The following is a 56950-nucleotide window of genomic DNA, read 5'->3' as shown; positions in this document are numbered from 1 at the left end:
GCTGCTCCTGTCCAGGCCCCGGCTGCGAGCGCGACAGCGCACTGACCGGATACGTCCTCAGGATAAACTCGAAGCAGCCGGTCCAAAGGGATCGGCTGTTTTCGTTTGAAGGGGACTCGGCATGTATGGTTGGTAAAAATTTGCCTGAAACTATAGTTCGATGGGAAATATTTGATCGTCGATAGCGGGATAATGCGCAAGCATCGGAAAAGTGCGCTTGTCAGTGTGCTGCATCCCCTGTAACGGCGCGCGTTCACGAGTGCATTGCCGCCTCGTGGTATCGAAGATGATGAAGGAACTTGAAATGGGTTACCGGGTAGCCGTCGTCGGCGCGACCGGAAATGTCGGTCGCGAAATGCTCAACATCCTTGCCGAGCGCGAATTCCCCTGCGACGAGATCGCAGCGGTGGCATCGTCGCGTTCGACCGGTATTGAGATTGAGTACGGCGAGACCGGTAAAAAACTCAAGGTCAAGAACATCGAGCACTTCGATTTCACGGGCTGGGACATTGCACTGTTCGCGGCCGGTTCGGAGCCGACCAAGATTTATGCGCCCAAGGCCGCCGCACAGGGCTGCGTGGTGATCGACAACTCGTCGCTCTACCGCATGGACCCGGACGTGCCGCTGATCGTGCCAGAAGTGAATCCGGACGCGATCGATGGCTACGCTGTGCGCAACATCATCGCCAATCCGAACTGCTCGACCGCACAGTTGGTCGTTGCGCTCAAGCCGCTGCACGATCGGGCCAAGATCAAGCGCGTCGTCGTCTCGACCTACCAGTCGGTGTCGGGCGCGGGCAAGGCCGGTATGGACGAACTGTTCGAGCAGAGCCGCGCGATCTTCGTCGGCGATCAGGCCGAGCCGAAGAAGTTCACCAAGCAGATCGCCTTCAACGTGATCCCGCACATTGATGTCTTCCTGGACGATGGTTCGACCAAGGAAGAGTGGAAGATGGTCGTGGAGACCAAGAAGATCCTCGATCCGAAGATCAAGCTGCAGGCGACCTGCGTGCGTGTGCCGGTGTTTGTCGGCCATTCGGAAGCGGTGAACATCGAGTTCGAGGAAGAGCTTTCTGCCACTGAAGCGCAGGACATCCTGCGTGAAGCGCCGGGCGTGATGCTCGTCGATAAGCGCGAGGACGGTGGTTACGTCACCCCGATCGAGTGCGTGGGCGACGGCGCGACCTACATCAGCCGCGTCCGCGAAGACTCGACGGTCGAGAATGGTCTGACGCTATGGTGCGTGTCGGACAACCTGCGCAAGGGCGCGGCACTGAATGCGGTGCAGATCGCCGAACTGCTGGGCCGCCGTCACCTCAAGAAGGGCTGATCTTCTTCGGATAGCGCCCTGAGAGATCAGGCCAGAGCGTGAAATCAGGCAAGAGGCTCGCCAGCATGGATGTTGGCGGGCCTTTTGTATGTTCGCAGCGCGATAATTCCGTTGCGCAAACGCTGGACAATGATCCCCACAAGGTAAAGCGTCGGCAGCGCGTAACACAGGCCGAAGATCGCCAGCCACACCAGGCCTTCGGCTGTCCCCTCCAAATCGAGCGGGGGCGGCCACAGATTGGTGTGGGCGAGCATTAACGCTCCTGTGACGAGGCCCGGCAGTACAAATACGCCCCAGACCTGCATCACGCTTTTTGTGATCCTCTCCATCGCGGATGGATGCGCTTGCGGGGGCTGATCATCAAGAGCGACTGGCGGCCAACCATGTCCATATCGGAACGGATTTCTCCATGCGCGCATGGCCTTGCATTCGCTGGCACAGGCGACCAAGGGTCTGGCGATTGCTGCATACCCCTTGGAGATCAACATGAACGCGCCTGCCAGCGAAATCGAGACGACTTTCCTCGAAGGCTACGCCGGGACCCGGCTGGCGCTGCATACGATCGGGGACAGTGGCGCGCGTCCGCTGGTGTTGCTGCATGGCCTGTTTTCCAGCGCCGAGGTGAACTGGATCAAGTTCGGTAACGCACGTATCCTCGCCGATGCGGGTTTCGAGGTGTTCATGCCGGACCTGCGCGCGCATGGTCAGAGCGAGGCGCCGCATGATCCGGCGGCTTATCCGGCAGACGTGCTGGTGCGCGATCTGAAGGCGGTGATCACCGCGCTCGGCCTCGACGGCGCCGCTTACGATCTGGGGGGATTCTCGCTCGGCGCGCGCACGGTGGTTCGCGGTGTGCTGGAAGGGCTTGCGCCCGAGCGGCTGGTGCTGGGCGGCATGGGTCTGACCGGTCTTTCCGGCTGGGCGCGTCGCAGCGCGCATTTCATCGATGCGATCGACCGCTTCGGAACCATCGAGCGTGGCGACAAGGCCTATGTCGCGCAGGTCTTCATGAAGAGCCAGGGGATCGACCGGGTAGCGGCGCGTCTGCTGCTGGGCTCGGTCGACGATACCGGCCTGGATGCTATCGGACGCATCGCCATGCCGACCCTATGTGTCGCAGGGGCGGACGATCACGACAACGGATCGGCACCGGACCTCGCTGCTGCGCTGCCGCAAGGCACCTACGTCGAGACGCCGGGCAATCACATGTCATCGGTAACGTTCAAGGATCTGGGCCGGGCGATTGTCGAGTATCTTCAGGGCTGAGCGCGGGGAAACGTTCGGGGCGCTGCAAGAAAATCTTTGCCATAGGCCTGATGACGCGCCGCACCACGCTTCCTACCTTTGGCGGATCGTTCCGTCCCCCAAGGAAGAAGCCCATGACCCTCCAGACCGCCGTCCTGCCCGAAGCTGCTGAAGTCATTCTGGAAGCGGCGCGCAGCCGTTATACCACGAAGGCCTATGATCCGAGCCGTCGCATTGCCGATGCCGATGTCGAAAAGATCAAGGAACTGCTCCAGTTGACGCCGTCCAGCGTCAATTCGCAGCCCTGGCATTTCGTGATCGCCGGAACCGAGGACGGCAAGGCGCGCGTCGCCAAAGGCGTTGAGGGGCAGTACGCCTTCAACCTTGAGAAGGTGACCAAGGCCTCGCACGTCGTGGTTTTCGCGAGCCGTCTGGCCGAGGATGACGAATACGTCCTGCGCGTCACCGATGTAGAGGACGCCGCGGGACGCTATGCCAATGCCGAGGCGCGCGAGGGCAATCTGAAGGGGCGCCGCTTCTTCGTCGGCTGGCACCGCGACGATCTGAAGGATCTGCGTCAGTGGGCGGACAAGCAGGTCTATATCGCGATCGGCCAACTTCTGCTGGGCGCTGCCGCGATGGGCATCGATGCGACGCCGATGGAAGGCATCGATACCGCCGTGCTCGACCGAGAACTCGGGCTGCCTGAAAAGGGATTCACGGCGATCTGTGCGGTTGCCCTTGGCTATCGCGCCGAGGACGATTTCAATGCGAAGCTGCCCAAGGCGCGCCTGCCGCTGAGTGAAGTCATCACCGAAATCTGATGCTCGACAGCATAACAGATGAATAGGAGCGGGACTGCCGATGCAGTCCCGCTCCTTGTATATTTTACCAGAGCTTCACGCGCTTGGCGGGATCGAGGTAGAGCGCCGCGCCGGGCTGCACGTCGAAGGCCTTGTACCAGGCATCGTTGTTGCGCACCGTCAGCGCGCGATATTCGCTGGGCGCATGGGCGTTGGCGACGATCTGCGCACGCTCGGCCGCCTCGCGGGTCTTGCTCGACCAGCTCTGCGCAAAGGCCACGAAGAAGCGCTGATCGCCGGTGAGGCCATCCTTCTCCGGCAGGTCCTGACCGTTCAGCGACGCGCGATAGGCGTCGAATGCGGCGGCAAGGCCTGCCACGTCGGCGCCGTTCTCGCCCAGTTCCAGCTTGCCGTTGAGATGCAGGTCGGGGAAGGGCGCATAGGCGTCGTACTGGCGTACAAGCGCCTGCGTTTCGGCCTGGAAGTGCGCAAGGTCGGCCTTGGTCCACCAGTTGCGCACATTACCCTCGGCATCGACCATCGCGCCGCTGGCATCGAAGCTGTGGCTGATTTCATGCCCAATCACCGCGCCGATGGCACCGTAATTGAAGGCCGCATCGGCAGCAGGATCGAAGAACGGCTTTTGGAGGATCGCCGCCGGGAAGTTCAGCGCGTTCTGGACCGGCAGGTTGACCGCGTTTACGAGCTGCGGGTCCATCCACCATTCGCTGCGGTCCTGCGGCTTGCCGAGCTTGGCAAGTTGTTGGAGCGTCTTGCCGCGGATCGCCGACATGCGGTTAGCATAGGCTGTATTCGGCGCGATCGTCACCATCGAATAATCGAGCCAGTGGTTGGGATAGCCGACACTGACGACCGTCGCATCGAGCTTGGCAAGCGCTTGCTTCTTGGTTTCCGGCGCCATCCAGTCGAGCGCGGCGATGCGCTTGGCGAAGGCGGCCTTGATGTGGACGACCATATCCTCGACCTGCGCCTTTGCCGATGGCGGGAAGTAGGCCTGAACATACAGCTTGCCGAAGGCGTTGCCGAGATCGGTGTTGATGGCAGCCAGAGCCCGCTTGGCGCGGGGGCGCTGCTGCGGCGTACCCGAAAGCTGGGTGCCGTAGAAAGCGAAGTGCAGGGCATCGAGCTTCTGCGGCAGAACATCGGTATTGGCGTTGATGCGGTGGAAGATCAGCCAGTCCTTCCAGGCTTGCAGGGGCTGCGAGCCGACAAGGGCGGCCATGCCCTTGATCGCGCCGGGCGCATAGACGTCGAACACCTGCTGGTGCGGCATGCGGGCGGCGGTGAAATACGCATTCCAGTCCATGCCCGGCGCGTTCTTCGCAAAGTTTGCCCGCTTCCAGAGCGTGCCGCCCTTGGTGAAGTCCGCCATGTCGGCCTTGGGCGGATGCGCGCGGGCGATCTTCGTTTCGAGATCGAAGATGCGGGCGGCACGGGCCTCGGGCTCGCTGACGCCGGCAGCCTTGAGCAGTTGCACGATATAGGTGCGGTACTGCGTGCGGGCGGTTGCCATTTTGGGATCGGTCGAGAGATAGTATTCGCGATCCGGCAGCCCGAGGCCGCCCTGATAGATATAGGGCACCACGTCAGGCCCGCTGAGCGATTTGGTGATGAACAGGCCGAATAGGTTTTCGGTGTCCATGTCGTTGTTGTTGTTGAACAGGTCCAGATCGCTCTCGGTCTGGTCTCCCAGCACATGGACCAGCTGCGCCTTTGACTTGATCGCGGCGTAGCGCGCCAGATCGCTCTTGAGCGGTGCCATTCCGGCGGCGTCAATCGCGCCGAGGTTCATGTAGGCGCTGTAGTAATCCTTGATGCGCGCTTCATCGCTGCCCGGCGCGGGCGTGGAGGCAAGCAGCTTGGCAAGCAGTTCGGTCTGCTCGCGCTCGGTCGATTCGAAGGCGACGAGACCCGCGCCTGTCGAGGAGCGGTCTGCCGGAATTTGCGCCTGCTTCTGCCAGGTGCCGTTGGCATAGCCGTAGAAGTCGTCACCGGGTTTGGCAGCGGTGTCCATGGCGGCGGGGTTGATCCCGGCACCGGTGCCCTGCTGTGCGGCTTCAGGGGTAGGTGTCTGGGCAGAAACGGGCAGGGCGGCGGCGGCCAGCAGGGCCGCGACAAGCGAAGTGGTGCGCATGGAAGAATCCCTCGGATATTCTGGTCTTCCGGTGCGCGATGTGCCTCACGCTGCCGGATCGATAGCCGGGGTTCTAACGGTTCATCGTGCGCCTGCAACCATTGCGCGACGAATGGCCCTTGCCGCTCGCATCGAAATAGCGAGCGGCATGGGCGCAAAGGGATCAGCGGAACGGCGGCTCGTTGAACGCGCGCAACTTGCGGCTGTGCAGGCGTTCGCCTTCGGCACGCAGCAGGTCGCAGGCGACCAGGCCGATCTTGAGGTGCCCCGCGATGGCCTCGTCATAGAAGCTGTTGGCTTGACCCGGCAGCTTGAGTTCGCCGTGCAGCGGCTTGTCCGAGACGCAGAGCAAAGTGCCGTAAGGCACGCGGAAGCGATAGCCCTGCGCGCTGATCGTGGCGCTTTCCATGTCGATGCCGATGGCGCGGCTCAGGCTGAAGCGATGCGCCGAATCGGTGTAGCGAAGCTCCCAGTTGCGATCGTCGGTGGTGACGATGGTGCCGGTACGCATACGCTTCTTGAGGTTGGTGCCGCCTTCGCCGCTGACCTTCTCGGCCGCCGTCGCCAGCGCCATCTGCACTTCGGCAATCGCAGGCAGAGGAATCTCGGGCGGAAGCACGGGATCGAGCACATGGTCGTCGCGAAGGTAGGCATGGGCGAGCACATAGTCGCCGATGCGCTGGTTTTCGCGCAGGCCGCCGCAGTGGCCGATCATTAACCAGGCTTCGGGACGGATGACCGCAAGGTGATCGGTGATCGTCTTGGCGTTCGAGGGGCCAACGCCGATGTTTACCAGCGTGATGCCCGAGCGGTCCTCACGGATAAGGTGATAGGCGGGCATCTGGTGGCGGCGCCATGCCGTGTCGGACAGGCGCGCACGGGCATTGTCGATCGGGGCGTCAAGGTAGAGGCCACCGGCGCCCGACAGGGCGACATAGCCGTCCTTGCCGACCTGCTGCCCGGCCCAGTCCACGAATTCATCGACATAGCGGTGATAGTTCGTGAACAGGATGAAGCGCTGGCAGTGATCGGCGCTTGTTCCGGTGTAGTGCTGGAGGCGCGCAAGGCTGAAATCGGTGCGCAGCGCGTCGAACAGCGCCAGCGGCATCGGGTCTTCGTCATCGAGGTCATGGATACCGTCGGCGATCTCGTCTCCGATCATCGCTAGTTCGGTGGTCGGGAAGTGCTGCGAGAGTTCCTGCGGGGTGATCGTGCCGACCTTCACGCCATCGAGGACGTAAGGGAAGGGGATCTCCTGCGCCGAGCGGGTGACGGTGATCTCGATCTCATAATCCTGCTGCAGCAGTTCGAGCTGGTCGGTGAGATAATCGGCAAACAGGTGCGGGCGCGTCACCGTGGTGACGTATTCGCCCGCCTCGGCCAGTCGCCCGAAGGCACGGCTGTGGCTGGCATCGCGTTCGCGCCCGGCATACGTCACGCGCAGTTCCGGGTAAGTCCAGCGATGTTCGGAGCGCCTCTCTACAGGAGGCAGGGTGCCATCGGCCACGAAAGCGTTGATGTCCGCCTGAAGGCAGGCGATGGCTTCTTCATAGACGCGGACCAATTCCGCGAGGGTTTTCTGTATCGTTTCCATCGCCCGTTTTTACGCAATTCGTGTTGCAGTGCAAGGGCAGCTGAAAACTTCGCGATTAGGAGGTGAGTTGGCAGGCCATGTACGACACTGTCTTGCCGTTTTCGAGCAGAGCCTCGCCGACTTGCTCAAAGCCGAGCGCGCGATGGAAGCGCTCGGATGCCGGATTGGGGGGATCGGAGTTGATCTCGCAGACCACGCGCTCGTGTCCGGCCGCTCGCGCCTTGGCAAAGAGATCGTCGTACAGACACCGCGCTATGCCTTTGCCTCGAGCGGCGGGGGCGGTCACGATCCGGTCGACATAGGCGAAGCGGCTATAGGCGTTGCGGAACCATGCGAAGTTCGGGCTGTCGTAAGCTGCATCCTGATCGAAGGCGAGAAGCAGTCCGTCTACCCGGCCGATCCGTGCGGCCCATGTGGTTTGAGTTCCATACGCGCCTCGTCCGCAAAGGAAAGCTCCACGGCGTGCGCGTTGTTCAGCGCGACGATCGCGGCCAGCAGGCCGGAGTCGACATGCGCATCGTTAGCGGACAAGGGCTCGACCAACATCGCAGTTCCATTGTTACGTGTGTGCAAACGAAAAACCCCCGCACCGCTGGAGTGCGAGGGCTTTCGTGAAGTCTTCCGTGAGGAAAGAGTGTGTGGCCTATCAGGCCTGCTCTTCGCCTTCGGCTTCCTCGGTCGCTTCGACGGCGATCTCGCCGGGCTCGGCGTTCGGGTCATAGGCTTCGGTGAAGCCCGAGACGTCCTGCTCGAACATCGCTTCCATGACGTTGACGCCCTGCGACTGCAGTTCGGCTTCGTCCGGCGAGCGAGCGACGTTGACCTGAACGGTCACGGCCACTTCGGGGTGCAGGCTGACGCGCACGTCGAAGATGCCGAGCGTCTTGATCGGACGCTCCAGCACGATCATGTGCTTGGCAACGTTCGCACCGTCGGCGTTCAGGGCGTCGACGATATCGCGCACCGAAACCGAACCGTAGAGCTGGCCCGAGTTCGACGAGGCGCGGATCAGGACGACCTGCTTGCCCTCGACGTCACCCGATGCTGCCTGAGCAGCCGTGCGGCGCTCGGCGTTCTCGGCCTCGATCTTGGCGCGGTTGGCTTCGAAGACCTTCTTGTTGCGCTCGTTGGCGCGAAGGGCCTTCTTGTTGGGAAGCAGGTAGTTGCGTGCGTAACCGTCCTTGACGGAAACAACATCGCCGATGGCGCCGAGCTTTTCGACGCGCTCCAGGAGGATGATGTCCATTGGGTCTTTCCCCCTTACTTGACGATGAAGGGCAGCAGGCCGATGTGGCGCGCGCGCTTGATCGCCTGGCTCAGCTCACGCTGCTTCTTGGCGGACACCGCGGTGATGCGGCTGGGGACGATCTTGCCACGCTCGGACATGAAGCCCTGAAGCAGACGGATGTCCTTGTAATCGATCTGCGGCGCGTTCTTGCCCGAGAACGGGCAGGACTTGCGGCGGCGGAAGAATGCACGTGCCATGTGGATCAGTTCCCTTCACGTTCGCGGCGGCGGGTGCGCTCGCGGTCGCTCTTGCGCATCATGACCGAAGGGCCGTTCTCGTGCTCGTCAACGCGGATGGTGACATAGCGGATCACGTCTTCGTTGATCTGGGTCTGACGCTCCAGTTCGGCAACGACATCGCCGCCAGCTTCGAAGTTCAGCAGAACGAAGTGCGCCTTGCGGTTGCGCTTGATCTTGTACGCGAGGTTCTTGAGGCCCCAGGTCTCGGTCTTGGTGACCTTGCCCTGGTTAGCTTCGATGATCTCGGTGGCAGTGGCGGCCAGTGCATCTACCTGCGACTGGCTGAGGTCCTGGCGAGCCAGGAACACGTGCTCATAAAGAGCCACGGCAGCTTCCTTTAATCTATCTAGCCGATCGCTGGCTTGTCCGCGGGATTGCGGGGCCCCTCCGGCTTTCGTCCGTTTCCGACCCGGATTAAGAGCCGGATGCGGAAGGCGCGCCCTTAATGGAAACGAGGCGGGCGTGCAAGCTTTCATGTGAGATGCGAGCCCCCGGACGCAAAGTTCCTCCGGTCGCAGAGGGCGGCCGGAGGAGGCTGGGGAGAGATGTCTTTTCTTTTCTTGTATCAGCGCAGCAGCGAGAGGACGTTCTGCTGGCTCTGGTTGGCCTGCGAGAGCATCGCGGTGGAGGCTTGCGAGAGGATCTGGGCCTTGGCCATCGCGGTGGTTTCGGTCGAATAGTCGGCATCCTCGATGCGCGATTTCGCGTCCGAGAGGTTGGTGCTGTTGCTGGTCAGCGTGTTGATCGCCGATTCGAGGCGGTTCTGGCCTGCGCCCAGCGAGGCGCGGGTGGCGTTCACGTCGTCGAGCGCGTTGCCCACGCTGGTCATCGTCGCCGCCGCCTTGGTCGCGTCCGAAACGTCGAGCGCGGCGGCGGTCAGGTTGGTGCCGTCGATCGCGGTGCTGGTCAGCGTCACCTTTTCACCCGCATTGGCGCCGGTCTGGATGTCGAAGGTCTTGTCGGTGCCCGCCGTGGTCGAGAACAGCGCGTTTCCGTTGAACTTGGTCTGCGTCATCACGTCCGAGATCTGCGCCGTCAGCGCCGTCACTTCCGACTGCATCGCCGTGCGGTCCGAGGCCTGATAGGTGCCCGAGGCCGACTGCACCGCCAGTTCGCGGACCCGCTGGAGCATGTTGGTGACTTCCGACAGCGCGCCCTCGGCGGTCTGCGCCAGCGAGATGCCGTCGTTGGCGTTGCGGATGCCCTGGCTCATGCCTTTGATCTGCGAGGTCATCGAGGTGGAGATCGCCAGACCCGCCGCATCGTCCTTGGCCGAGTTGATCCGCTTGCCGGTCGACAGGCGCTCCATCGCCGTGCCCAGCGCCTTGTCCGCCGCTGCCGACGCATTGCTTGCCCGAATCGCCGAAATGTTCGTGTTGATCACTGACATTGTGAATTCCCCAATTGTACCGTTTGCCGGAGCAGGCCGACCATCGGCGCTCTCGGAATGCCAACAAGGACGGCAACCGGCGGAAGTGTTTAAGGGGGAGGGGGTAAGCAGGGGCGGCAGCAATGTTATGTCATCGGGCAATGGCTTGATCGGAAGCTATAATCTGCGATGAACAGATAGGCGCAGCCGTGGCGGTGGGCGCCGTAAAAGGGGAAATTTCCGCAATGCCTAGCGGTCTCGTGGCGCTTCTGGACGATGTATCGGTGATCGCGCGCGCCGCTGCTGCCTCGCTCGACGATGTGGGGGCAGGTGTCGCCAAGGCAGGCAGCAAGGCGGCGGGCGTGGTGATCGACGATGCGGCGGTGACGCCGGGCTATGTCACCGGCTTTACGCCGGACCGGGAACTGCCGATGATCTGGCGTATCACCAAAGGCTCCTTGCGCAACAAGCTGCTGATCCTGCTGCCGGTCGCCCTCTTGTTGAGCGCTTTCCTGCCGCAGGCGATCACCCCGATCCTGATGCTGGGCGGTCTGTTCCTCTCGTTCGAAGGCGCTGAGAAAGTGCTGGAGAAGCTGGGCGGGGCCAAGCACGGTGAAACGCTCGACGATCCTGTGACCGATCCTGCGAAATTCGAGCAGGAGCGCGTTTCCGGGGCGGTGCGCACCGACCTGATCCTGTCGGCAGAGATCATGGCGATTGCGCTTTCGCAGATCGAGGATGCGACACTCCTGACCCGCGCGGTCGCACTGGCGCTGGTGGGCGTGCTTATCACCGTGGGCGTCTACGGTGCGGTCGCGCTGATCGTGAAGATGGACGACATTGGCCTGCATCTGGCGAAGAAGCCTTCTGCCGGTGCGAAGTGGTTCGGGCGTCTGCTCCTGAAAGGCATGCCGGTCGTGCTGAGCGTGCTGTCCAACGTTGGAATGCTGGCGATGCTGTGGGTCGGCGGCGGCATCCTGCTCCACGGCACCGAGGAACTGGGCTGGACTGGCCCGGCGCACCTCGTTCATGGCTGGGAGCACGCAGCCTCCGGGGCTGCCGGTGCGGTTGGCCCGGCGCTGGGCTGGCTTACTTATGCAGGCGTATCTGCCGTGCTCGGCCTGATCGTCGGCGCGGTGATAGTGATGATCGTGCACATGCTCGCCAAGGCGCGGGGCGACTCCGCGCACTGAGGCGTCGGGCGCCTTCCTTGAAATCAGGAAAGGCGCGCCAACAGGTCTTTGGCGAACTGCGTGAGGGTATCGTCCCGAGCACCCATCACCACCACGCGGTCGCCGGGGTGGGCGATCTCGACGATGTGGTCGGCGCAGGCGGCGCGTTCGGGAATATGCTCGGCCTGCCCGCCATCGGCGCGGATGAATTCGACGATCCGCTCGCTGCCCTGACTGCGATCGACCGTGCCGCCGAAATAGACCGGATCGCACAGGATCGTCAGATCGTCGCTATCCAGTGTCTTGGCGATGACTTCGGCAAGCTCGCGCCCCATCTGGCGCAAAGGGCCATAGCCGTGCGGCTGAAAGAACGCGATCACGCGCCCCGGATGGGCCTTCAGCGTGCGAAGCGTTGCGCCGACCTTGTCCGGGTTGTGGCCGAAATCGTCGATCACGGTCACGCCACCTGCCGAAGCGCCGACGATATCGAAGCGTCGCGCGAGCCCAGCGAAAGTACCAAGCGCCGCCACGGCCTCGGCTACCGGCACGCCTGCAGCGTTCGCCCCGGCAATGGCGGCCAGCGCGTTGTAGAGGTTGTGGCGGCCGGGCACTTTCAGGGCGAGCGGGTGCGTGCTGCCGTTGCGCCGGTCATGAATCGTTGCGCTGAGCATAGTCGGTCGCTCAACGATCTGGCTGGCGACGAGATTGGCTTCGGCAGAGGTGATGCCGAAGGTCACGAGGCGCTTGGCGCGCGATGCCAGCCCTGCCGTCTCGGCATCGTCGAGGTTGATCGCGCTGACGTCTGCAAGGGCAAGGAAGTCCCCGAACAGCGCGCGCAGTTCCTCAAGGCTCTTGTGATCGAGGCTGACGTTGCCGAGCACCGCCACTTGCGGGCGATAGAGCGCGATCGAGCCGTCGCTTTCATCGACTTCGGATACGAACAGATCGCCGCTTCCCACGCGCGCGCTGGCGAAGGGTGCATCGGTACTGACGAAGTTCTTCATCACCGCGCCGTTCATGATCGTCGGGTCGCGGTCGGTCGCGGTCAGGATCCAGCCCAGCATGCCGGTGACGGTGGATTTGCCCGAGGTGCCGCCGACCGCAATTCCCGCCTTGGCCGCATTGAACAGCGTTGCCAGCAGTTGCGCGCGGCTCATGCGTGGGCAGCCGAGCGCGGTGGCACGGACGACTTCGGGCACGGTGTCTTCCACCGCTGCGGAGGCTACCAGCACCTGCGCGGGTGACGTAATCCCGCTGCCGTCCTGAGGGTAAAGGTCGAAGCCCAGCGATTCGAGCCATGCGAACTTCTCCGGCGTGCGGCCCTGATCGCGACCCCGGTCGGACCCGGCGATGTGTGCGCCGTGGCCTTTGAGGATCAGCGCGAGCGGCAGCATGCCCGAGCCGCCGATGCCGCAGAAGAACCACGGACGCGTGGTGAGTTCGTGGGCTGTGAGAGCGGGAAGGGTGGTCGGTTCGGCGCTGGCGGTCATGCCCGCTTCGGTATGCGGCCTTGCCGCTCGTGACAACCTCGATAGAGAAGAGGACATGACCCGTATCGCCGTTTGTGCACCGTCCACCCCGATCCTCCCCGAGGATGCCGCGCGCGTCACTGCGCTCGCTGCTGCGCATTTCCCCGGTGTGACGCTCGATATCCATCCCCAGTGCTTTGCCGAGCATGGCCATTTCGCCGGATCGGACGAGGCGCGGCTGGCTGCGCTGCTCGAATGCGCGAACGATCCGGCTTACGATGCGGTGTGGTTCGCGCGTGGTGGCTACGGTGCCTGCCGCGTGGCCGAAGATTCCATGGCGCGCTTCGACCATGTGGCGAAGGACAAGGTGTTCCTTGGCTATTCGGATGCGGGCTATCTGTTGGGAGGCCTCTACCGCGCCAAGATCGGCCGTCCCGTCCACGGGCCGATGCTTGCCGATATTCGGCGTGATGGGGGCGAAGCGGCGACCCTGCGGGCACTGGCCTATCTTTCGGGAGAGGGCGCAGCCGGCATCGAGTCTGCCGTGGGGCAGGGGCATCCGGTGGTCGCGTTCAACCTGATGACGCTGGCGATGCTGTGCGGTACGCGGTTGATGCCGGGACTGGCCGGGCATGTGGTGATGATCGAGGAAGTCTCGGAATATCTTTATGCCGTGGACCGGCTGATGTTCCACCTTTCGGCGCATCTGGGCGGGATTTCCGGGCTCCGGCTTGGGCGGGTGAGCGCCGTTCCCGAAAACGACCGCCCGTTCGGGATCGAGCCAGAAGCGATCGTGCGCCACTGGTGCGAGCGGCACTCGATTGCTTTTCTGGGCGCCGCGGACATTGGCCATGATGCGGATAACCGCATCGTACCTTTCGGCTGAACGAAAGCGCGTTCCAAGCCCTCTACCATCGCGCGTGCGGCGGCTGTATGGGCGCTTGTGTGCGCTTTAAGGGTTGCTCTGTAGCGGCTCGGTGAATAAGCGCGGCGCCTTTCGCGGGCTGGCCTCTGGTCGCTCGTGGTGAACGAACGACATTCAAAGAAGGTATCAGCACATGCGCGCATTCGTGTTTCCGGGGCAGGGCAGCCAGAAAGTCGGCATGGGTGCGGAGCTTGCTGTGGCCAGTGCCGCCGCACGCGAGGTCTTTCAGGAGGTCGACGAGGCGCTTGGTCAGAACCTCTTCCGCATCATGACCGAAGGCCCCGAGGATCAGCTGACGCTGACCGAGAATGCCCAGCCTGCGATCATGGCTCATGCCATCGCCGTGTTGCGCGTGCTGGAGAAGGAAGGCGGTATCTCGTTGGCCGACAAGGCGGATTTCGTCGCCGGACACTCGCTGGGTGAGTATACCGCCCTGTGCGCTGCTGGAGCTTTCAGTCTTGCCGATACGGCGCGTCTGTTGAAGCTGCGCGGCCAGTCGATGCAGGCCGCCGTGCCGGTGGGCGTAGGCGCGATGGCGGCGCTGCTGGGCGCGGACATCGAGAAGGCGAGCGCGCTGGCAGAAGCCGCCGCCGAAGGCGAGGTCTGCACCGTCGCCAATGACAACGACCCGACGCAGGTCGTGATTTCCGGTCACAAGAACGCGGTCGAGCGCGCCGTGGCGCTGGTCAAGGACCACGGCATCAAGCGTGGTGTGCTGTTGCCGGTTTCGGCGCCGTTCCACTGCCCGCTGATGCAACCTGCCGCCGATGCGATGGCCGCAGCGCTTGAGGGGACGAAGCCGGGCGCGCTGCGTGTGGCGCTCTATGCCAACGTTACTGCCGACGTCGTGACCGATCCTGCTGTGGTCCAGCGCCTGCTGGTCGAGCAGGTGACGGGCCGCGTGCGCTGGCGCGAGATCGCGATCGCGATGCGCGAGGCCGGTGTCGAGCAGTTCGTGGAACTGGGCGGCAAGGTGCTGGCCCCGATGATCAAGCGCAGTGCCGGTGAAGTCGATGTGATCTCCGCCTCGACCATGGCCGAGATCGAGGAACTGGCGAAGGCGCTCTGAGCGCTTCGCCTGCAACTGAATTTTCCAGAGGAACCAAGACCATGTTCGATCTTCACGGAATGACCGCCCTCGTTACCGGCGCTTCGGGCGGTATCGGCTCGTCGGTGGCTCGCGCGCTGGCCGCACAGGGCGCCCGCCTCGTGATCTCCGGCTCCAATGCCGACAAGCTCCGCGCCTTCCGCGAGGAACTGGTCGAGCACACCCCGCAGCACCTGCAGGATGTCGATCACGTCGCCATCGCCTGCAACCTGTCGAGCGCCGAGGACGTCGAGAAGCTGGTGCCCGCCGCGCTGGAGACGCTCGGTAAGATCGACATTCTCGTCAACAATGCCGGGATTACGCGTGATAACCTCGCGATGCGCATGAAGGACGAGGAGTGGGATGCGGTGATCCGCGTGAACCTCGAATCGACCTTCCGCCTTATGCGCGCCGTCACCAAGCCGATGATGAAGGCGCGCTTCGGCCGTATCATCAACGTGACCTCGGTGGTCGGCACGACCGGCAACCCCGGCCAGATGAACTACTGCGCGGCCAAGGGCGGCATCACCGCGATGTCCAAGAGCCTCGCGCAGGAACTGGCCAGCCGCAACGTTACCGTGAACTGCATCGCGCCGGGCTTCATCCGCACCGCGATGACCGACGTTCTGCCCGATGCCCAGAAAGATGCCCTCAACGGTCGCATCCCGATGGGCCGGATGGGCGAGGGCGATGACATCGCCGCTGCCGCCGTATTCCTGGCGAGCAAGGAAGCGGGCTACGTCACCGGCCAGACAATCCACGTCAACGGCGGCATGGTGATGATCTGACCGGAAAGGCCGGGTGGAGGGCGAAATCGCTTTCCACCCGCTCTCTTCGGGGCGAAACCCGGATTTATCCCCAGTTTCGCAGGTTTCAGGCCACATCGCGCTTGCCGCATGCCTGACTCGCGCTAGAGATAGTGGTCCAATTTTCGGGGTTTCTTGAACCCAAGCCCGACCAAGGGGGACCTGAGGCTGTCATGAAGGCCACTATCGAACGTTCCACGCTGCTGCGCTGTCTTTCCCACGTGCAGTCGGTCGTCGAGCGCCGCAATACGATTCCCATCCTCTCGAACGTGCTGATCGAGGCATCGTCTGCCGGTGCCCTGCGCATCATGGCGACCGACCTTGACCTTCAGGTCGTCGAATCGGTGGGCGCCGTTTCGGTCGAACAGGCAGGCGCCATCACGGTTTCCGCGCACCTGCTGTTCGATATCGCCCGCAAGCTGCCCGATGGCAGCCAGGTGAACCTCGATGCCGCCGAAGGGCGCATGGTGGTGAAGGCCGGGCGCAGCCGCTTCCAGCTGCCGACGCTGCCGCGCGATGACTTCCCGATGATCGCCGAAGGCGAACTGCCGACCAGCTTCGAGATTCCGGCGGCCACGCTGGCGCAGCTGATCGACCGCACCCGCTTCGCGATCTCGACTGAGGAAACCCGGTATTATCTGAACGGCATCTTCTTCCACGTCACCGAGGACGAGCTGAAGGCTGCGGCAACGGATGGCCATCGCCTCGCCCGCTTCACGCTGGCGCGCCCCGATGGGGCCGAAGGCATGCCGGACGTGATTGTGCCGCGCAAATGCGTGACCGAGCTGCGCAAGCTGATCGAGGAAGTGCTCGACACCAAGGTGCTCGTCGATCTTTCGGCCAGCAAGGTGCGCTTCACGCTGGGCGGCGAGCATGGCGTGGTGCTGACCAGCAAGCTGATCGACGGCACGTTCCCCGATTACAATCGTGTCATCCCGACCGGTAACGACAAGCTGCTCAAGATCGACCCCAAGTCGTTCTTCGAGGGCGTGGACCGCGTGGCGACCATCGCCACCGAGAAGACCCGTGCGGTCAAGATGGCGCTGGAGCAGGACCGGGTGACGCTTTCGGTCACGTCGCCGGACAACGGCACGGCAGCTGAGGAAGTTCCGGCAGACTACTCGGCAGAGGGCTTCGAAATTGGCTTTAACGCCAATTATCTCAAGGACATCCTCGGTCAGATAGATGGCGATACGGTGGAGCTGCATCTGGCCGATGCCGGTGCGCCCACGCTGATCCGCCAGGATGAAAAGAGCCCGGCGCTTTACGTACTGATGCCGATGCGCGTCTAGGACGCCAGCCCGGTATTGTCGGGCTGCGATTATACGATGCGAGATTTCAAAGGCCGAAGCTTTCCATGAGGAAGCTTCGGCCTTTGATGTGAGTGGCCTTGGAACATGCAGATTTACCGGCCGTTTGCTTCGTATGTTTAACCGGATGGCAAGGGCGTTTCCGGCATAGTGACGCGCATGGCTAGAAGCAGAATCCGGCAGGTAATAGCAGGTCCCGCAAAGCAGGCGCTGTTGACGCTGCTCAAGCGGAGAGCCACCAAGATTCCGGTGGCTCTCCAGACCGGATTTTGGATGTACGGCGGAGTGATCTGGCGGCCGCGATCCTGCCTGATGATCAGCCATCCCACAATGAGCCAGCCGTTCGCAACAGCTTTGCGCGTCGGGTAACGGCGGATGTCGTGGCTGGAGCGGCAGACGGTTTCCTTCCTCGGCGTTGGGCTGCCATGGCGCTGGCGATGTCTGCCATGGCCGTTTTCATTGGGCTTCGAGCGCAAGAGCCCCCGGCGCGTTGACCATCTGGGCGCTGTGCGCTGCAATTGCGCTGTGTCTGTCAGCTCCGGCGTTGACCGCTGTGCAAGGCCGCCTCGCGCCCCATGACCTGCGTCGCTACCCCGTTCTGCTTGCAGGGATTGCCTTGCCCATGTTCTTGTATGGACTGGCGACCGCAACCTGGACGACCATGCGGACAGATACCGACTGGAGCGTGACCACCAGTATTTATGTCATGATCCTGCTCGCTGCGGTGGCCTTGCTGGAAGGCAATCTGACATCCGTGGTGGCGGCTACGCTGGGGTTATGGACAGGTGTACTGCTGTTTGCCGGTTCGTCGCAGACATATCTGATGCTGGTCCTTGGTGGCGTATTTGGCCTTTACTGCGTTGTGCGTCATGCACGGGCATCAAAAGAAGCTGAAGAGCGACGCATCGAGCACGATCGCATTCATGCGCGAGCTGGCGAACTTCTGAGCGAATTCGAGGAATGTGGGCAGGGCTGGTTCTGGGAAACGGACCGCCGTGGGCAGATTACCTACGTATCGCCGCAAATCGCGCAGCATCTCGGTCGTGGGCATGGGGAATTGGCAGGCAGGCCCTTCACGTCGCTGTTCATGCTCGATGCGCAGGAGCAGGAAAGCGAACGTACACTGGTTTTCCACCTTTCGACGCGCTCGTCGTTTGTGGATCTGGCGGTGCTGGCAGCGACGGGCGATGCAGAGGAGCGCTGGTGGTCGATCACCGGCAGGCCGGTTCTGGATCAGTTCGACAACTTCATGGGCTTTCGAGGCTCGGGTGCAGATCTTACCGAGCGCCGTCGTTCCGAACAGCATGTGACGCAGCTGGCGCGTTTCGATTCGCTTACCAAGCTGGCCAATCGCTTTCAGATGTCGGAATGGCTTGAGAAAGTGCTCGCTGCGCCACGGATCGAGAACAAGGCCTGCGCTGTGTTCCTGCTCGATCTCGATCGCTTCAAACAGGTCAACGATACGATGGGCCATCCCGCCGGTGATGCCCTGCTGGTGCAGGTGGCCGATCGCCTTCGCTCCACAGTGGGGAGCATGGGGCGTGTCGGCCGTCTTGGCGGTGATGAGTTCGAAGTCATTCTCCATGGTCATCATCAGCGTGAAGGACTTGCCCATCTTGCACGCCGGATCATCGAGACCATTTCGCAGCCGTATTCCATCGAAGGTTCGCGGGTCATCATCGGCACTTCTGTCGGTATTGCCCTCTGTCCCGACGACGGGGTGACGGCGGATGAGCTGATTCGAAATGCCGATCTTGCTCTTTATGCGGCCAAGGGCGGCGGGCGAGGTCGCCACCATTTCTATGATGACGATCTCCATTCGGACGCCAAGGAGCGGCAGCGTTTCGAGCAGGATCTTCGTGACGCGATCGCGACGGGCGGATTTGAGCTGCATTATCAGCCGCAGGTTCACACGATGTCGGAAAAGATCACCGGCTTCGAGGCGCTCCTGCGCTGGAACCATCCACAACTGGGCTACATTTCACCGGCGAAGTTCGTGCCGATTGCAGAGGAAGTCGGACTTGTCGCCCAGATCGGCGAATGGGCGTTGCGGACGGCATGTCACGATCTGGCCAGCTGGCCACGTGATGTGAGGGTCGCCGTAAATGTGTCACCGCTGCAATTTGCCAACCCTGTGCTACCGGCGATCGTAGCCAGTGCGATCGCTTCCTCCGGCATTGATCCGGATCGGGTCGAACTGGAAATTACCGAAAGCGTATTTCTGGGCGAGAACAAGAATACCGAAGCGATGTTCAGCGCCCTGAAGAACATCGGCGTAAGGCTGGCGCTGGACGACTTCGGCACCGGCTATTCCTCGCTCGGCTATCTGAAGAAGGCGCCGTTCGACAAGATCAAGATCGACCAGAGCTTCGTGCGCGGTGCTACGATGGAGGGGAGCCGTAATGGGGCGATCATCGCTTCGATCGTCAATCTCGCCGAGGCGCTTGGCATGGAGACCACGGCGGAAGGCGTCGAGACGCTCGACGAACTTGATCTCGTTCGGCGGCTGGGGTGCAGCCATGTCCAGGGCTTCATCTACGAACGTCCGCTTGATGCCAAGGCAGCGGCACGCCGCCTGGCGATGGGGCTGTCCGCCATCGCGCAGGGGCCGCGCTCTGCGCGTGCGCCGCGCCAGACCATGTTGCGCAAGGTCGTGCTGGAACATGGTGAGCATCGCTACGATGGCACTATCCGCAACATCTCTCCAACCGGTGCTATGATAGAAGGGCTATGGAACGTTCCGGAAGGCACGCCTTTCGTCATTCACCTGGCCGATGGGCTGAGCGTGAAGGCACAGACCAGATGGTGCCACGAAGACCGGATTGGCGTGAAATTCGGCAAGGCGCTTGATGTGGACGAGACAGGATCGGTGCAGTTTAGCGCGGTTGCGGCCCCTGCGGTAAGGCCCAATGCGGGTGTCTTGCTCAAGGCAGGCTGACAGCGATGAAAAGCGCTGCTAACGGCGCTTTCATGACAGACCTCGCCCAGATCCGAAATTTCTCGATCATTGCCCATATCGACCACGGTAAGTCGACACTTGCCGACCGCCTGATCCAGCGCACCGGAGGCCTCTCCGACCGCGAGATGAGTGCGCAGGTGCTCGATAACATGGATATCGAGAAGGAGCGCGGGATTACCATCAAGGCGCAGACGGTGCGTCTTAACTACACGGCATCGGATGGTGTGACTTATGAGCTGAACCTCATGGACACGCCGGGCCACGTCGACTTTGCTTACGAAGTGTCGCGCAGTCTTGCCGCGTGTGAAGGCGCGCTGCTGGTGGTCGACGCCGCGCAGGGCGTGGAAGCGCAGACGCTGGCGAACGTCTACCAGTCGATCGAGCATGATCACGAGATCGTGCCTGTCATCAACAAGATCGATCTGCCAGCTGCCGAACCGGAAAAGGTGCGCAACGAGATCGAGGAAGTGATCGGCATCGATGCGTCCGAAGCCGTCATGGCCTCGGCCAAGTCGGGCATCGGTATCGACGAGATTCTCGAAGCCGTCGTCGCCAAGATTCCGGCGCCCAAGGGCGATCGCAATGCGCCGCTCAAGGCCATGCTGGTCGATTCCTGGTACGACCCTTATCTCGGTGTCGTCATTCTGGTGCGCGTGATCGACGGCGTCATCAAGAAGGGGCTGCCGGTCAAGTTCATGCAGGGCGGCACCGACCATCTGGTCGATCGCGTGGGCTGCTTCACGCCCAAGCGCATCGATCTGCCCGAACTCGGCCCCGGTGAGATCGGCTTCATTACCGCGCAGATCAAGGAAGTGGAGCAGGCCAAGGTCGGTGACACGATCACAACCGTAAAGCAGGGCGCGACCGAGGCCCTGCCGGGCTACAAGGAAGTGCAGTCCGTGGTGTTCTGCGGCCTCTTCCCGGTCGATGCCAACGACTTCGAGAAGCTGCGCGAATCGATCGGCAAGCTGCGCCTGAACGATGCCTCCTTCAGCTTCGAGATGGAATCGAGCGCGGCACTGGGCTTCGGCTTCCGCTGTGGCTTCCTCGGCCTGCTGCACCTTGAAATCATTCAGGAGCGCCTGAGCCGCGAGTATGACCTCGATCTCATCACCACCGCGCCCTCGGTGGTTTATCGACTGACGATGACCGACGGCAGCGTGAAGGAACTGCATAACCCGGCCGACATGCCCGATCCGGTGAAGATCGACTTCATGGAAGAGCCGTGGATCAAGGCGGTGATCTACACGCCGGACGAATACCTCGGCTCGATCCTGAAGCTCTGTCAGGACCGCCGTGGCATTCAGAAGGACCTGACCTATGTCGGCGGCCGTGCGCAGGTGACGTATGAACTGCCGCTCAACGAGGTCGTGTTCGACTTCTACGACCGCCTGAAGTCGATCAGCCGCGGCTATGCCAGCTTCGACTACGAGCAGATCGGCCTTCAGGAGGGTGACCTCGTGATGATGAACATCCTCGTCAACAACGAGCCGGTCGATGCGCTGTCGATGGTGGTTCACCGCAGCCAGGCAGAGCCGCGCGGCCGTGCGCTGGTGGAGCGTCTGAAAGACCTGATCCCGCGCCACATGTTCAAGATCCCGATCCAGGCCGCTATCGGCGCCAAGGTGATCGCGCGCGAGACGATTTCGGCGATGCGCAAGGACGTGACTGCCAAGTGCTATGGCGGTGATATTACCCGCAAGAAGAAGCTTCTGGAAAAGCAGAAGGAAGGCAAGAAGCGCATGCGCGAATATGGCAACGTCCAGATTCCGCAGGAAGCCTTCATCGCCGCACTGCGCATGGGCGAAGAGTGACCGCAGAGTGACGACAGCCACGCCCAACGGTCGCTTTGATCGCGGGGTGTGCGCATTGACTTGATAGGTTAACAGAAACAAGCGTATAGTTCACAACTCGTTAGCCGAACCGGGGGGAGCGGCAGCGTGAAGTGAGGCTTGATCTGAGTGATGGATAATGGCGGGCAGGACAGTCGCGGCGTGCAGGACGACGCGACGAGTCGCATCCGCGTTCTTCTTCCGGAACTGACAGCAAAACAGCACGAAGTTCTGCGCTTCGTGGCCGAAAACCGCACCAGCAAGGAAATCGCCTGGGAACTCGGCATTTCCGAGAGCGCCGTCAACCAGCGTATCGAGGGTGTGCGTAGTCGTTCGGGATCTCCGCCGCGTAACGAACTGGCGCGCGTTTACCGACAATACCTGACGGAGATGGAAGAAGCCTGTAATCCAGTACCAGATAAGATTCCTCAGGTTAACCAAACCCCGGCAACTGTGGTTCCTCAATGGCAGGACGAGATGCCCGGTTCCGGACTGGATGGGCGGATCGTCCCGAAGGTGCTCGATGGACCGGCCGGACGATTGAACCGGACTGCTGCCATGGTCATGATCGCAATGGGGATGCTGTTGACGGCGGTCTTGGGATTGACCGTCGTGCGGGCTCTCAGCGATCTGACATGATCGTGTCGGCGGATGTTCGCTTGTTTTGGAAGCCGGGCCAGCCTTCCCTCTTTCTGGTTGGGGGCAATGCGGACGAGCCGTGTTTGCCGGGGGACTTTTATGACGATGACTCTTGCCGTTGCCAGCGCCCGTATTGGTCGCCAGCTTCCCGAAGCCGAACTGTCGCTCGATCAGGCGCTGCTCGCATCCACCCGTCTGATGGAAACGATGCTGCTGGCGCGCCAGACGGAAGGCGTGGCGGCCTATACCGGCCAGGCGGCGCTTTTGCGGCTGGCAAAGACCCAGCGCACGCTGCTCGCCTCGCAGACCGATATGCTCAAAATCCATCGCGAACTTTTCGACCTCAACCGCGAATTGCGGGCGAGTGGCGACGAAGACGGCAATTGCCCGGACAATACCGGCCTGCTGGACGATTCCCTGCTGCGCGACGCTGCCTGACGTTCAGGCCTGGGGCGAACCGTGGAGTTCTGGCAGGCCTTTATGCTTGAGACGCTCTGGTTCATCAGGGCCTGGTTCCAGTGGTTCGGCCTTGTCGTTCTGGTGATAGTCTCGTTCCGGCGCGGCGCCGCGCCGGAACGTTGGCTGTCATCGATCCTGCTGGGAATGATCGGTTTCGATTTTGCCTATCACGGCATTTTCGGTCAGCCGGGTATCGTGATTGATCGCGGCAACATCGGGCATTTCCTGAACGATCTCTGGGTCATGGCCGCGATATTCGTTGTCGCGATGAGGGCGAACCGGGTCTATCCCCTGTGGCTGGGCGCCGCGCAGATCATCGCCGTTCTGGCGCACTGCTACAGGTTTGCGTTCACGGACATCGACATGCTGGCCTACGCTATCATGCAGCGTATGCCGAGCTGGATACAGCTGGTCGTGATGACCATCGGGCTCACCGCGCATATCAGGCGTGAAAGGGCAATCGGGCCTTATCCATCATGGGAAGCACTGGCCCGCGTCGTTCCGCCCGTCCTGCGCGCCGGTTCGCCTCTGCCGACGAGGATTTGACTTCACGGCGTCACCATCGAAAGTAATGTCGGAGGAACAATGCAATGGCGGATTTCTTAATCCGATAACCGTAATCCTGTCATCGCCAATTCGATGGAGATATCTGCTTGAACGTCCTGACTCATGCCACCCAGCCTTACGATGGTCAGGCGCCGGGAACCTCCGGCCTGCGCAAGAAGGTCAAGGTCTTCCAGCAGCCCAACTATGCCGAGAATTTCATCCAGTCGGTATTCGATGCTGTTTTGCCTGAGGCTGGTTCGGCTTTGGTGATTGGCGGAGATGGACGCTTCCACAATCGCACCGTGATCCAGCAGGCGATCCGCATGGCGGCGGCAAACGGTTATGGCCGCGTGCTGGTGGGGCAGGGCGGTATTCTGTCGACGCCTGCGGCCAGCAATGTCATCCGCAAGTACGGGGCCAGCGGTGGCCTGATCCTCTCGGCCAGTCACAATCCCGGCGGCCCGGATGAAGACTTCGGGATCAAGTACAACATCGCCAATGGCGGCCCCGCGCCGGAAAGTGTCACCAAGGCGATTCTGGAACGCACCACGATGATCGATCGCTGGCTGTCGCTCGACACGCCGGACATCGATCTCGACGCTTTGGGCGATGTCGTGGTGGGGGAGATGACTGTCACCGTGCTCGATCCGGTCACGGACTATGCCGATCTGATGGAAACCCTGTTCGACTTCGATGCGATCCGCGCGGCTGTCGCAGCAGGCTTCACGATGCGCTTCGATGCGATGAGTGCTGTCACCGGGCCTTATGCGCATGAGGTGCTCGAAAACCGGCTGGGCTTTGCCAAGGGCACTGTCGTCAATGGTACGCCGCTGGAAGACTTCGGCGGGCATCACCCCGATCCGAACCTGATCCATGCGAAAGATCTCTACGACCTGATGATGGGCGAGGGTGCGCCGGTGCTGGGAGCAGCTTCGGACGGCGATGGCGATCGTAATCTCATCATCGGGCGTGGACGCTTCATCACCCCGTCGGACTCGCTGGCGATGCTGGCGGCGAACATGCATTGCGCGCCCGCCTACAAGGATGGCCCGTTGGGTATCGCCCGCTCGATGCCGACCAGCGCTGCCGCGGACCGCGTGGCCGAGGCGTTGGGTATCGACATTTACGAAACGCCCACCGGTTGGAAGTTCTTCGGGACCTTGCTCGATGCCGGAAAGGTCACGATCTGCGGTGAGGAAAGCGCCGGGACCGGCGCCGACCATGTGCGCGAAAAGGACGGCCTCTGGGCCGTTCTGCTGTGGCTCAACATTCTGGCGGTGCGCGGCATCTCGGTGGATGAACTCGCGCGCGAGCATTGGACGAAGTTCGGCCGCAATTACTACGCGCGGCATGACTACGAAGCGGTCGACAAGCCCGCTGCCGAAGCCTTGATCGCAGAACTTACCGGCAAGATGGAAGGCCTTGCGGGGCAGAGCTTCGGATCGTTGACGGTCAAGCTCGCGGACAGCTTCTCCTACACCGATCCAGTGGATGGCTCGGTCAGCGCCAATCAGGGGCTTCGCGTGCTGTTCGTGGACGGCAGCCGCGTGGTGTTCCGCCTTTCGGGCACCGGCACGCAGGGCGCGACGCTGCGGGTCTATCTGGAAAGCTATGTTCCGGCAGATGGCGATCTCGACGCCGAGACGGGTGATATGCTCGCCTCGCTGATCGCTGCGGCGGAGGAGATTGCCGGGATCGTCCGGCATACCGGACGCGCCGCACCGGACGTGATCACCTGATCCTGAGAAAAGGGGCGCGAGACGGAACCGGTCTCGCGCCCCCTTTCGAAATTACAGGTCGATCTGGACCCGGCCGCCCAGCACCAGCGCATTGCGCACCGCTGTGGTGGCCCCCGGTTGCACGACGTACTGGACGTCAGGCGTGACCGTGAACCCGCTCTTGATCGAGAAGGCATAGCCCAGTTCATAGGTCGTCGTGGACGTTTGCATACCGGGTGCTGTCGCCGGGCCGTTGAACGAACCCGGTGCGGGCGGGAACCCGGTCGGCAGTTCCTCTCCGGCGGCGAGTGCCAGTTCCTGCGCATTGGTGAGCGACTGGCTGATCCAGCCATGCGTCACCATCGCCTCGATGCTGTCTGCGGGACGCGATGGGATCACGCCCTTGGCGACGAGGCCTGCAAAGGCATAGTCGCGGAAGATTGCCGTATGCCGGTTGGCATGGGTCCATCCGCCCAGCACCATCAGTCCGTCCGTGCCGTTCTTGCCCGTCCGCACCAGCATCTGGTCGAAGCTGGCATAGAGCGAGAGCGAATGGTCATGATCGCTGTATCCGGTGCGCAGGTCGGGACGGTCGCTGGTATCGTAGGTTCCGCCCAGCTTGTAGTGGCCCTGAAGCGCATTGGGCCGAAGCGGGGCGTCCAACCGGCCTCGATGGGTATCTCGGTGCCGATCGTGTGCGACCAACCCCAGTCGAAGCCATCGGGGCCGCCGTAGCGTGGGCGTATCTGATAGGCACCGGCCTGAACGTACCAGTTGGCCGTCGCGGCCTTGATCCGTCCGCCCCAGGTGGCGCTGGGATTGAGCGAATAGCTCTGGTCGATCGACTGCCCGCGCGGCTGCGGACATATCCCCAGCGAAAGGAAGCCGCAGTAGAGCGGAGAAGTGTTGAAATCCTCGCCCACCGGGATGCGGCCGATCTTCTCGTCGAGCGTGAAGCCGCCACCGGATGCGATATGCTCCAGATAGAGGTGCCCGAGGTGGATATCGGCATTGCCGGTCGCACCGTAGATTTCCTGCACCGCACCAAGGTCGTCGCCAAGGTACTTAGCGCTCGCGCTCACGCCATGGCGTGAAACGAGTTGCCCATGGATGCTCCATCCGCGCAGGTTTACCAGTTTCTGCAGGTCGATATCGGCCTGCAACTTCAACTGGTCGGCATAGGCCGTGCCGTGCTTCAGGCCGCCGGAAACCACGCTTCCCGTTTCCGAGAGGTATCCCGCCGAAATATCGATTCCCTTGTCGGACAGGTCGGTTCTGACGCCGCCCCAGTCTCCCAGCAGGTGTCCTCCTGCATTGGCGTCACCGGACTGGACTGCGGCCTCTCCCGCTGCTGCAGTCGCATCGCTCTCCGGTGTTTGTTGTTGCTCTTGCGCGAGGGCGGGGCTCGCGACGAGGGTGGCGGCCACAAGGGCCGCCACCGAAATCGCCTGCTTCATCAGGACTTGTTCTGCGGCAGGGCGTAAGCGACGACATAGTCGCCGGTCTTGGTGCCCAGACCACCATGACCACCAGCGGCGATCACGATGTACTGCCGTCCGTTGACCGAATAGGTCATCGGCGTGGCATTGCCACCGGCGGGAAGCCGGACCTGCCACAGCACCTTGCCGGTCTTCGTGTCGATGGCCCGGAACATGTCGTCCGCCGTCGCACCGATGAAGTCCAGACCGCCTGCGGTCGCCATGTTGCCGCCGATATTGAAGATACCGGTCTTCATCGGCAGGTTGGTGTGCGTCCCGAACAGGCCGGTGGCGCGAGTGTCACCGATCGGGTGTTGCCAGACGATCTTGTGGCTGACGAGATCGATCGCGGTCAGCGTGCCCCATGGCGGCGGGTTGCAGGGGACGCCAAGCGGGTTCAGCCAGGGATGAACCTTGCCGACATAGGGCGTACCATATTGCGGGGCGACCGGGGCACCCAGCTTGGGCTCGTTGCCCGAGCCGTTCCACGCCGGAACGCTGCCGTTCTTCTCGAACGGACCGCGCGGCAGCATGGTGATGCGGAACGGAATGTAGTTGGCATTCGCGATCAGCAGCTTGTGCACCGGATCGATGGTTGCGCCGTGCCAGTCGATCACGCCGTCGAAGGCGGGATAGACGATCGTCGGCTTGAGCTGGGGCGGCGTGAACTGCCCCTGATAAGCCGACTGGCGGAACTGGATGCGGCACATCATCTGGTCGATCGGCGTCGCGCCCCACAGGTGGTTCTCGACGAGATCGGCCGGCGTCACCGAAGGAATGCCCGGCGAGTAGGGCTGCGTGGGTGACAGGGTATCACCCGGAACGCCATTGGTGGGCACCTTCTTCTCGACCGTTTCGACCAGCGGCTTGCCGGTGCGGCGATCGAGTACGAAGAACTCACCGCGCTTGGTCGACTGGACCAGCGCCGGGACCATCTGGTTGTTGATCGGCAGATCGACCAGCGATGGCCCGATCGGCAGATCCATGTCCCACACGTCATGGTGGACGGTCTGGAAATGCCACTTGGGCTGACCTGTGGTGATGTCCAGCGCCACGATGGACGAGTTGTAGGCGTTATCGAAAGGACGACGGTTGCCGCCGTAGTAGTCGGGCGTCGCGTTGCCGAGCGGCAGGTAGACGGTGTTGAGCGCCGCATCGGCGGTGTAGACACCCCAGGCATTAGGTGTGCCGCGCGTAAGCTCGGTGCCGTCGCCGGGGTGGACGACCTGATCGGGGTGGCCGACATCCCAGGCCCAGACGATCTTGCCCGAGATGGGATCGAAGGCGCGGACGGCGCCCGAAGGTTCTTGCTCGGCCTGGTTGTCGTAGATCCAGCCACCCAGGATCATGCGATCATGCAGGACCAGCGGGGGCGAGGTGACGAAGTGGAACCCGGCAGGAACGTGGCCAAGATACTGCTTGAGGTCGATGAAACCGTTGTTGCCGAAGTCCGAGCAGGGCTTGCCGGTCTCGGCATTCAGGGCGACCACGCGTGCATCGAGCACAGGGGCAATGATGCGGGTGGGGCAAACGCTGCTCTTGCCCGCAGGCGCTTGATAGTAAGACACCCCGCGGCAGGCGAGGTAGACGTCGGCGTCGGTCTGCGCCTTGGGATCGAACTTCCACTTGATCTTGCCGGTGGCCGGATCGATCGCTTCGACCCACGAATGACCGGTGCACAGATACATCGTATCGCCGACCTTGATCGGCGTGGCTTCGAAGTTGAACTCGTGACCGGCATCGGTGCCGCCAATGTCCTCGCCGGGACGCATGGTGTCTCCTGTCTGGGCGGTCCACGCGACCTTGAGGTCCTTCACGTTGCCGGTGTTGACCTGATCGAGCGGAGAATAGCGATCACCCTTGGGGGTGCGACCGTAGAACCACCAGTCGGAGGCTGGAACGGTATCATCCACTTGGCCCGCATAGTTGCGGGCCGTGGCGGTGCCGTTGACGCCGACGGGCGTGGCGAAACCGATGACCAGCACCACGACGGCGAGGGCCGAGGTGAGGGCGGGTGCCCACACGGCAGTACGGCCTACGCCGGTTCCGGCGCCATTGCCGATGAGCCCGCGACGGACCCAGGGAAGCAGCAGCCAGAGGCCGAGAATGAGCGGTGCGACGAGGCGGGGCTCAAGGCTCCAGCCGTCGAAGCCGACTTCGCCGATGGCCCAGAGCGTCGTGCCCAGCAGGGTCGCGCCGTAGAGCCACAGGGCCCAGGGGCTGCGCATCAACAGCAGCGCGCCGGTCGCTGCGACGGCGATACCGGCGATGAGGTAATAGAGGGATCCGCCAACGGCGGCGAGCCAGACGCCGCCGATGGCGAGCACCAGTCCGACGAGAATGAAGACGGCGCCGCTGAACCAGGGACGCCTTGGTATGGTAGTGGGGGCATGTGACAGTTCTCCCGTTGTCACGGGTCGAACGAGCATTTGTGCGACAAGTTGCAGAAAAAATGCGACTGCACGTAAAAAATTAATTTGGCGTTCAGCGATATCGCGCGCTTTTCCGGTGGTTGAGTGATATGCCGGGCAAAGGCTTGCCAACAGTTTATTCGCATCCTGTTCACCGATTTTACGCAGACTTGTCCACAGCGGTCGGGCGTCGTAAGCGCCTTGCCCATGGACCTTTCTCGCTATCTTTCGCGCATCGGCCTTGCGGCTGCTCCTTCTGCCGGTGTCGAAGGGCTCGCCCTGTTGCAGGCAGCGCATCGCCAGACAATCGGGTTCGAGAACCTCGATATTCCGCTGGGCCGCCCGATCCTGATCGACTCTGCTTCCGTGTTCGACAAGCTTGTGGTGCGGGGCCGCGGGGGCTACTGCTTCGAGCAGAATCGCTTGTTCTCCGATGTGCTGACCGCACTCGGATTACCGAATCGTCCCTTGCTGGCCCGCGTGCGACTGGGCCTTGCGCCTGAAGTTGTCCCGCCCCGCACGCACACGCTGCTGCTGGTCCGCACCGGTCCGGGTGAGAGCTGGCTGGCCGATGCGGGCTTTGGCGGTAGCTATGTTCCGCCGCTGCGTCTGGAGGATGGTTACACGGCAGAAACACCGGATGGCGCCCGTCACCGGGTGCGACGTACCGGCCCTGAACTGCCGCTGGACGGCGAATGGATGGTCGAGCGCGCAGGCCCTTCCGCTGCTACGGATGGACGCGCGGCTGACCATGGCGAGTGGCAGGTGCAGTACGTCTTCGATACTGCGCAGGTCTGGCCCGAGGATCTGGAAATGGGCAGTCACTGGACATCGACACGGTCCGGCTCACGCTTCGTCACTGCGCATGTCGCCAGCGTGGTACTGCCTGATGGCTTCGCGGCCTTGAGCGATCGCCGTCTGTCGATCTATCGCGCGGGCGGCAAGACGCGCGAAGTGCGCGAGATCGAAACCTCCGACGAATATGCGCAGCTTTTGCGCGAAACCTTCGGCATTGCGCTTGGCGATGAGGAAGCCGCTGCGCTACCGCTATTCCGATAATCGTCAGACCTCGCGAAGGCGGGGCATCAGTTCCACGAAATTGCAGGGGCGGTTGCGGCTGTCGAGTTGTTCGGCAAGGATGCCGTCCCAGCCGTCCTTCACGGCGCCGTTGGAGCCGGGCAGCGCAAAGATGTAGGTGCCCCGCGCCAGGACAGCGCAGGCGCGCGACTGCACCGTGGATGTGCCGATGGTCTTGTAGGACAGCCAGCGGAACAGTTCGCCGAAGCCGGGAATGTCCTTGTCCTTCACAAGGTCGAGCGCCTCGGGCGTCACATCGCGCCCGGTCAGACCGGTGCCGCCGGTGGAGACCACGGCATCGACTTCGGGATCGTCGATCCAGAGGTTGAGCCGTTCGGCGATCTTCCCGGCATCGTCGCGCTCGATGGTGCGATGGGCGAGCGTATGCCCGGCGCCGGTGATGCGCGCGGCAAGGATGTCGCCGGAAGTGTCCTCGTCGGGCCCGCGCGTGTCGGAGACTGTCAGCAGCGCGATGCGGATCGGACGGAATGTCCGCGAGGTGTCGATGGCCATGTGAAAGCGCGCTCAGTCGCGGCTGTCGGCGAACTGTGGACGGGCAGGGGCGTCGGCATCGGTGTTCATCGCGACCGGCTGGCCGATCAGCGCGCCGTTTACCGCCATGCGCACGCCCTTCGAGCCCGAAAGGCCGGGGAAAGTCGGCCACATGTCCTGTGCCAGCGCCATGCGGCTTTCAGAATCGCCGCCTGCCTGCCGCTCGTACATCCAGTAGTTGCGCAGCACGATGTTCACGTAGCCGCGCGTTTCCCAGTATGGCAGGGATTCCATCCAGAGCAGCGGATCGCCCTGCGAATTGACCTGCGTGTTCCAGCGCGAGATCGGTACGATCCCGGCGTTGTAGGCGGCCATGACCTTGGGTAGCAGCCCCTGCGTCGCGGGCTGATCGCGCAGACTGTCGAGGAACTGCTGTGCGTAGGCGAGGTTGACCTCGGGCTTGTTGAGGTTGCTGGTCGTGGCCGGCACGCCGACGACCGAGGCATAGTCCCCGCTGTGCTTGGCAGGACCTGCATGAGGCCACGCGCGCCTGCCGGGCTGACGATATCGGTGTTGAACACCGATTCCTGCAGCGTGTGGGCATACATCAGCGCAGGATCTACCTTCCAGCCGCCTACCGGCGTCCACTTGGGCGTGGGGAAGCGCGAGGCAGGATCGGGGCGTCCGCCCTGCGGCGCATTATAGGCCATCCACAACTGCGTGGAGGGCAGGCCGAGGTCACGCGCAAGGCGGCTTAGCGGACCATATTGCCCCGGATCGCCGATCCGTGCCTGATGGCGCAGCACTTCGTCGGCCAGTGAATCCTGTCCGATTTCGGTCAGTTCGACGGCGGTGCGGACATTGGGATTGTCTCGCAGCTTCTGCCAGTCGCTCATCGTGAAGTCGGCATCGGCATGCTGGGCGGGCAGGCGCATGCCAAGCTGTTCAACGGCGAGCATGCCGTAAAGCGTCTCGTCGCGCTTGGCAGCCATGCGCAGCACCGGCGTTGCTTCTTCCGGACGACGGCAGCGCACCAGCGAACGGGCCTGCCAGTAATAGGCGGCGCTGGTCAGTTCGTCGTTATCCGAAGACCGGGCCGCATTGCGAAAAGCCTCGGCCGCGCCTTCGCAGTCGTTCAGGCGCCAAGCTGCAAGCCCGGCAGTCCACCATGCCTCGCCGACCCAGGGGCCGACGCCTTGCGTTGCCAACTGCGCCATCTGATAGGCATTGGCGTCCTGATTCTCGATGTAGTAGCTCCAGGCCACCTTCTGACGCCATTCCGCCCGAGCGTTGTCGCTGAGCGTTGCGTCGATCCCGTCGAGCAGCACGCGGGCGCCTTGCGGGTCGTCGTTCCTGATCCGGTCGAGGATGTTGTTCGATACCAGTTGCGGCATGGTGCCGTCGTTGGTGGGGGCTGGGCGGGTGCGCTTGGGCAACGATGGCAGGCGCGCAACCTGCTGTTCGAGCGGCAAATCCGGAATGCTGCCTGCCCCGCGCTTGAGCGCAAGTCGGCTGATCTGGTCGGCACCGGGAAGCTGCGTGCCGCCGGCCAGCCAGGTCTGGAGGTCGGCCAGCGGAACTCTGGGCGAGCCGGCGGCGAGGTAATACTCTGCCACGGCCTCGCGCTGGAGCGGGTTGTTGCTGTCCGGCTGGGCGCTTTGCTGGGCGAGCAGGGACTGCACCGTGCGCCAGTCCTTGGCATCGATCGCTGCGAAGACTCTACCGTAATAGCCGCGATCGTCCTGGCTGAGCAGGGTCGGGACAGCGGTGCTGTCGGCGCGCGCGCGGAAGTAATCGACCGCTGCGCTGTTCGCGAGCGCCGGGGTGGCCGCAGAGGCTCCCATCAGCATCGCAATGGCTACGAAAGTCCTGCGGGTTGCCGCGCCCACGCCGTTCCGTTTCGTCAAAGTGTCGTCCCTGATCCCGCTCTTGATGCGCAGCGCCGATCCGTGGGCCGTGCAACCAAGCGTCTAGTCCTGTCGAGCCCCATGCCCGGTCCAGCATCGCGCCTGTTGAGCGCTATGCCCTTCTTGTCGGCTGGCATGGGTGCGGGGCGTTCAGCGCTGCGCGGTCCATTCCAGCCAGGCCTTCCAGAGAACTGCCTTCGCCTGCGGTCTGTGCAGCATCGAAGAGAGGTCCCGTGTGGCCAACATGGGGATCTCATTCTTTCCTTGGTTAAATCGCGTTAAAACGGCAGGGCGTTGCGGTAACTCGTGGCCGATGAGCGGCAGGATGTGTCCGCCAAGGGTCAGGAGGCGCTGCGGGCGGGCCAGGGCAACGTGGTGTGCCACGATATCGCCCAGCCCCCGCTCGCCCAGCGCGCGCCAGTCGGCGGCGGGCATATGGCGCGGGAGCACGCTGGCGATATAGGCGGTTTCGCGGCTCAGTCCGAAAGCTGTGAGGATTGCATCGAGCAGCCGCCCCTGTGGGCCAGAGAGAAGAGAGTTGGCGTCTTCGATCTCGGGCTGTTCGACCAACACCATCAATGCCGCGCCTTCCGGCCCTTGCGGGGCGACACGGCCACCGGTGCGACCGTCGTCCAGCACAGGCGCTTCCAGCCACCATTGCCGGAACGCCGCGAGTGTCTCTGGCATGTCGCCATCGAGGCGCGGCGGCGGAGGCGGGCCTTCGAGTTCGACGGCGGCGATCAGGCGCGCCGGACCGCGCGGTTCGTCCTCTTCCTCGCTTTCGGGCACGATCCATTTGCGCGGCTCGTCGAGGAAGTCGCTGTCAATACCTGCCTCGCGCCACCAGTCGAGCACGCCCGAAATCGCCGTGCGGGGATCGAAGCGCGCATCGAACGGGGCATTCCCGTCCCAATTTTCTGGATTTGGCGGCTGAACCATGGTTACGGCTCTTGACCTCTCGCTTGCCAGCAATCAAGGCTGGATCGAAATTAATCGCGCGACTAAATTGCGTGCACAGACAAATCCTGTCGCCATCAGGACGGCGCGCGGGTTCAGGGCTTTGAAGGACGACCATGACCGAACGTGAAGAGATGCCTTACGACGTTGTGATCGTCGGCGGCGGGCCTGCCGGGCTTTCGGCGGCGATCCGGCTGAAGCAGGTCTCGCCCGATCTTTCGGTCTGCGTGCTGGAAAAGGGCTCGGAGATCGGCGCGCATATCCTCTCGGGCGCGACGATTGATCCCAGGGCGCTCGATGAACTGCTGCCCGATTGGCGTGAGCAGGGCTGTTCGCTCGCCGAAACGCCGGTGACGGACAACTGGCACTGGGTGCTCTCCAAGTCCGGCAAGCGCGCGATGCCGCATGCGATCATGCCGCCGTTCCTCTCGAACGAGGGGAACTACACCGGATCGCTGGGCAACCTGTGCCGCTGGCTCGCCGAAAAGGCCGAGGAACTGGAGGTCGAGATATTCCCCGGCTTCCCGGCCGCCGAAGTGCTCTATGATGAGGCGGGCGCCGTGATCGGCGTGCAGACCGGCGACATGGGCGTGGGCCGCGATGGCGAGCCGCGTGACGATTACCAGCCCGGCATGAACCTGCTCGGCAAGTACACCGTATTCTGCGAAGGTGCGCGCGGCAGCCTGACCAAGCGACTGAAAGAAAAGTTCGATCTCGAAGCCGATTGCGAGCCGCAGGTCTATGGCATCGGCATCAAGGAGTTGTGGGACATCGCGCCCGACAAGCATGTGCCGGGCCGCGTGATCCACACGCAGGGCTGGCCGCTGTCGGAGAGCGAAACCTGGGGCGGCGGTTTCCTCTACCATCAGGCGAACGGACAGGTCTCGCTCGGCTTCGTGACGGCGCTCGATTACAAGAACCCTTACGTCTACCCGTTTGAGGAATTCCAGCGTTGGAAGCAGCACCCGGATATCCGCGCGATCCTCGAAGGCGGCAAGCGTGTGGCCTATGGCGCGCGCGCGATCAACGAGGGCGGCTGGCAGTCGGTGCCCAAGCTCGCGTTCCCCGGCGGCGTGCTGGCGGGCTGCTCGGCGGGCTTCGTCAACGTGCCGCGCATCAAGGGTACCCATACCGCGATGAAGAGCGGCATGCTTGCCGCCGATGCCATCGCAGTGGCCATCGCGGCCGGGCGCGAGGCCGATGCGCTGGACGAATACGACGCTGCGGTGTGTGACAGCTGGATCGCCAAGGAACTGAAGCTCGTCCAGAACGCGCAGCCGATGGTCGCCAAGTTCGGCGGCACGCTGGGCACGATACTGGCAGGCGCCGATATGTGGCTGCGCCAGCTGTTCGGCTTCGGTCTGGCCAAGCCGATGAAGCACCACACCGACGCCAGCGAGACGCAGCGCGCCGATCTCTACAAGCCGATCGTCTATCCCAAGCCCGATGGCGTTATCAGCTTCGACCGTCTGACCAGCGTCTCGTTCTCGTTCACCAACCATGAGGAAGACCAGCCGGTCCACCTCAAGCTGAAGGACCCGACGGTTCCGACGCGGGTGAACCTGCCGCTCTATGCCGGGCCGGAAGCGCGGTACTGCCCCGCAGGCGTCTACGAATTCGTCGAGGACGCGGGCGAGGCGAAGTTGCAGATCAACGCGCAGAACTGCGTCCACTGCAAGACCTGCGATATCAAGGACCCCACCCAGAACATCGAATGGGTAACGCCCGAAGGCGGCGGCGGTCCGAACTATCCGAATATGTGACGCGGATGAAGCGCAGGGCGAACTCCGTCGCCGCGATAGGATTTCTTTCGTGGGTCGGCCTATTCTGGATGGGACAGGGGCTTACCTTCGGCGTCTATGATCAGGGGCCTGGAATCTATCCAAGTGCGGGGCAGACAGACTTTTACGTGATCTGGCCCGCAGTTGTCGCGCTGACACTTGGAACGGCGGCGTGGGTCGTCAATGGTACGCAGCGAGGCTTTCATGCTCTTGCTGCGCTGGGCATTCTTGCCATCATCGCGATATTTCCGTTCTTGTTTGTCTATACCGGAGGCGTCTAAGTCGCGGTCACGATGCACCTGACCGAAACCGCTTACGCCAAGATCAATCTCGCGCTCCATGTTCGCAGGCGGCGCGAGGATGGTTACCACGAACTCGAAACGCTGTTTGCCTTCGTTGATGCGGGGGACGAACTATCCGTGCGCTCTGCCGATGTGGATCGGCTGGAAACACATGGTGAGTTTGCAGGCACGCTCGACAATCCCTTCGACAATATCGTCGCCAAGGCACTGGGCGCGTTGCCTCGGCCGGACGGCTGGGCGGTGACGCTGGACAAGCGCCTGCCGGTGGCTGCAGGCCTCGGCGGCGGTTCTGCCGATGCAGGCGCGGTGTTCCGCATGATCGAACGCGCGCAGGGGCTACCGGATGACTGGCACGTCCGCGCCGCGAAGCTCGGCGCGGACGTGCCAGCCTGCGTGCTCTCGCGTCCGTGCATCGGCACCGGCACGGGAACTGACCTTGCCGAAGTTGCCGAGAACGACCTTGCGGGGTGTCCGGTACTGCTGGTGAACCCGCGCGCGCCGGTGCCGACCGGGCCGGTGTTCAAGGGGTGGGATGGCCTCGATCGGGGGGCGATGCCGCAGGGCAGCTTGCGACATATCGCGCTGACGGGACGCAACGATCTGGAAGCGCCCGCGCTCGCCTTGTGTCCGGTGATCGGCGATGTGCTGGCCGCGCTTGCCGCAAGCACCCCGTTCCTGGCGCGCATGTCCGGTTCGGGCGCGACGTGCTTTGCGCTTTATGACGATCTGGAGGCCCGCGATGCCGCTGCCGCGCGGATCGCGACCGAATACCCCGAATGGTGGCAACTGGCAGGAGCGCTGCGATGAATATGGATGACTACGCAGACGTTGCCCGCCTGATCGGAGAGCCGAAGTTCGGCGGCTTGCTGGTCGTCTCAGATCATGCCTCGAACCGGGTGCCGGACGGGATCGACCTTGGCATCGATCCGGCGCTGGTGGACCTGCATATCGCAGTCGATATCGGTGTGACGGGGGTGGCCGAGGCGATGGTGCGCCCCGGCATCGCCGCCTATCTCGCCCGCGTCAGCCGTCTCGTGTGCGATTTCAATCGCGACGAGGGGGCGGCAGGATTGGTCCCCGAGACCTCGGACGGTCACGACATTCCCGGAAACCGGATCGATGCGGAAGGTCGTGAACAGCGCCTGTCGCGCTTCTTCCGGCCCTATCACGAGGGGCTGGAGCGTCTGCTCGACGCGGTGCCGCAGCAGCTGATCCTCTCGCTGCACAGCTTCACGCCGTCGCTGGAAAGCGATCCCGCACAGGCGCGTCCGTGGGAGATCGGCATTCTTTATAATGAGGACGACCGCGCGGCACGGATCGCCATCCCGCTGCTGGAAGCCGAAGGCCTGATCGTTGGCGATCAGTTGCCCTATTCGGGCAAGGTTCTGAACGCGACAATGAACCGCCATGCCGAGGCTGATGGGCGCCCCTATCTGGGTGTCGAAGTGCGTCAGGATCTGATCGCCGATGCGGAAGGGCAAGCGCTTTGGGCAGAACGGCTTGCGCACATCTGTAATAAAGTTGCGCTAAAACTCGATATGTGAGTTCATTTTTTGCTTCGATTGCGCGCAAGAGTGGAGTAGGGGCGGCGCTTCTCTCTTTATCGAAGCATACCGGAGTCCCCCAAATGCCTGCCTATCGTTCCCGCACTTCCACCCACGGCCGCAACATGGCGGGCGCGCGTGGCCTCTGGCGCGCGACGGGGATGAAGGACGATGATTTCGGCAAGCCGATCATCGCGGTGGTAAACTCGTTCACCCAGTTCGTGCCCGGCCACGTCCACCTCAAGGATTTGGGCCAACTCGTCGCTCGCGAGATCGAGGCGGCGGGCGGCGTTGCCAAGGAATTCAACACTATCGCGGTCGATGACGGCATCGCCATGGGCCACGACGGCATGCTCTATTCGCTGCCCAGCCGCGACCTGATCGCTGACAGCGTCGAATACATGGTCAATGCCCACTGCGCGGATGCGATGGTGTGCATCTCGAACTGCGACAAGATCACGCCCGGCATGCTGATGGCCGCGATGCGCATCAACATTCCGGTGGTCTTCGTCTCGGGCGGACCGATGGAAGCCGGCAAGGTCGTGCTGCGCGGCAAGGAGCACGCGCTCGATCTGGTCGATGCGATGGTCGCCGCTGCCGATGAGAGCTATACCGACGAGGAAGTGAAGGCGATCGAGCGTTCGGCCTGCCCGACCTGCGGATCGTGCTCGGGCATGTTCACCGCCAACTCGATGAACTGCCTCACCGAAGCGCTGGGCCTCTCGTTGCCGGGCAACGGCTCGACGCTGGCAACCCATGCTGACCGTGAGCGGCTGTTCCGCGAAGCCGGACGCCTCGTCGTCGATCTTTGCCAGCGCTACTACGAGCAGGAAGACGAAAGTGTCCTGCCGCGCGGCATCGCCACGTTCGAGGCGTTCGAGAACGCGATGAGCCTCGATATTGCGATGGGCGGATCGACCAACACCGTGCTACACTTGCTGGCCGCTGCCGCCGAGGCAGGCGTCGATTTTACCATGCAGGACATCGATCGTCTCAGCCGCAAGGTGCCGTGCCTGTCGAAGGTCGCGCCCGCAAAGTCCGACGTCCACATGGAAGACGTTCACCGCGCAGGCGGCATCATGGCGATCCTCGGCCAACTGGAGCGCGCAGGCCTGCTGCACGGCGATCAGCCGACCGTTCACGCCCGTACGCTGGGCGATGCGCTCAATCGCTGGGATATCTCGCGCACCAACGAGCCTTCGGTGCAGGAGTTCTACAAGGCGGCGCCCGGCGGCGTGCCGACACAGGTCGCCTTCAGCCAGAACCGGCGCTGGAAGGAACTGGACCTCGACCGTGAAGCGGGTGTCATCCGCTCCAAGGAGCACGCGTTCAGCCAGGACGGCGGCCTTGCGGTGCTGTACGGCAACATCGCGCGTGATGGCTGCATCGTGAAGACCGCAGGCGTCGACGAAAGCATCCTCAAGTTCACCGGCACCGCGCGCGTCTATGAAAGTCAGGACGCGGCAGTCGCAGGGATTCTTGGCGGTGAAGTTACCGAGGGCAGCGTGGTGGTGATCCGCTACGAAGGCCCGCGCGGTGGCCCAGGCATGCAGGAAATGCTCTATCCCACCAGCTACCTGAAGTCGAAGGGCCTCGGCAAAGCCTGCGCGCTGCTGACCGACGGGCGTTTCTCGGGCGGCACCTCGGGCCTTTCCATCGGCCACGCCTCGCCGGAAGCAGCAGAGGGTGGCGAGATCGGTCTGGTCGAGAACGGCGATACCATCGCCATCGATATTCCCGATCGTTCGATCACGCTGATGATCAGCGATGAGGAAATGGCTGAGCGCCGTGCAGCGCAGGAAGCGCGAGGAGCCGATGCCTGGTCGCCGGTCCACCCACGCAAGCGTAAGGTGTCCGCCGCACTTCAGGCTTATGCCGCGATGACCACCAGCGCTGCCAAGGGCGCCATCCGTGACGTGAGCCAGCTCAAGCGCGGCTGATTTTCGTGCCGGACGGGTAAGGCAAGAAACCTGCGAGCCATCGTTCCGTTCAGGCGGGACGGTGGCTCGCTGGCATTTACCTCTTCGCGCCAGCCTGCTTTCGTGGACGGCGGTATTTTCGCCACACCTCATGCCATTCCGTCAAGGTGGGCTATCAAGCCTCGCACACAGACGGTATCCCTTGTGAATGGCTTGTGTTTCCCGTCCAATTGCCCGCCTCACATACATCGTTGCCGCGATGGCGATCCTGCCGTTTGCAGCGGGTTGCTCTCGCTCCGGCGATACAGATGTGGCGGCGGTCGGGCAGGATACCATCGCCTGCGCGGTCGGCGGCGAAAAGGCGTTCAAGCCGGATTGCACAGTGCAGCGGGTCGAGGTGGGAGGGCAACTCTCGTTGGTGGTCCATCATCCCGATGGCGGCTTTCGCCGTTTCGAGGTGATGCAGGACGGCAGCGGTATTGCGGTCGCCGACGGCGCGCTTTCTGCCTCGACACGGCTGTCGGACGGCAAGCTCGAAGTGCGCGTCGGCAGCGATCGTTACCGCTTCCCCGCACATGTCGAGGGCGACGGCGCCTCGCAACCGGAGGACAGCGCTAGCGTTGCCTCGCATGATGCTGTCTGACGAAACGAGTAAAGCCGGATGATCCTGACAGCCGCCCAGATGCGCGAGGCCGAAGAGGCCCTGATCGCCACCGGCACCGATGTTCACGAACTGATGAAACGCGCCGGAGAAGGCGCCGCGCAATGGATCTGGCGCATGGCGGCAGGCAGGCGCGTGACGGTGCTGTGCGGCCCCGGAAACAACGGTGGCGACGGCTATGTTTTGGCCGAAGCGCTGCGACAGCGCGGTGGCGATGTGGTGGTGATCGCGCCCCTCGTGCCGAAGACCGAGGCAGCGCAGCGCGCCCGCTCCCTGTGGCACGGCGAGATATTGCAAAATGCAGATGCGACCGCGCACGGAGACGTCTTCGTCGATGCGCTGTTCGGGTCGGGACTTTCGCGTCCGCTGGAAGCCGAAGCACTGGCACTGTTGCAGGCGCTTACAGAGCAGCATCGCCACCGGGTTGCCATTGATCTGCCGAGCGGCTTGCAGACCGACACCGGCATGGCGCTCAATCCGGGGCTACCGTCGTATGATCTGACGCTGGCGCTCGGGGGCTGGAAATTCGCCCATGTGTTGATGCCTGCCTGTGCGATGATGGGCGAGAAGCGGCTGGTTCCGATCGGCATCGCGCCGGTCGATGGCGCGGCGACGATGATCGGCCGCCCGAAGATCGCAAGGCCCGGTGCTGATGCCCACAAATATATGCGCGGACTGCTCGCGGTCGTCGGCGGGGCGATGCCCGGTGCGGCGATCCTTGCCAGCCTTGCGGCACAGGGTGCCGGTGCGGGTTATGTGAAGCTGTTTGCCGATAGCAAGCGCAACTGCCCTGCCGATCTCGTGGTCGATACCGGCGATCTGGCCGAAGTGCTGGTCGATCATCGCAATGCCGCCGTGCTGGTCGGTCCCGGCCTTGGTCGCGATGCTGCTGCGCGCGAACGGCTGGCCGTGGCGCTGGCCGATCCGGTGCCGGTGTTGCTCGACGCCGATGCGCTTGTGCTGCTTTCACCGCGCCTGCTTGCAGAACGCGAAGTGCCGGTCGTGGCGACGCCGCATGAAGGCGAACTGGTCGCTCTGGAACGTGCGTTCGATCTCGACGGCAGCGGCAGCAAGACCGCGAGGGCGCTCGCACTGGCACGGGAGAGTGGGATGATCGTGGTCGCTAAGGGGCCTGATACCGTGGTCGCCGCGCCCGATGGACGACTGGCCTGTTCGGCAGGCGCGAACCCGTGGCTCTCCACCGCAGGGACGGGCGATGTCCTCGCGGGAACGATTGCCAGTAGGCTCGCTTCAGGCGTCGAGCCGTTCGAGGCGGCCTGTCAGGGAGTGTGGCTTCATGGTGACGCTGCACGGCATTGCCGCCTGGCTTTCACCGCAGGACAGCTTGCGCAGGCGATACCCGCTGCGCTAGCGGCCTGCCTGTGAACGACGACATCTACGAAACCGCACCCGAGCCGGACTTCGGCCCCGAGGAAATCCTGCGCATCGCCGCCAAGGGGGATGGCATCACCGCGAGTGGCCGTTTTGCGTGGGGCGCCGCGCCCGGCGACATGCTGCTGGCGGACGCTACGCTCGAATGGGGACCGCACCACGTCCAGCCGCCTTGCGCGCATTTCGGGCGTTGCGGGGGCTGCCAGCTCCAGCAGTTGGATGAGGAGAGCCTGGCGGCCTTCGTCGAGGCGCGGGTCGCCAATGCCTCCTCCTCGCAGGAGCTGGGCGCTGAAACGATTGCCGCGCCTTACCTTTCGCCGCCGAAAAGCCGTCGCCGCGTTTCGCTGCGTGCGGAAAGTTCGGGTGGACGGATCGTCATTGGCTTCCGTGAAGCACGCTCGCACCGTCTGGTCGAACTGACCGAGTGCCATGTGATGGCGCCGGAACTGTTCGCGCTTGTCGGGCCGTTGCGCAAGCTGCTCATCACGATGGGCAAGGCCGCTCCGGCAAAGAAGGGATCGCGCGGCCCGGTGAAGCACCAGCAGGCGCGCATGGCAGCGGATATCGAAATGACGTTGACCGAGCAGGGCGTCGATCTCGGCATCAAGGGACTGACTGCCGAAGGGCTCTCTGCGACCGAGGACATGCTCGATTTCGCACGGGCGCATGGTCTGGCGCGTCTGACGATGGATGGCGGCTACGGTTTCGAGACGGTGTGGGAGCCTGAACCGGTCTCTGTCCGTCTGGGGCGGTCTCTGTCCCGTTCAACCCCGGCTCGTTCCTACAGGCGACGCTCGATGGCGAGGCCGCGCTGGTGGCTGCGACCACGCAGTGGCTGGAAGGGCAGCCTTTTGTCGCGGATCTGTTTTCCGGTCTTGGCACGTTTGCGCTGGCGCTCGCCGGGCCACAAACCAAGGTGCTCGCCGCCGAAGCGGCGCGCGATGCCCATCTCGCCTGCAAGTCGGCAGCGGACAAGGCCCAGTTGCCGGTGTTCAGCGTCCATCGCGACCTGTTTCGCAACCCGTTGCAAGCTGATGAACTCAATCGGTTTTCCGCCGTCGTGCTCGATCCGCCAAGGGCCGGTGCGCGCGAACAGGTGGAATGCATCGCCGACAGTACCGTCAAGCGCGTGGTCTATATCTCGTGCAATCCCTCAAGCTGGTCACGCGATAGTGCGCGGCTGATCGAGGCGGGGTTCCGGCTCGCGGAACTGCGCCCGGTAGGGCAGTTCCGCTGGTCGACCCATGTCGAGCTGGCGAGCCTGTTTATCCGCGACTGACGAGATTTCAGGGCGCGATCAGCCGCCCTGAACCTTGTCCAGCATATCCATGAAATCGCGGGCGGAATTGCGATCCGCCTCATTGTCGAACGCCACGTCCAGATCGGGCGCCGCGCCGAACATGTGCATCAATGCCCAGAGCGCGAAGCGGCGGCCCGAATCGGTTTCGAGGCCGAATTCCACCTGCATACGCTCGACGCCCGATTCGAGCGCGCCGGGCGAAAGCGTGGCAAGGTCCTCGGTGCCGAAGAAGCGGCGAAGCTGATCGTCCAAATCCATGCGCGGGGGCATCCCAGAACGCCCCCGTCGCTGTCAATCGTCGCTCGCGATAACCTGGGCAAAGGCGGGGGCATCGGTGTTCCCGCCCGAAAGGATCACGGCAGTCCGGTCGGTCAGTTCGACCTTGCCCGCCAGCACGGCGGCCAGTGCTGCGGCGCCGCCCGGTTCGATCACGAGGTGCAGCTTTGCGAAGGCAAGCCGCTGCGCTGCGCGAATTTCGGCGGGGGTTGCGATCAGGCCGAAGGGACAGCGCTCTTTCAGGATCGCGAAGTTGATCGGCCAGGTCGCGGGCGTTTGCAGCGCATCGCAGGCGGTTGCCGGGGCGTCTGGAGCGATGCGCTGAATCGTGCCGCTGGCGAGGCTGCGGGCAACATCGTCCCAGCCCTCGGGTTCGACCGGGACGATTGCGGCATCGGGGCAGGCCAGCGCGAGACCGGCAGTCAGCCCGCCACCGCCGCAGGGCGAGACGATCTGATCCGGACCACCGATGCCCATCGCAGCCATCTGCGCGGCGATCTCGATCCCGGTGCTGCCCTGACCTTCGATGACCCATGGGTCGCCATAGGCATGGACGAGCGTGGCGCCGCGTTCGGCACAGAGGCGGTTCGCCACCTCGTCGCGGTCCTCACCGCCGGGCCGGTCGTAGAGCACGACTTCGGCGCCGAGCGCGCGGGTATTGGCGAGTTTCACGCTCGGGCATCGACCGGCATCACGATCGTCGCGGCGATGCTCAGCTTGCGTGCGGCCCAGGCTACGCCCTGCGCATGATTGCCGCTGGAGACGCCCACAACGCCTGCCGCGCGCTCGTCCTGCGTAAGAGCGGAAAGCCGATGCCATGCGCCACGAATCTTGAAAGCACCGACAGGTTGCAGGCTCTCGGCCTTGCACCAGATCGTACGGCCCTCGACCTCCAGCGGCAGCAGCGGGGCCTGCGGCAGAATCTCGGACACGAGACGGGCGGCGAGGGCGACACCCTCTGCGGTAGGCTGGCGGAGCATGGTGGTCATGCCTGCCAGCTTAGGAGCGGGAACCCGTTGTTCGCAATGATGAATTGTCGCTCTGGATCATGTCGGACGCGAAAGGCGGATCAGGCGGTAGTATCCCAGCGGGCCGCGCAGGCTTTCCATTGTCAGCCCCTTGCGTCGTGCGAGGTCCTGCGCTGCTGCTTCCAGATCGAGGCGCGGGGTGACGTGAAAGTGTGTCAGCCACGCTCGCAGAACGGTGCGGGCCGGGCTCGGGAGGCCGTGCAGGTCCCCGAAATCCACCACATCGAGCCGTCCGCCGGGTGCGAGAGCATCGGCTCCGGCGGCGAGCGCAGCATGCCAATCGGGGATCATCGAGAGGGCATAGGATATCGCCACGCGGTCGAACCCGGTCACGCCGAACAGTGCTTGCGGATCAAAGCGGGTGGCGTCGCCTTGAACGAGACGGCTCGCTGCACTCAGCCGCTTGCGCGCGTTCCGCAGCATTTCCTCAGAAATATCGAGGCCATACAGCGTCACGCCCGGCCAGCGTCTGCCGATCAGTTCCAGATTGCGGCCTGTCCCGCAGCCCAGTTCCAGAGCCGTCGAGCCGGGCGCTGCGTCGATTTCGCCGATCAGCCGGTCGCGACCGAACAGGAAATACTTACGGGTCACATCGTAGATATGCCGCTGCCCGCGATAGACGCGGTCCATCAGCGCGGCATGGTCGGGAGCAGCCGTCGCCATCGGCTCAGGCCTTGAGGACGTAGAGGTGGACGCCGCCATAGATCGACGAGCGATCATCTGCGGTCGCCCTGACCGATTCGGCTTCGCGATAGTCCCAGCGCGAGAGGATTGTATCGGGCACGCGCCCCGGCAGCAGCGAGGGCTCGGCGGCGGTGCGGAACAGCACGCGCGCACCGGGGCGGGCGGTGCGGGTGATTTCGGACCACAGTTCGGTCAGTTGTCCGTCCGTCATCCAATCCTGCGCATCGAGCAGCACATAGCGGTCGAGCGAGGCGTCCGCACTTTCCTGAAGGACATGGACGAAGTTGGCATGGCGCAGGGTGATCCGATCAAGTCGCTCACGCACGACCGGGACATTGCCTTCCTGAAGCCACGGCGGGAGCGGTGCTTCTAGCGCGCGCCCATAGCCGCGCGAGAACGCCTGCCAGGCGAAGTAATTGTCGTTCAGCGGGAAGTGGCAGGCCAGCTTTTCAAGGCGCGCACGCAATACGTCGGCCATCTTCTGACCTCCCGCCAGCGCATCGTACTGCGCGGGCGGAATGCCGAGGCCGAACAGCGAGGCGGGCTGATCTGTCAGCCAGCGGACCATGCGGCGCTCGAACACCGGGGCGAAGCGTTCGTCGAAGATGCGACGCTGTTCCTCAAGGTCGCGCGCTGCGAGGATTTCGCGCGGATCGATGCGATAGAGCCTGGCGACAGCATGGGCGAGGCCGATGAACACGCCCAGCAGGCCCTTGCGATAGATGCCTTTGGAGAAGCCCTCGATGCGGCGGCGTCCGATCAGATCGCGGCCTTCCCAATAGCGTCGCGTGGCCTCATCCAGATGCGGCGCAAGGTGGACCTTGTAGGTCGCCAGATTATCGGGGTGATCGGCCTCGACCACGAAGCGGCGCAGCGCGGCATAATCGTCAAGATGCGTCAGCGCGGCGTGCTTCAGGCGGTTGAGCGCGATATGCGCCGTATTGAGATCGACCACCGTGATCGCTTCGGGATCGGCGGTGAGATAGGACAGCGCGTTACAGCCGCCGCTGGCGATCGTCAGCACGTGGCTGTCGGGGCGAATGTCGAGCGCGGCCATATCGGCCACCGGATCTTCCCAGATCTGCGCGTAGACGAGACCCTTGAAAGCCATCGCAAAGGCCCGGTCGAGCAGGCGTGCACTGCGTGGGCTCTCGTGGCGCACGACGGCACCTTCGATCAGGGTATTGGGCTGCATGGCGAGAGTGTCCCTTGGCGCAGCGGCGCGTCTCATGCTCCCTTTGCGGATGTCCGGTGACCGGGCGATGACGCGGCGATGGCACAACCGTGACGGTTGGCCGGCCGGATGCGGCAGGTGGTGCAGGAATTTCCAAGTCTGATAACCGGCACTGCTTGTGTTCCTGCACGTTGTGTTGTCACATCCGGGCACTATATGCGGCGCTTTCGCGAGAGGGCCGGACTGAGCGGCGCAAACCTCGTCGCAGCGAAATCTGGGTCAAGGAGAAGTACGGTGAGCAAGGTTCTGGTGATCGGCGCAGGCGGCGTCGGCTCGGTCGCTGTCCACAAGATGGCGATGAATCCCGATATTTTCAGCGACATCCATCTCGCCAGCCGCACGGTTTCCAAGTGCGAGGCGATCGCGGAGTCGGTCAAGGCACGCACGGGCGTCACGATCGGCACTTATGCGATCGACGCCGACGACGTGGCGGCCACCAGCGCACTGATCCGCGAGATCGGTCCCGAACTGGTCGTGAACCTGGCGCTGCCCTATCAGGATCTGGCGATCATGGACGCCTGCCTTGCCACCGGCACGCACTACATGGACACCGCGAACTACGAGCCCAAGGACGTAGCCAAGTTCGAATATCACTGGCAGTGGGCCTATCAGGAGCGCTTCAAGGAAGCGGGTCTGATGGCGCTGCTGGGTTCGGGTTTCGATCCGGGCGTGACCAGCGTGTTCGCGATGTGGCTCAAGAAGCACAAGCTCAAGACCATCCGCACGCTCGACATTCTGGACTGCAATGGCGGCGATCACGGTCAGGCTTTTGCCACCAACTTCAACCCGGAAATCAACATCCGCGAAGTGACCGCGCCCGCACGCCACTGGGAGAACGGCGAATTCGTCGAGACCCCGGCGATGGGCAGGAAGGTCGAGTTCGACTTCGAGGCCGTCGGTCCCAAGAACATGTACATGATGTACCACGAGGAACTGGAAAGCCTCGCCAAGTTCCTTCCCGAGATGGAGCGCGGCCGCTTCTGGATGACCTTCGGCGACGAATACATCAAGCACCTAACCGTGCTGCAGAATGTGGGCATGACCCGCATCGACCCGGTGATCTACAACGGCGTCGAGATCATCCCGCTGCAGTTCCTCAAGGCCGTTCTGCCCGAGCCCAGCTCGCTCGGCGCGACGACCAAGGGCAAGACCAACATCGGCGATATCGCGACCGGCGAAGCGCTCGACGGTTCGGGTGAGAAGACGTTCTACATCAAGAACATCTGCGATCACGAAGATGCCTTCGAGGAAACCGGCAATCAGGCCGTATCCTACACCACCGGCGTTCCGGCGATGATCGGCGCAGCGATGGTGCTGACCGGCAAATGGAAGGGTGAGGGTGTGTTCAACATGGAGCAGTTCGATCCCGATCCCTACATGGACATGCTCAACACGCAGGGCCTGCCCTGGACCGTGGAAGAACTCGACGGCCCGGTTCAGTTCTGATCGGATACGGTGTTCCGCCTCGATCTTGCGAGGCGGAACACCGCATTGAGGCATGCCATCCATGAACTGGTCGTTCGTTGCGCCCGTCGCGCTGTTGGCAGGCTCGAACCTGTTCATGAACACGGCGTGGTATCTGCATCTCAAGCTGCCGGGCAAGGCGCTCTGGCTGGCGATCCTGATGAGTTGGGGCATTGCCTTTTTCGAATACTGTCTGGCGGTCCCGGCCAACCGGATCGGCAGTTCGGTCTATTCGCTGGGGCAGCTCAAGGTCATGCAGGAGGCGTTCTCGCTGCTGGGCTTCGTGCTGGTTGCCTGGGCGCTGTTCGGCCAGAAGCCGGGCTGGAACGAGATCATCGGGTTCTGCCTCGTCGGGGCAGGGGCCTGGTTCATTTTCAAGGGGCCGCTGGGTTAGAGCCGCAGCGTCCTTCATTGCGAATTACAGACGAAAGGCACGCATCCCATGGAAACCAGAGCCGGCGATCCGGGCGCCTTTGCAGAGTTCGATCTGTCGCGTGTCGACAGTCCGGCCTTCGTGGTCGATGCGGCGAAGCTGCGCGCCAACCTTCAGCTTCTGCAGGACATCGGCGAGCGTTCCGGCGCCAAGGTACTGGCTGCGCTCAAGGCGTTCTCGATGTGGTCGACAGCGCCGATCGTCGGGGAATACCTCGATGGCGTCTGCACTTCGGGTCTGTGGGAAGCTCGCCTTGCGTCCGAGTTCTACGATGGCGAGATCGCGACCTACTGCGCGGCCTACAAGCCCGATGAACTCGACGAGATCCTGCGCCTGTCGGATCACGTGATCTTCAATTCGCCCCAGCAGATCGAGCGTTGCTGGGCGATCATCGAGGCGGCGCGTGCGCGCGGTGAGGACTTCGACATCGGTCTGCGCGTCAATCCGTTGCATCCCGAAGGCGAAGTGCCCAAGTACGATCCGTCGGCACCGCACTCGCGCCTCGGCTTTCCGATCGACCAGCTTACCGAAGAGCATGTCGAGATGATCGACGGCATTCACTTCCACAACCTGTGCGAGCAGGATTTCGAACCGCTCCAGCGCACCTGGGACAAGGTGTTCGATTATCTCGAGCCCTATTTCGGCCAGCTCGACTGGATCAACATCGGCGGAGGCCACCATGTCACCCGTGCCGATTACCAGCGCGAGGAACTGGTCGAGTTCCTCGCCGACATGGCTGAGGATACCGGCGCGCAGATCTATATCGAGCCGGGCGAGGCGGTTGCGCTGGACGCGGGCATTCTGGTTGGCACCGTGCTCGATGTCGGCTGGAACGGCATGCCGGTGGCCATCGTGGACATTTCCGCGACCTGCCACATGCCCGATGTGATCGAGGCGCCCTATCGTCCGGCCATGCTGGGCGAGCGGAGCGAGAATGAGGCAGAGGCGGTCCGTCTTGGCGGGCCCTCGTGTCTGGCAGGCGATGTGATCGGCGATTATGTGCTGCCCGCCGATCCCGAGGCAGGGCAGCGTTTCGCGTTCCTCGATCAGGCGCATTATTCGATGGTCAAGACCACCACCTTCAACGGCGTGCCCTTGCCCTCGATCTGGTTGTGGGATTCCGAAACCGACTCGCTCGAATGCATCCGCAAGTTCGATTACGAGGATTTTCGCGATCGCTTAAGCTGAGCAGGCCTCTGGAACGGTCTATCGCGCCTCAGGCGCCTTGTGTCCGTTTCTACTCCGTTTCAGGGAGCTTCTGTCCGTTTGCGTTGTTTGCGAAATGACAGTTCCCCGGTGGCAACGCCGGATAGACAACATGTTGTGATGGAAGGGGAAAATTTCATGGGTCAGCCATGTCCTTTCACCTTTGTGACACTTCCGTGAAATCACTCGTTTTTCTCTTGCGATTCGAACGATGCGGCCTATATCCGGCCCCTCGCTGCCCCATGGGGACTTCCAAACCGCAAGGCAGCTCTTGTCGTTAACACACCGTTTGGGGGTCCCTTGAGTTGCACATTTTCCCTGACGCATCGGCTGTAGCGCGCGAACTCGCGCCCGACGAACCGGTTATTGTGAACCGCCCGCATGCTGCGGCGCGCGCTGCCCGATTCTTCGCAACGAAGTTTCCGGGAAAGTCGCTCTATGCGGTGAAGGCAAATCCGTCGCCGGACCTTGTTCAGATTCTCTGGGACAACGGCATCACGCATTACGATACGGCATCCATCGCGGAAATCCGCATGGTTCGTTCGGTGCTGCCGGATGCGACGCTGTGCTTCATGCACCCGGTGAAGACCGCCAGCGCTATCCGCGAGGCGTACTTCACGCACAACGTGCGTACTTTCAGCCTCGACACGCAGGAAGAGCTTGAGAAGATTCTCGAAGCGACTGCGGCTCAGGATGGTTCGTTCGCCAAGGATTTGCGTCTGTGCGTGCGTCTGCGTGTCAGCTCCGAGTATTCGGAACTGAGCCTGGCTTCGAAGTTCGGCATCGATCTGGCCGATGCAGGCGAACTCCTCCAGTCGACCCGTCAGGTCGCTGACTGGCTGGGCGTCTGCTTCCATGTGGGTTCGCAGGCGATGACACCCTTCGCCTATGTGCAGGCGCTTGAGCGCGCCCGCGCGGCGATCGCCGATGCCGGTGTCGTGATCGACATGATCGACGTGGGGGGCGGGTTCCCGTCGTCCTATCCGGGCATGGAGCCGCCGCCGCTCGAAGACTACTTCGCGATCATCCATCGCCACTTCGAGGCGCTGCCGATTGCCTATAACGCAGAGCTGTGGTGTGAGCCCGGTCGCGCGCTGTCGGCGGAGTACAACTCGCTGATCGTGAAGGTCGAAAAGCGTCGTGGTGACGAACTGTTCATCAATGACGGTGCCTATGGTGCGCTCTACGATGCGGCACATGTCGCATGGCGTTTTCCTGTGCGTCATATCGCTCGCAAGGCTGGCGATGTCGAAGCGGCGCTCGACGCTACGGACCTCAAGGACTTCTCCTTCTACGGTCCGACCTGCGACGATGCCGACTTCATGGAAGGCCCGTTCGTGCTTCCCGCCGGTATCAAGGCGGGAGACTGGATCGAGGTCGGCATGCTGGGCGCTTACGGTGCGGCGATGCGCACTGCGTTCAACGGCTTTGGGCAGGGCGATGTCGTGGTCACGACCGACGAGCCGATGGCCAGCCTTTATACGGGGCGTCCGGACCCCCGCGTTTCGGACAATGTCGTCTCATTGCGCTGATTAGAGCGCATGAATTGAGAGGTATGACAAAGCCCGGCAGGTGAAACCCGCCGGGCTTTGTTGTGTCAAAGTGTCAGAACAATCCGTTCGCGGCTTTCGGTTGACCACGCCCTTGTTACATCTGTCATAGGTATTGGCAGGAGCGGAACTGTCCAGCCTCTTGCGGTGGCGGCGTTGAAGACCTCCGAGATGGAGGCGAGCAAGCGATCCGTTCCTACGCTTCCAATTCCGCTCCCCATCAGTTCGATGGTACTCGATCGCAGGACGGCTGCTGGCAGAACAATATCGGTAGCGGCTATCGCGCCGATCTGAATAAATCGCACGGGCTTGCTTTTGGGAGAATGTCTTGCGGCGGAAACCAGGGCAGCGCGGGCGCTCGGTCCCCAGAGATAGTCGAGCACGATATCTACGCCTTCCTGGAAGTGTCTGGAAAATCGCGTTTCCAGTTCTTCTCCGGTAACATCCAAAGCGATCACTTCGTCAGCCCCGAGCGCTCCGAGCAAGGTTTTGTCGCGCCCTGTAGCAATGACGCGAGCGGCGCCAAGGTGGCGGGCGATGCGAACCGCCAGGCTTCCCGATGCTCCGGTTGCGCCATTGATGAGGACGGTTTCTCCAACCTGGATCCTGGCGCGCTCACGTAATGCGGCGCATGAAGACATACCGGGATTTGCCATTGCGGCCGCCTGTAGGGGATCGAGACCAGCCGGAATGGCGATTGTCTGCGTGTGCGCTACCGGAACGCGTTCGCCCATCGCGCCGTAAGGTGTACGGGGGAGCGCAAAGTATACCGGCTTGCCGTCAGGGGACCAACCTACGCCGTCCACGCCGGCAATGAAGCCGGATGTGGCAGTGTCGCTGTAGTGACGACCGGAAGCCCGCGTACGGGTCAATTGGCTGAGTGCCGCAGCGACGACATCCACGATGATCTCTTGTTCGTTGGCAACAGGAGCTTCGAAGTCATCCCATATCGGTGGATTTCCTGGGCTGGTGACAACGGCTGCTTTCATGGGTTGCTCCTCGCGCGGTGAAGTGTATGTGTAATACACATATATAGGTCGATGATGGACGGCAAGAAAATACATGCATAATGCACTTATCTCCGAAAAACTTCGGGAACTTCACGGTGCCTTGCTGGAAATCGTGGCGATGATGAATGGTGCGGAGCGTGACGAGATGCTTATTCGTGAGGCTGGAATCCAGCTTGATCGCGCGCAGTTTCCGTTACTCGTGGCTGTCGATCGCTTCGGTCCGATCGGGGTCGGCGACTTGGCGGACAGGGTAGGTCGCGACTACACGACGGTCAGTCGCCAGCTGGCGACTATGGAGGAACGGTGCCTTATCGTGCGCGGAACAAATTCACGGGACCGGCGCATTCGTGAGGCGCGAATAGCGCCTGCAGGATCGGTGATGGCGCGGGCTATCGATATCGCCCGCGACCGCGTGCTGCGCCAGGCATTTGCAGACTGGGCGGCAGATGATCTCGACGATCTCGTGACTTTGACATGCCGCCTTGCTGAAGCGATGCGGCGGGGTCAACATGAGGTCAGGAGCGATTAGGCACGGGCAAAAAGGTCTGGCAAGCCATGTGGCTGGCATCGCCTGTATTGGGGCGGGGCTTTGACCTGTGCTCCGAGCGCAGCGGCCGCATGCCACGGCCAGCGGGGATCGTAAAGCGCGGCGCGAGCGATCGCGATCAGATCGGCATCTCCTGTCGCGAGGATACTTTCAGCCTGCTGGGGCTCGGTAATAAGGCCGACGGCGATTACCGGAATGTTGACGGCAGCCTTTACAGCGTGTGCGAGCGGAACCTGATAGTTCGGTCCTACCGGGATGTCCTGACTGGGCGCAAGACCGCCGCTGGAAACGTGGATACCGTCGCAGCCGACCGCTTCGAGCGCTTTTGCGAAGGCAATGGTTTGTTCGATGTCCCAGCCGTTTTCGACCCAGTCCGATGCGGAGACGCGAACCGTTACGGGTTTGTGTGAAGGGAACGCTGCGCGTACGGCCTCAAAGACTTCCAGTGGAAAACGCATGCGATTTTCCAGGCTGCCCCCATAGGTATCGCTGCGTATATTGGATAACGGCGACAGGAACTGGTGGAGCAGATAGCCATGCGCGGCATGGAGCTGGATTCCATCGAGATCAAGCGCTTCAGTGCGTCTTGCGGCGGCAACAAAGGCATCGCGAATTTTCGCCAAGCCCTTTGCATCCAGGGGGGCTGGTGCGTTCTCGTGGAGTGCGTGGGGCAGGGCTGACGGTGCCACTGTCTGCCACCCGCCGATAGTGCTCGGTGGGATCTGTACGCCGCCGTTATCCCAGGGCTTCTCACAACTGGCCTTGCGCCCGGCATGGCCGAGTTGGACGATTATGGGCATATCCGACCAGCGCCGGATCGAGGCGAGAACCTTTCCCAGAGCGGCTTCACAGCTATCGTCATACAGACCGACATCGCCGCTGGTAATCCGGCCCTCGGGTGTGACAGCTGTCGCCTCGATAGTGAGAGCAGCTGCGCCGGAGTGCGAGAGCGAGGCCAGATGGCTCAGGTGCCAGTCGTTCATGCATCCGTCCTGTGCCGAATATTGGCACATCGGGGCAATAACGATGCGATTGGAAAGCTTGAGTCCGCCAACCTGAATTGGCTCGAACAGCTTAGCCATGGGTCTTGCGCTCCTTTGTCGAACTCCAAAGAGCGCGAACAATCTCGCGCTAAAAGGCGCAATCAACGTGGTGTGCGGATGCAAAATGCCAAGAGGCCGGGAAAAATACCCCTCGCCTCTCAGCTACTTGCCTTGAAATGCCTTATGCGGCGACGCGCATGTCCAGACGTTCCCAGATTTCGACAAGGGCCTGGGTGAGTTCGCGCATCATTTCCTCCGTGTGCGCAGGCCCCGGCGTGAAGCGTAGCCGCTCGGTTCCGCGAGGCACGGTCGGGAAATTGATCGGCTGTACATATGCGCCATATTCGGCGAGCAGAATGTCGCTGATTTTCTTGGCCTTCACGGGATCGCCGACAAGCAGCGGCACGATATGTGTGGTCGAGTCCATGACCGGCAGGCCTGCCTCCCGGAACATGGCCTTCATCATCGCTGCCGAACGCTGCTGCCCGTCACGCTCGACACTGGAGCTCTTGAGGTGGCGCACCGAGGCGAGCACCCCGGCCACGAGGACCGGGGAAAGCGATGTGGTGAAAATAAACCCCGGCGCATAAGAACGAATGCAGTCGATGATGCGCTGACTGGCTGCGATATAACCGCCCATTACGCCGAAGGCTTTTCCGAGCGTGCCTTCGATCAGATCGATACGGTGCGCTGCCATGTCTCGGTCAGTGATGCCGCCGCCGCGCGGCCCGTACATGCCTACGGCATGGACTTCATCGATGTAGGTCAGTGCTCCGTACTTTTCGGCCAGATCGCAGATGGCATGGATTGGCGCGATGTCGCCATCCATCGAATAGACGGATTCAAAGGCAATCAGCTTGGGTAGCGCCGGGTCCGTTTCGGCCAGCAATTCTTCGAGATGATCAAGGTCATTGTGACGAAAGACCTTTTTCTCGCAGCCGGAATTGCGAATGCCGGCGATCATGCTGGCGTGATTGAGCTGGTCTGAGAAGATGATGCAACCCGGCAGCAGTCGCGCGAGCGTAGACAGGGTGGCATCGTTCGAGACGTAGCCGGAGGTGAAGAGCAGTGCGCCTTCCTTGCCATGAAGGTCGGCCAATTCGCGCTCAAGCTCGATATGGTAGTGGGTGTTCCCGCCAATGTTGCGGGTGCCGCCTGAACCGGCGCCGACATCGTGGAGCGCTTCTTCCATCGCCGCGATTACCTTGGGGTGTTGCCCCATCGCGAGATAATCGTTCGAGCACCAGACGGTGATCGGCTTCGGGCCGTTATGACCGGCGAAGCAGCGCGCATTGGGGTAGGCACCCTTGTTGCGCAGGATGTCGATGAAGACGCGGTAGCGTCCTTCGGAATGAAGTCGGTCGATCGCCTGATCGAAAATCCGATCGTAATTCACAGAGCGTGTTTCCTGCCTTGGTTCGGCGTGCTGCTTAAGCCCCTCGCGGCGGCCATTACAGGATTGTCGCGCGGATGACCAGACGCCAGACCCAGATCGCTGTAATCGTCGAAACCGTACTGGATTTCGCGCATCGGGTGCAGGTCATGGCCTTCCACGATCTCCATATCGGGCGCCTCGCGATGAAGTGCATTGATGGTCATCAACCAGGAGCTGAGTTCCAGCCTGTCCTGAGGTCGCCGGAAAGAGGTGACATAGCGGGCCGGAGGATGGATCCGCTGCCAGCTTTCCCGGAGTGTGGCCGCGTCCCCGGTCAACAGGAACTCCCGACCGTTCTGGAGCCGGACAAAATACATAGCCGATCCATCGGTGAGGCCAGGGGTCGGAATTTCCACGATGCCTGCCGACACGGCGTGCGGCGCGACATTTGTGGGCGTCGCTGCATGATCGGTGCGCCCGTCGCGTTTATGAAGCGGGAAATTGCTCAGATAGAGGCGAATTCTGGCTTTGTTCACAACGCCATTCACCCGCTGCTGTGCGGCGATGTCGTAGCGGACAATATCGAATGCACTGGCTGTTTGCGGGGTTATCCCCGAATCGATGGTGATCGAGGAACCGTCCGAGGTGACAATCTGGAAGGCGCGAATGGAAGTGGGCGATGACCATAAGCCTGCGCCCGCGGCCAGAAAATCCAGTGGCACATAGCGTATGCCAATCATTTCTGTGCGGATGCCGACAGGGGCGGCGCCTGACGCTTTCAGCGCAAGCGTTCGCAAATCGGCGATCTTGAGGGGTTTTGCATGGGCGCCGTCGGTTCCGGCGTTGATGAAGTACCAGTAGAAAGGAATGCCCAGCGCCAGCAGAAGGATGGCTACAGCAATATTGATGCGCGGGGTCAAAGTACGTCGATCCCGGCGAGGTTATAGCGCTCCAGCGTGGCTGCGTACGCCTTGATATCGGTTGGCGGAGCCGTGAACACGGCTCGATCAGGACGGATGCGCTGAAAAGCCTGACCGCTTGTCAGCCTTGCGATCTGGTCGGCGATGCCGGAAGCTCCGTCGACGAATCGCATGCTCTCCCCGCATATTTCCCGTAGCTCGGGTTGCAGCAGCGGGAAATGCGTACACGCGAGGATAATCGTGTCCATCTCGTCGCCACCGGGTTGGTCCCGTAGCGCTGTAACGGCAGCCTCAACGTCAGCCATGTTCACCGGTTCGCCGCGAAGTTTCGCTTCTGCTGCGGCAACCAAAGCAGGCGCTCCATGCCGCAGCAGGCGTTTGCCGAATGCGAATTCCTGCTCCAACCTGTCTATGTAATTTTGTCGAATGGTTGCTTGTGTGCCGAGCAGGCCGATCACACCGCTGCGTGTCATCGCAGCTGCCGGTTTGATGGCAGGTACTGTCCCGACAATGGGCACTTCCAGTACTTCGCGCACCATGCCCAGAGCAATGGTCGAGGCGGTATTGCATGCGATGCAGACAAGGCGGGGCTGGAACCGCTCGGTCATCCGCCCCAGTAATCCTGCAACGCGTGCGGCGATCTGGGATTCAGTCTTTGTGCCATATGGAAGGCCCGCCGTATCCGCTGCATACAACAGGGGAGCGTCAGGCAGCTTGCGACGCACGGCGTCGAGCACTGTCAGACCGCCAACCCCCGAATCGAAAAGCAGGATCGGAGCTGAAGGATCAACACCCAGAGTCGCGGGCTGATGAAGAATATCATCCGTTTGTACCGATGGAGCGGAATCGCCCTTGGCTAGGGAAAGGGCTGTGCCGGGATGATTTTCAGATGGTGCTGGCATGAAATCTTCAGAGTGGCGCCGCGGACGCCGAGGCAAGGTCTACAGGTCATGGTGGTCGAAGGCACTGTGTGCCTGCCGTGACGGCCAATGGCAACCTGGCAGCTACATACCGTAGCGGTTTGGGTGAAGAACTCTTTCGCCAAATTGGTCCGAGCGGTTAAGGAGTGCCTATGCAATGGATTCTCCCTTTACTGCTGGGCTACGCCCTGGGTTCGGTTCCCTTCGGTCTGCTGTTGACCCGCGTCTTTGGTGCAGGTGATCTTCGCGCCATCGGCTCGGGGAATATCGGTGCCACCAACGTTCTTCGCACGGGGCGCAAGGGCCTTGCCGCGGCAACACTTGTTCTGGATCTTCTCAAAGGCCTTGTCGCGGTTCTGCTTGCTGGTGCCATCTGGCCGGAAATGAGCAGTCCGGAGGCCACCAGTATTGCGGCAATCGGGGCATTCGTCGGTCACTGCTTTCCGGTCTGGTTGCGCTTTCGGGGCGGAAAGGGCGTGGCCACGACGGCAGGCATCGGATTTGCGCTTGGCTGGCCAATCGGGCTTGCTTATGCGGTGACGTGGATCGGCTTGCTGGTGCTCGTGCGGATTTCCTCGATTGCGGGAATGAGTGCAGCCGTTGTTGCGCCGCTTGTCGCGTTCGGAACCGGCCATCGGGAGTACGGGATAGTGCTCGCCGTAATCGCCGTCCTTGTCCTTTTTCAGCACCGTGAGAACATTTCTCGCCTGCTATCCGGTACAGAGCCAAAAATCGGTAGCGGCAAGAAGGCATGAGCACGACCGAGGCTATCTCGCAGGACGAAGCTTTCTCTCGTATTCGCCTGCTGAGGTCGCCTCATATCGGGCCGGTTTCCTATATCCAGCTATTGCGCCGCTTTGGTTCGGGCGCTGCGGCGCTGGAGGCTCTTCCTGAACTTGCCGGACGAGCAGGACGCAAATATGTCGCGGCGTCGATCGGGCGCGTGCAGGACGAAATTGCGGCCATGCGCAAGTCCGGCGCGCGATATCTGTTTCATGATTCGCAAGACTACCCCGAAGCGCTGCAGACAAGCGATGGCGCGCCGCCGATCCTGACCTGGAGAGGAGATATTGGGCAGGCTCATAAGCCTTGTG

General features: G+C 62.6%; 51 protein-coding genes and 4 pseudogenes (2 of these 55 only partly in view). 31 read left to right on the top strand and 24 right to left on the bottom strand.

All coding sequences use genetic code 11. From position 1 onward, the window contains the following. Both lon and CI805_RS10640 read left to right on the top strand, forming a co-directional pair. A protein-coding gene (gene lon, locus CI805_RS10645) for an endopeptidase La (RefSeq protein WP_260923132.1) crosses the window boundary here: on the top strand, window positions 1–45 show its 3' portion. It extends 2355 nt beyond the left edge of the window; only the last 45 of its 2400 coding nucleotides appear in the window; its start codon lies off the left edge, out of view; it ends in the stop codon at window positions 43–45. Between the two features lie 259 nt (window positions 46–304). Beyond that, window positions 305–1330: an aspartate-semialdehyde dehydrogenase gene (locus CI805_RS10640; protein WP_260923127.1), complete on the top strand. Its 1026-nt coding sequence runs from the start codon at window positions 305–307 to the stop codon at window positions 1328–1330. Window positions 1331–1374: 44 nt separating this feature from the next. Here the strand turns inward: CI805_RS10640 and CI805_RS10635 are convergent, their stop codons facing one another. Continuing rightward, window positions 1375–1659 carry a hypothetical protein gene (locus CI805_RS10635; RefSeq protein WP_260923118.1) on the bottom strand — a complete coding sequence of 95 codons (285 nt, stop codon included), beginning with the start codon at window positions 1657–1659 and terminating at the stop codon, window positions 1375–1377. A gap of 157 nt (window positions 1660–1816) precedes the next feature. On the opposite strand from CI805_RS10635, the gene CI805_RS10630 reads away from it, so the two are divergent. Together CI805_RS10630 and nfsB are read left to right on the top strand one after the other, a co-directional pair. Beyond that, a complete protein-coding gene (locus CI805_RS10630) occupies window positions 1817–2596 on the top strand; it encodes an alpha/beta fold hydrolase (RefSeq protein WP_260927943.1) in 780 nt (259 codons plus the stop codon). A 113-nt stretch (window positions 2597–2709) separates the two neighbouring features. Next, on the top strand, window positions 2710–3399 hold the full coding sequence (gene nfsB / locus CI805_RS10625; RefSeq protein WP_260923116.1) for an oxygen-insensitive NAD(P)H nitroreductase: 690 nt from the start codon (window positions 2710–2712) through the stop codon (window positions 3397–3399). A 64-nt stretch (window positions 3400–3463) separates the two neighbouring features. On the opposite strand, the gene CI805_RS10620 is transcribed toward nfsB, so the two are convergent. The 8 genes from CI805_RS10620 to CI805_RS10585 form a co-directional block, all read right to left on the bottom strand. Further along, window positions 3464–5533 (bottom strand): M13 family metallopeptidase, encoded by a 2070-nt coding sequence (locus CI805_RS10620; RefSeq protein WP_260923115.1) that lies wholly within the window; start codon window positions 5531–5533, stop codon window positions 3464–3466. Window positions 5534–5696: 163 nt separating this feature from the next. Then, complete coding sequence (locus tag CI805_RS10615) at window positions 5697–7127, bottom strand: AMP nucleosidase (protein WP_260923114.1); 1431 nt, start codon at window positions 7125–7127, stop codon at window positions 5697–5699. A 55-nt stretch (window positions 7128–7182) separates the two neighbouring features. After that, window positions 7183–7413, bottom strand: a complete 231-nt coding sequence (locus CI805_RS10610) for a GNAT family N-acetyltransferase (protein ID WP_260923113.1) — start codon at window positions 7411–7413, stop codon at window positions 7183–7185. A 101-nt stretch (window positions 7414–7514) separates the two neighbouring features. After that, complete coding sequence (locus CI805_RS10605; protein WP_260923112.1) at window positions 7515–7673, bottom strand: hypothetical protein; 159 nt, start codon at window positions 7671–7673, stop codon at window positions 7515–7517. 100 nt (window positions 7674–7773) lie between these two features. Next, complete coding sequence (gene rplI, locus CI805_RS10600) at window positions 7774–8373, bottom strand: 50S ribosomal protein L9 (RefSeq protein ID WP_260923110.1); 600 nt, start codon at window positions 8371–8373, stop codon at window positions 7774–7776. A 14-nt stretch (window positions 8374–8387) separates the two neighbouring features. Beyond that, entirely contained in the window at window positions 8388–8612 is a 225-nt protein-coding gene (rpsR, locus tag CI805_RS10595) for a 30S ribosomal protein S18 (protein WP_260923108.1), read from the bottom strand. A gap of 5 nt (window positions 8613–8617) precedes the next feature. Further along, window positions 8618–8980, bottom strand: a complete 363-nt coding sequence (gene rpsF / locus CI805_RS10590; protein ID WP_260923106.1) for a 30S ribosomal protein S6 — start codon at window positions 8978–8980, stop codon at window positions 8618–8620. Between the two features lie 239 nt (window positions 8981–9219). After that, on the bottom strand, window positions 9220–10044 hold the full coding sequence (locus CI805_RS10585) for a flagellin (protein WP_260923104.1): 825 nt from the start codon (window positions 10042–10044) through the stop codon (window positions 9220–9222). A gap of 224 nt (window positions 10045–10268) precedes the next feature. Between CI805_RS10585 and CI805_RS10580 the strand changes: the two genes are divergently transcribed. Next, on the top strand, window positions 10269–11216 hold the full coding sequence (locus CI805_RS10580; RefSeq protein ID WP_260923102.1) for a DUF808 domain-containing protein: 948 nt from the start codon (window positions 10269–10271) through the stop codon (window positions 11214–11216). A 23-nt stretch (window positions 11217–11239) separates the two neighbouring features. Here CI805_RS10580 and CI805_RS10575 read toward each other — a convergent pair whose 3' ends face one another. Further along, window positions 11240–12685 (bottom strand): glutamate ligase domain-containing protein, encoded by a 1446-nt coding sequence (locus CI805_RS10575; RefSeq protein ID WP_260923100.1) that lies wholly within the window; start codon window positions 12683–12685, stop codon window positions 11240–11242. Between the two features lie 55 nt (window positions 12686–12740). On the opposite strand from CI805_RS10575, the gene CI805_RS10570 reads away from it, so the two are divergent. The 10 genes from CI805_RS10570 (at window position 12741) to CI805_RS10525 (ending at window position 24966) form a co-directional block, all read left to right on the top strand. Next, a complete protein-coding gene (locus CI805_RS10570; RefSeq protein ID WP_260923098.1) occupies window positions 12741–13550 on the top strand; it encodes an LD-carboxypeptidase in 810 nt (269 codons plus the stop codon). Window positions 13551–13722: 172 nt separating this feature from the next. Continuing rightward, entirely contained in the window at window positions 13723–14658 is a 936-nt protein-coding gene (gene fabD, locus CI805_RS10565; protein WP_260923096.1) for an ACP S-malonyltransferase, read from the top strand. Window positions 14659–14699: 41 nt separating this feature from the next. Further along, window positions 14700–15464 carry a 3-oxoacyl-[acyl-carrier-protein] reductase gene (gene fabG, locus CI805_RS10560; RefSeq protein WP_260923094.1) on the top strand — a complete coding sequence of 255 codons (765 nt, stop codon included), beginning with the start codon at window positions 14700–14702 and terminating at the stop codon, window positions 15462–15464. Between the two features lie 191 nt (window positions 15465–15655). Then, window positions 15656–16774 (top strand): DNA polymerase III subunit beta, encoded by a 1119-nt coding sequence (gene dnaN / locus CI805_RS10555; RefSeq protein WP_260923089.1) that lies wholly within the window; start codon window positions 15656–15658, stop codon window positions 16772–16774. 640 nt (window positions 16775–17414) lie between these two features. Next, the gene (locus tag CI805_RS10550) at window positions 17415–19730 is read left to right on the top strand and encodes an EAL domain-containing protein (protein ID WP_260923087.1); all 2316 of its coding nucleotides are present in this window, start codon (window positions 17415–17417) and stop codon (window positions 19728–19730) included. Between the two features lie 32 nt (window positions 19731–19762). Then, on the top strand, window positions 19763–21565 hold the full coding sequence (lepA, locus tag CI805_RS10545; RefSeq protein WP_260923085.1) for a translation elongation factor 4: 1803 nt from the start codon (window positions 19763–19765) through the stop codon (window positions 21563–21565). Window positions 21566–21715: 150 nt separating this feature from the next. Next, entirely contained in the window at window positions 21716–22222 is a 507-nt protein-coding gene (locus tag CI805_RS10540; RefSeq protein ID WP_260927942.1) for a helix-turn-helix transcriptional regulator, read from the top strand. Between the two features lie 105 nt (window positions 22223–22327). Beyond that, window positions 22328–22660, top strand: coding sequence for a hypothetical protein (locus tag CI805_RS10535; RefSeq protein WP_260923083.1), 333 nt, complete (start codon window positions 22328–22330; stop codon window positions 22658–22660). A gap of 42 nt (window positions 22661–22702) precedes the next feature. Next, window positions 22703–23227 (top strand): hypothetical protein, encoded by a 525-nt coding sequence (locus CI805_RS10530; protein WP_260923082.1) that lies wholly within the window; start codon window positions 22703–22705, stop codon window positions 23225–23227. 107 nt (window positions 23228–23334) lie between these two features. Continuing rightward, entirely contained in the window at window positions 23335–24966 is a 1632-nt protein-coding gene (locus CI805_RS10525; protein ID WP_260923081.1) for an alpha-D-glucose phosphate-specific phosphoglucomutase, read from the top strand. Window positions 24967–25017: 51 nt separating this feature from the next. On the opposite strand, the pseudogene CI805_RS10515 reads toward CI805_RS10525, so the two are convergent. Both CI805_RS10515 and CI805_RS10510 read right to left on the bottom strand, forming a co-directional pair. Beyond that, window positions 25018–26402, bottom strand: a pseudogene (locus CI805_RS10515) (carbohydrate porin). Beyond that, window positions 26402–28837 carry a membrane-bound PQQ-dependent dehydrogenase, glucose/quinate/shikimate family gene (locus CI805_RS10510; RefSeq protein ID WP_260923078.1) on the bottom strand — a complete coding sequence of 812 codons (2436 nt, stop codon included), beginning with the start codon at window positions 28835–28837 and terminating at the stop codon, window positions 26402–26404. The pseudogene CI805_RS10515 and the gene CI805_RS10510 overlap by 1 nt, the downstream one beginning before the upstream one ends. A 204-nt stretch (window positions 28838–29041) precedes the next feature. On the opposite strand from CI805_RS10510, the gene CI805_RS10505 reads away from it, so the two are divergent. After that, window positions 29042–29893 carry an arylamine N-acetyltransferase family protein gene (locus tag CI805_RS10505; RefSeq protein ID WP_260923076.1) on the top strand — a complete coding sequence of 284 codons (852 nt, stop codon included), beginning with the start codon at window positions 29042–29044 and terminating at the stop codon, window positions 29891–29893. A 3-nt stretch (window positions 29894–29896) separates the two neighbouring features. Here CI805_RS10505 and moaB read toward each other — a convergent pair whose 3' ends face one another. From moaB to CI805_RS10490, 3 genes and pseudogenes are all read right to left on the bottom strand, one after another. After that, window positions 29897–30424: a molybdenum cofactor biosynthesis protein B gene (gene moaB / locus CI805_RS10500; RefSeq protein WP_260923073.1), complete on the bottom strand. Its 528-nt coding sequence runs from the start codon at window positions 30422–30424 to the stop codon at window positions 29897–29899. A gap of 12 nt (window positions 30425–30436) precedes the next feature. Next, window positions 30437–32253 (bottom strand): annotated as a pseudogene (locus CI805_RS10495) (transglycosylase SLT domain-containing protein). Window positions 32254–32460: 207 nt separating this feature from the next. Next, window positions 32461–33249, bottom strand: coding sequence for a uracil-DNA glycosylase family protein (locus tag CI805_RS10490; protein ID WP_260923062.1), 789 nt, complete (start codon window positions 33247–33249; stop codon window positions 32461–32463). Between the two features lie 134 nt (window positions 33250–33383). Here CI805_RS10490 and CI805_RS10485 point away from each other — a divergent pair, with 134 nt between their 5' ends. The 8 genes and pseudogenes from CI805_RS10485 to CI805_RS10450 all read left to right on the top strand — a co-directional run bounded on the left by CI805_RS10485 (window position 33384) and on the right by CI805_RS10450 (window position 42145). Then, a complete protein-coding gene (locus CI805_RS10485; protein WP_260923061.1) occupies window positions 33384–35030 on the top strand; it encodes an electron transfer flavoprotein-ubiquinone oxidoreductase in 1647 nt (548 codons plus the stop codon). A gap of 5 nt (window positions 35031–35035) precedes the next feature. Beyond that, entirely contained in the window at window positions 35036–35329 is a 294-nt protein-coding gene (locus tag CI805_RS10480) for a hypothetical protein (protein WP_260923059.1), read from the top strand. A 12-nt stretch (window positions 35330–35341) separates the two neighbouring features. Beyond that, window positions 35342–36157 carry a 4-(cytidine 5'-diphospho)-2-C-methyl-D-erythritol kinase gene (locus tag CI805_RS10475; protein WP_260923058.1) on the top strand — a complete coding sequence of 272 codons (816 nt, stop codon included), beginning with the start codon at window positions 35342–35344 and terminating at the stop codon, window positions 36155–36157. 2 nt (window positions 36158–36159) lie between these two features. Then, on the top strand, window positions 36160–36894 hold the full coding sequence (locus CI805_RS10470; RefSeq protein ID WP_409934953.1) for an N-formylglutamate amidohydrolase: 735 nt from the start codon (window positions 36160–36162) through the stop codon (window positions 36892–36894). Between the two features lie 83 nt (window positions 36895–36977). Beyond that, window positions 36978–38834: a dihydroxy-acid dehydratase gene (gene ilvD, locus CI805_RS10465; protein ID WP_260923055.1), complete on the top strand. Its 1857-nt coding sequence runs from the start codon at window positions 36978–36980 to the stop codon at window positions 38832–38834. A gap of 238 nt (window positions 38835–39072) precedes the next feature. Beyond that, window positions 39073–39456, top strand: coding sequence for a hypothetical protein (locus CI805_RS10460; RefSeq protein ID WP_260923052.1), 384 nt, complete (start codon window positions 39073–39075; stop codon window positions 39454–39456). Between the two features lie 18 nt (window positions 39457–39474). Continuing rightward, the gene (locus CI805_RS10455; protein WP_260923051.1) at window positions 39475–40860 is read left to right on the top strand and encodes an NAD(P)H-hydrate epimerase; all 1386 of its coding nucleotides are present in this window, start codon (window positions 39475–39477) and stop codon (window positions 40858–40860) included. 8 nt (window positions 40861–40868) lie between these two features. After that, window positions 40869–42145: pseudogene (locus CI805_RS10450) on the top strand (class I SAM-dependent RNA methyltransferase). Between the two features lie 18 nt (window positions 42146–42163). On the opposite strand, the gene CI805_RS10445 reads toward CI805_RS10450, so the two are convergent. From CI805_RS10445 to CI805_RS10430, 4 genes and pseudogenes are all read right to left on the bottom strand, one after another. Continuing rightward, window positions 42164–42424 (bottom strand): hypothetical protein, encoded by a 261-nt coding sequence (locus tag CI805_RS10445; RefSeq protein WP_260923048.1) that lies wholly within the window; start codon window positions 42422–42424, stop codon window positions 42164–42166. 33 nt (window positions 42425–42457) lie between these two features. Further along, window positions 42458–43422 (bottom strand): annotated as a pseudogene (locus CI805_RS10440) (threonine/serine dehydratase). A 66-nt stretch (window positions 43423–43488) separates the two neighbouring features. Next, window positions 43489–44133, bottom strand: a complete 645-nt coding sequence (locus CI805_RS10435; protein ID WP_260923047.1) for a class I SAM-dependent methyltransferase — start codon at window positions 44131–44133, stop codon at window positions 43489–43491. 4 nt (window positions 44134–44137) lie between these two features. Then, entirely contained in the window at window positions 44138–45349 is a 1212-nt protein-coding gene (locus CI805_RS10430; RefSeq protein WP_260923045.1) for a DUF3419 family protein, read from the bottom strand. 273 nt (window positions 45350–45622) lie between these two features. On the opposite strand from CI805_RS10430, the gene CI805_RS10425 reads away from it, so the two are divergent. From CI805_RS10425 to CI805_RS10410, 4 genes are all read left to right on the top strand, one after another. Then, complete coding sequence (locus tag CI805_RS10425; RefSeq protein ID WP_260923043.1) at window positions 45623–46834, top strand: saccharopine dehydrogenase family protein; 1212 nt, start codon at window positions 45623–45625, stop codon at window positions 46832–46834. Between the two features lie 61 nt (window positions 46835–46895). Then, entirely contained in the window at window positions 46896–47246 is a 351-nt protein-coding gene (locus tag CI805_RS10420; protein ID WP_260923041.1) for a DMT family protein, read from the top strand. A 48-nt stretch (window positions 47247–47294) separates the two neighbouring features. Further along, the gene (locus tag CI805_RS10415) at window positions 47295–48473 is read left to right on the top strand and encodes a carboxynorspermidine decarboxylase (protein WP_260923039.1); all 1179 of its coding nucleotides are present in this window, start codon (window positions 47295–47297) and stop codon (window positions 48471–48473) included. Window positions 48474–48796: 323 nt separating this feature from the next. Beyond that, complete coding sequence (locus CI805_RS10410) at window positions 48797–50023, top strand: type III PLP-dependent enzyme (protein ID WP_260923037.1); 1227 nt, start codon at window positions 48797–48799, stop codon at window positions 50021–50023. Between the two features lie 65 nt (window positions 50024–50088). Here the strand turns inward: CI805_RS10410 and CI805_RS10405 are convergent, their stop codons facing one another. After that, window positions 50089–51030, bottom strand: a complete 942-nt coding sequence (locus CI805_RS10405) for a zinc-binding alcohol dehydrogenase family protein (protein WP_260923036.1) — start codon at window positions 51028–51030, stop codon at window positions 50089–50091. A 73-nt stretch (window positions 51031–51103) separates the two neighbouring features. Here CI805_RS10405 and CI805_RS10400 point away from each other — a divergent pair, with 73 nt between their 5' ends. Then, window positions 51104–51580, top strand: a complete 477-nt coding sequence (locus tag CI805_RS10400) for a MarR family winged helix-turn-helix transcriptional regulator (RefSeq protein WP_260923034.1) — start codon at window positions 51104–51106, stop codon at window positions 51578–51580. On the opposite strand, the gene CI805_RS10395 is transcribed toward CI805_RS10400, so the two are convergent. From CI805_RS10395 to murI, 4 genes are all read right to left on the bottom strand, one after another. Next, a complete protein-coding gene (locus tag CI805_RS10395) occupies window positions 51577–52680 on the bottom strand; it encodes an NADH:flavin oxidoreductase/NADH oxidase (RefSeq protein WP_260923032.1) in 1104 nt (367 codons plus the stop codon). The two genes, CI805_RS10400 and CI805_RS10395, sit on opposite strands and share 4 nt — an antisense overlap. 142 nt (window positions 52681–52822) lie before the next feature. Further along, window positions 52823–54037: a 5-aminolevulinate synthase gene (gene hemA, locus CI805_RS10390; protein WP_260923030.1), complete on the bottom strand. Its 1215-nt coding sequence runs from the start codon at window positions 54035–54037 to the stop codon at window positions 52823–52825. After that, a complete protein-coding gene (locus tag CI805_RS10385) occupies window positions 54034–54936 on the bottom strand; it encodes a hypothetical protein (RefSeq protein WP_260923029.1) in 903 nt (300 codons plus the stop codon). The genes hemA and CI805_RS10385 overlap by 4 nt, the downstream gene beginning before the upstream one ends. Further along, complete coding sequence (murI, locus tag CI805_RS10380) at window positions 54933–55838, bottom strand: glutamate racemase (protein WP_260923028.1); 906 nt, start codon at window positions 55836–55838, stop codon at window positions 54933–54935. The genes CI805_RS10385 and murI overlap by 4 nt, the downstream gene beginning before the upstream one ends. Window positions 55839–56008: 170 nt before the next feature. On the opposite strand from murI, the gene plsY reads away from it, so the two are divergent. After that, window positions 56009–56611: a glycerol-3-phosphate 1-O-acyltransferase PlsY gene (plsY, locus tag CI805_RS10375; protein WP_260923026.1), complete on the top strand. Its 603-nt coding sequence runs from the start codon at window positions 56009–56011 to the stop codon at window positions 56609–56611. Next, window positions 56608–56950 carry the start of a DNA-processing protein DprA gene (dprA, locus tag CI805_RS10370; RefSeq protein WP_260923024.1) on the top strand. It continues 794 nt past the right edge of the window, so the window shows 343 of its 1137 coding nt (coding positions 1–343); it begins with the start codon at window positions 56608–56610; its stop codon lies beyond the right edge, outside the window. The genes plsY and dprA overlap by 4 nt, the downstream gene beginning before the upstream one ends.

This window comes from Novosphingobium sp. 9, assembly GCF_025340265.1.
Taxonomy (GTDB): Bacteria; Pseudomonadota; Alphaproteobacteria; order Sphingomonadales; family Sphingomonadaceae; genus Novosphingobium.
Note: the sequence above shows the minus strand (reverse complement) of the source record. Positions and strands in the feature narration are given on the sequence as shown.

Coding starts and splice junctions, on each gene's coding strand:
- CI805_RS10530 (WP_260923082.1), top strand. CDS start 22,703: ATGCTTGAGACGCTCTGGTTCATCAGGGCCTGGTTCCAGTGGTTCGGC.
- CI805_RS10435 (WP_260923047.1), bottom strand. CDS start 44,133: ATGGCGACGGCTGCTCCCGACCATGCCGCGCTGATGGACCGCGTCTAT.
- plsY (WP_260923026.1), top strand. CDS start 56,009: ATGCAATGGATTCTCCCTTTACTGCTGGGCTACGCCCTGGGTTCGGTT.
- CI805_RS10490 (WP_260923062.1), bottom strand. CDS start 33,249: ATGGTTCAGCCGCCAAATCCAGAAAATTGGGACGGGAATGCCCCGTTC.
- CI805_RS10415 (WP_260923039.1), top strand. CDS start 47,295: ATGGAAACCAGAGCCGGCGATCCGGGCGCCTTTGCAGAGTTCGATCTG.
- CI805_RS10430 (WP_260923045.1), bottom strand. CDS start 45,349: ATGCAGCCCAATACCCTGATCGAAGGTGCCGTCGTGCGCCACGAGAGC.
- CI805_RS10580 (WP_260923102.1), top strand. CDS start 10,269: ATGCCTAGCGGTCTCGTGGCGCTTCTGGACGATGTATCGGTGATCGCG.
- CI805_RS10630 (WP_260927943.1), top strand. CDS start 1,817: ATGAACGCGCCTGCCAGCGAAATCGAGACGACTTTCCTCGAAGGCTAC.
- CI805_RS10420 (WP_260923041.1), top strand. CDS start 46,896: ATGAACTGGTCGTTCGTTGCGCCCGTCGCGCTGTTGGCAGGCTCGAAC.
- CI805_RS10635 (WP_260923118.1), bottom strand. CDS start 1,659: ATGGAGAGGATCACAAAAAGCGTGATGCAGGTCTGGGGCGTATTTGTA.
- CI805_RS10485 (WP_260923061.1), top strand. CDS start 33,384: ATGACCGAACGTGAAGAGATGCCTTACGACGTTGTGATCGTCGGCGGC.
- CI805_RS10550 (WP_260923087.1), top strand. CDS start 17,415: ATGTTCTTGTATGGACTGGCGACCGCAACCTGGACGACCATGCGGACA.
- CI805_RS10620 (WP_260923115.1), bottom strand. CDS start 5,533: ATGCGCACCACTTCGCTTGTCGCGGCCCTGCTGGCCGCCGCCGCCCTG.
- CI805_RS10475 (WP_260923058.1), top strand. CDS start 35,342: ATGCACCTGACCGAAACCGCTTACGCCAAGATCAATCTCGCGCTCCAT.
- fabG (WP_260923094.1), top strand. CDS start 14,700: ATGTTCGATCTTCACGGAATGACCGCCCTCGTTACCGGCGCTTCGGGC.
- CI805_RS10535 (WP_260923083.1), top strand. CDS start 22,328: ATGACTCTTGCCGTTGCCAGCGCCCGTATTGGTCGCCAGCTTCCCGAA.
- CI805_RS10505 (WP_260923076.1), top strand. CDS start 29,042: ATGGACCTTTCTCGCTATCTTTCGCGCATCGGCCTTGCGGCTGCTCCT.
- CI805_RS10605 (WP_260923112.1), bottom strand. CDS start 7,673: ATGTTGGTCGAGCCCTTGTCCGCTAACGATGCGCATGTCGACTCCGGC.
- moaB (WP_260923073.1), bottom strand. CDS start 30,424: ATGGCCATCGACACCTCGCGGACATTCCGTCCGATCCGCATCGCGCTG.
- nfsB (WP_260923116.1), top strand. CDS start 2,710: ATGACCCTCCAGACCGCCGTCCTGCCCGAAGCTGCTGAAGTCATTCTG.
- ilvD (WP_260923055.1), top strand. CDS start 36,978: ATGCCTGCCTATCGTTCCCGCACTTCCACCCACGGCCGCAACATGGCG.
- CI805_RS10460 (WP_260923052.1), top strand. CDS start 39,073: ATGGCGATCCTGCCGTTTGCAGCGGGTTGCTCTCGCTCCGGCGATACA.
- lepA (WP_260923085.1), top strand. CDS start 19,763: ATGACAGACCTCGCCCAGATCCGAAATTTCTCGATCATTGCCCATATC.
- CI805_RS10615 (WP_260923114.1), bottom strand. CDS start 7,127: ATGGAAACGATACAGAAAACCCTCGCGGAATTGGTCCGCGTCTATGAA.
- CI805_RS10445 (WP_260923048.1), bottom strand. CDS start 42,424: ATGGATTTGGACGATCAGCTTCGCCGCTTCTTCGGCACCGAGGACCTT.
- CI805_RS10585 (WP_260923104.1), bottom strand. CDS start 10,044: ATGTCAGTGATCAACACGAACATTTCGGCGATTCGGGCAAGCAATGCG.
- CI805_RS10570 (WP_260923098.1), top strand. CDS start 12,741: ATGACCCGTATCGCCGTTTGTGCACCGTCCACCCCGATCCTCCCCGAG.
- fabD (WP_260923096.1), top strand. CDS start 13,723: ATGCGCGCATTCGTGTTTCCGGGGCAGGGCAGCCAGAAAGTCGGCATG.
- CI805_RS10480 (WP_260923059.1), top strand. CDS start 35,036: ATGAAGCGCAGGGCGAACTCCGTCGCCGCGATAGGATTTCTTTCGTGG.
- CI805_RS10540 (WP_260927942.1), top strand. CDS start 21,716: ATGGATAATGGCGGGCAGGACAGTCGCGGCGTGCAGGACGACGCGACG.
- CI805_RS10405 (WP_260923036.1), bottom strand. CDS start 51,030: ATGAAAGCAGCCGTTGTCACCAGCCCAGGAAATCCACCGATATGGGAT.
- CI805_RS10455 (WP_260923051.1), top strand. CDS start 39,475: ATGATCCTGACAGCCGCCCAGATGCGCGAGGCCGAAGAGGCCCTGATC.
- rpsR (WP_260923108.1), bottom strand. CDS start 8,612: ATGGCACGTGCATTCTTCCGCCGCCGCAAGTCCTGCCCGTTCTCGGGC.
- dnaN (WP_260923089.1), top strand. CDS start 15,656: ATGAAGGCCACTATCGAACGTTCCACGCTGCTGCGCTGTCTTTCCCAC.
- CI805_RS10395 (WP_260923032.1), bottom strand. CDS start 52,680: ATGGCTAAGCTGTTCGAGCCAATTCAGGTTGGCGGACTCAAGCTTTCC.
- rplI (WP_260923110.1), bottom strand. CDS start 8,373: ATGGACATCATCCTCCTGGAGCGCGTCGAAAAGCTCGGCGCCATCGGC.
- murI (WP_260923028.1), bottom strand. CDS start 55,838: ATGCCAGCACCATCTGAAAATCATCCCGGCACAGCCCTTTCCCTAGCC.
- CI805_RS10575 (WP_260923100.1), bottom strand. CDS start 12,685: ATGACCGCCAGCGCCGAACCGACCACCCTTCCCGCTCTCACAGCCCAC.
- CI805_RS10640 (WP_260923127.1), top strand. CDS start 305: ATGGGTTACCGGGTAGCCGTCGTCGGCGCGACCGGAAATGTCGGTCGC.
- CI805_RS10400 (WP_260923034.1), top strand. CDS start 51,104: ATGCATAATGCACTTATCTCCGAAAAACTTCGGGAACTTCACGGTGCC.
- CI805_RS10470 (WP_409934953.1), top strand. CDS start 36,160: ATGGATGACTACGCAGACGTTGCCCGCCTGATCGGAGAGCCGAAGTTC.